The 43,791-nt window shown below is 41.7% G+C and carries 49 protein-coding genes, 1 tRNA gene and 1 other annotated feature; of the genes, 6 read left to right on the forward strand and 44 right to left on the reverse strand.

Annotated features, from left to right (window positions below; translation table 11 throughout):
• Positions 1-158: 158 nt before the first annotated feature.
• The 24 genes from E0485_RS02810 to E0485_RS02915 form a co-directional block, all read right to left on the reverse strand.
• Positions 159-232, reverse strand: a tRNA-Pro gene (locus tag E0485_RS02810).
• 121 nt (positions 233-353) lie between these two features.
• Entirely contained in the window at positions 354-626 is a 273-nt protein-coding gene (locus E0485_RS02815; RefSeq protein WP_132416304.1) for an HU family DNA-binding protein, read from the reverse strand.
• A 383-nt stretch (positions 627-1,009) separates the two neighbouring features.
• Positions 1,010-2,488: a stage IV sporulation protein A gene (gene spoIVA, locus E0485_RS02820; RefSeq protein ID WP_132416306.1), complete on the reverse strand. Its 1,479-nt coding sequence runs from the start codon at positions 2,486-2,488 to the stop codon at positions 1,010-1,012.
• Positions 2,489-2,751: 263 nt separating this feature from the next.
• Positions 2,752-3,492, reverse strand: a complete 741-nt coding sequence (locus E0485_RS02825; protein ID WP_132416308.1) for a hypothetical protein — start codon at positions 3,490-3,492, stop codon at positions 2,752-2,754.
• Between the two features lie 32 nt (positions 3,493-3,524).
• Positions 3,525-3,881: a 2Fe-2S iron-sulfur cluster-binding protein gene (locus tag E0485_RS02830; protein ID WP_132416310.1), complete on the reverse strand. Its 357-nt coding sequence runs from the start codon at positions 3,879-3,881 to the stop codon at positions 3,525-3,527.
• A gap of 57 nt (positions 3,882-3,938) precedes the next feature.
• Positions 3,939-4,118: a DUF2768 family protein gene (locus tag E0485_RS02835; protein ID WP_132416312.1), complete on the reverse strand. Its 180-nt coding sequence runs from the start codon at positions 4,116-4,118 to the stop codon at positions 3,939-3,941.
• 199 nt (positions 4,119-4,317) lie between these two features.
• On the reverse strand, positions 4,318-4,602 hold the full coding sequence (locus E0485_RS02840; RefSeq protein ID WP_132416314.1) for a stage VI sporulation protein F: 285 nt from the start codon (positions 4,600-4,602) through the stop codon (positions 4,318-4,320).
• A gap of 114 nt (positions 4,603-4,716) precedes the next feature.
• Positions 4,717-5,760, reverse strand: a complete 1,044-nt coding sequence (locus E0485_RS02845) for an NAD(P)H-dependent glycerol-3-phosphate dehydrogenase (RefSeq protein ID WP_132416316.1) — start codon at positions 5,758-5,760, stop codon at positions 4,717-4,719.
• A 30-nt stretch (positions 5,761-5,790) separates the two neighbouring features.
• Positions 5,791-6,378: a glycerol-3-phosphate 1-O-acyltransferase PlsY gene (gene plsY / locus E0485_RS02850; RefSeq protein ID WP_132416318.1), complete on the reverse strand. Its 588-nt coding sequence runs from the start codon at positions 6,376-6,378 to the stop codon at positions 5,791-5,793.
• 12 nt (positions 6,379-6,390) lie between these two features.
• Positions 6,391-7,713 (reverse strand): ribosome biogenesis GTPase Der, encoded by a 1,323-nt coding sequence (gene der / locus E0485_RS02855; protein ID WP_132416320.1) that lies wholly within the window; start codon positions 7,711-7,713, stop codon positions 6,391-6,393.
• A gap of 142 nt (positions 7,714-7,855) precedes the next feature.
• Positions 7,856-8,035, reverse strand: a complete 180-nt coding sequence (locus E0485_RS02860) for a capping complex subunit for YIEGIA (protein ID WP_132416322.1) — start codon at positions 8,033-8,035, stop codon at positions 7,856-7,858.
• A 6-nt stretch (positions 8,036-8,041) separates the two neighbouring features.
• Positions 8,042-8,947: a YIEGIA family protein gene (locus E0485_RS02865; RefSeq protein WP_132416324.1), complete on the reverse strand. Its 906-nt coding sequence runs from the start codon at positions 8,945-8,947 to the stop codon at positions 8,042-8,044.
• A complete protein-coding gene (locus tag E0485_RS02870; RefSeq protein ID WP_165921056.1) occupies positions 8,944-9,573 on the reverse strand; it encodes a YphA family membrane protein in 630 nt (209 codons plus the stop codon). The genes E0485_RS02865 and E0485_RS02870 overlap by 4 nt, the downstream gene beginning before the upstream one ends.
• Before the next feature lie 72 nt (positions 9,574-9,645).
• Positions 9,646-10,701 (reverse strand): type 2 isopentenyl-diphosphate Delta-isomerase, encoded by a 1,056-nt coding sequence (gene fni / locus E0485_RS02875; protein ID WP_132416328.1) that lies wholly within the window; start codon positions 10,699-10,701, stop codon positions 9,646-9,648.
• A gap of 22 nt (positions 10,702-10,723) precedes the next feature.
• Complete coding sequence (gene rpsA, locus E0485_RS02880; RefSeq protein ID WP_132416330.1) at positions 10,724-11,962, reverse strand: 30S ribosomal protein S1; 1,239 nt, start codon at positions 11,960-11,962, stop codon at positions 10,724-10,726.
• A gap of 124 nt (positions 11,963-12,086) precedes the next feature.
• Complete coding sequence (locus tag E0485_RS02885; RefSeq protein ID WP_132416332.1) at positions 12,087-12,671, reverse strand: lysophospholipid acyltransferase family protein; 585 nt, start codon at positions 12,669-12,671, stop codon at positions 12,087-12,089.
• Positions 12,672-12,674: 3 nt separating this feature from the next.
• A complete protein-coding gene (gene cmk, locus E0485_RS02890) occupies positions 12,675-13,355 on the reverse strand; it encodes a (d)CMP kinase (protein ID WP_132416334.1) in 681 nt (226 codons plus the stop codon).
• Between the two features lie 134 nt (positions 13,356-13,489).
• Positions 13,490-13,657, reverse strand: a complete 168-nt coding sequence (locus E0485_RS24985) for a hypothetical protein (RefSeq protein WP_165921057.1) — start codon at positions 13,655-13,657, stop codon at positions 13,490-13,492.
• 148 nt (positions 13,658-13,805) lie between these two features.
• Positions 13,806-15,158, reverse strand: a complete 1,353-nt coding sequence (ypeB, locus tag E0485_RS02895; protein ID WP_132416336.1) for a germination protein YpeB — start codon at positions 15,156-15,158, stop codon at positions 13,806-13,808.
• Positions 15,159-15,284: 126 nt separating this feature from the next.
• Positions 15,285-15,440: a hypothetical protein gene (locus E0485_RS24990; RefSeq protein ID WP_165921058.1), complete on the reverse strand. Its 156-nt coding sequence runs from the start codon at positions 15,438-15,440 to the stop codon at positions 15,285-15,287.
• Positions 15,441-15,483: 43 nt separating this feature from the next.
• Positions 15,484-16,179: a glutamic-type intramembrane protease PrsW gene (gene prsW, locus E0485_RS02900; RefSeq protein ID WP_132416338.1), complete on the reverse strand. Its 696-nt coding sequence runs from the start codon at positions 16,177-16,179 to the stop codon at positions 15,484-15,486.
• A gap of 34 nt (positions 16,180-16,213) precedes the next feature.
• Positions 16,214-17,464, reverse strand: coding sequence for a Glu/Leu/Phe/Val family dehydrogenase (locus E0485_RS02905; RefSeq protein ID WP_132416340.1), 1,251 nt, complete (start codon positions 17,462-17,464; stop codon positions 16,214-16,216).
• A 116-nt stretch (positions 17,465-17,580) separates the two neighbouring features.
• Positions 17,581-18,186, reverse strand: coding sequence for a genetic competence negative regulator (locus tag E0485_RS02910; protein ID WP_132416342.1), 606 nt, complete (start codon positions 18,184-18,186; stop codon positions 17,581-17,583).
• Between the two features lie 259 nt (positions 18,187-18,445).
• Positions 18,446-18,727, reverse strand: coding sequence for a YtxH domain-containing protein (locus tag E0485_RS02915; RefSeq protein WP_132416344.1), 282 nt, complete (start codon positions 18,725-18,727; stop codon positions 18,446-18,448).
• A gap of 159 nt (positions 18,728-18,886) precedes the next feature.
• Here E0485_RS02915 and E0485_RS02920 point away from each other — a divergent pair, with 159 nt between their 5' ends.
• Positions 18,887-19,750, forward strand: a complete 864-nt coding sequence (locus E0485_RS02920) for a polysaccharide deacetylase family protein (protein ID WP_132416346.1) — start codon at positions 18,887-18,889, stop codon at positions 19,748-19,750.
• Positions 19,751-19,839: 89 nt separating this feature from the next.
• On the opposite strand, the gene E0485_RS02925 is transcribed toward E0485_RS02920, so the two are convergent.
• Both E0485_RS02925 and E0485_RS02930 read right to left on the reverse strand, forming a co-directional pair.
• The gene (locus tag E0485_RS02925) at positions 19,840-20,019 is read right to left on the reverse strand and encodes a hypothetical protein (RefSeq protein ID WP_132416348.1); all 180 of its coding nucleotides are present in this window, start codon (positions 20,017-20,019) and stop codon (positions 19,840-19,842) included.
• Positions 20,020-20,616, reverse strand: coding sequence for a type II CAAX endopeptidase family protein (locus E0485_RS02930; protein WP_132416350.1), 597 nt, complete (start codon positions 20,614-20,616; stop codon positions 20,020-20,022).
• An 89-nt stretch (positions 20,617-20,705) separates the two neighbouring features.
• Between E0485_RS02930 and E0485_RS02935 the strand changes: the two genes are divergently transcribed.
• Both E0485_RS02935 and serA read left to right on the forward strand, forming a co-directional pair.
• On the forward strand, positions 20,706-21,629 hold the full coding sequence (locus tag E0485_RS02935) for a hypothetical protein (protein WP_132416352.1): 924 nt from the start codon (positions 20,706-20,708) through the stop codon (positions 21,627-21,629).
• A gap of 91 nt (positions 21,630-21,720) precedes the next feature.
• Positions 21,721-21,948 (forward strand) — a binding site (T-box leader).
• 83 nt (positions 21,949-22,031) lie between these two features.
• Entirely contained in the window at positions 22,032-23,615 is a 1,584-nt protein-coding gene (gene serA / locus E0485_RS02940; RefSeq protein ID WP_132416354.1) for a phosphoglycerate dehydrogenase, read from the forward strand.
• 120 nt (positions 23,616-23,735) lie between these two features.
• Here serA and E0485_RS02945 read toward each other — a convergent pair whose 3' ends face one another.
• The 10 genes from E0485_RS02945 to E0485_RS02990 form a co-directional block, all read right to left on the reverse strand.
• Positions 23,736-25,610, reverse strand: a complete 1,875-nt coding sequence (locus E0485_RS02945) for an ATP-binding protein (RefSeq protein ID WP_132416356.1) — start codon at positions 25,608-25,610, stop codon at positions 23,736-23,738.
• Position 25,611: 1 nt separating this feature from the next.
• Complete coding sequence (locus E0485_RS02950) at positions 25,612-26,325, reverse strand: response regulator transcription factor (protein WP_132416358.1); 714 nt, start codon at positions 26,323-26,325, stop codon at positions 25,612-25,614.
• Between the two features lie 41 nt (positions 26,326-26,366).
• Positions 26,367-27,623 (reverse strand): cytochrome c biogenesis protein CcsA, encoded by a 1,257-nt coding sequence (gene ccsA, locus E0485_RS02955; protein ID WP_132416360.1) that lies wholly within the window; start codon positions 27,621-27,623, stop codon positions 26,367-26,369.
• Positions 27,620-29,299, reverse strand: a complete 1,680-nt coding sequence (resB, locus tag E0485_RS02960; RefSeq protein ID WP_132416362.1) for a cytochrome c biogenesis protein ResB — start codon at positions 29,297-29,299, stop codon at positions 27,620-27,622. The genes ccsA and resB overlap by 4 nt, the downstream gene beginning before the upstream one ends.
• The gene (locus E0485_RS02965) at positions 29,296-29,844 is read right to left on the reverse strand and encodes a redoxin domain-containing protein (RefSeq protein ID WP_132416364.1); all 549 of its coding nucleotides are present in this window, start codon (positions 29,842-29,844) and stop codon (positions 29,296-29,298) included. Before E0485_RS02965 ends, resB begins: the two co-directional genes overlap by 4 nt.
• Positions 29,845-29,942: 98 nt before the next feature.
• A complete protein-coding gene (locus tag E0485_RS02970; RefSeq protein ID WP_132416366.1) occupies positions 29,943-30,665 on the reverse strand; it encodes a pseudouridine synthase in 723 nt (240 codons plus the stop codon).
• A gap of 37 nt (positions 30,666-30,702) precedes the next feature.
• Positions 30,703-31,041, reverse strand: coding sequence for a hypothetical protein (locus tag E0485_RS02975; protein WP_132416368.1), 339 nt, complete (start codon positions 31,039-31,041; stop codon positions 30,703-30,705).
• 70 nt (positions 31,042-31,111) lie between these two features.
• Positions 31,112-31,645 (reverse strand): spore maturation protein, encoded by a 534-nt coding sequence (locus E0485_RS02980; RefSeq protein ID WP_132416370.1) that lies wholly within the window; start codon positions 31,643-31,645, stop codon positions 31,112-31,114.
• Between the two features lie 6 nt (positions 31,646-31,651).
• On the reverse strand, positions 31,652-32,257 hold the full coding sequence (locus E0485_RS02985; RefSeq protein WP_132416372.1) for a nucleoside recognition domain-containing protein: 606 nt from the start codon (positions 32,255-32,257) through the stop codon (positions 31,652-31,654).
• A gap of 20 nt (positions 32,258-32,277) precedes the next feature.
• On the reverse strand, positions 32,278-33,423 hold the full coding sequence (locus E0485_RS02990; protein ID WP_132416374.1) for a D-alanyl-D-alanine carboxypeptidase family protein: 1,146 nt from the start codon (positions 33,421-33,423) through the stop codon (positions 32,278-32,280).
• Between the two features lie 246 nt (positions 33,424-33,669).
• Here E0485_RS02990 and E0485_RS02995 point away from each other — a divergent pair, with 246 nt between their 5' ends.
• The 3 genes from E0485_RS02995 to E0485_RS03005 all read left to right on the forward strand — a co-directional run bounded on the left by E0485_RS02995 (position 33,670) and on the right by E0485_RS03005 (position 38,005).
• Positions 33,670-34,980 (forward strand): ArsB/NhaD family transporter, encoded by a 1,311-nt coding sequence (locus E0485_RS02995; RefSeq protein ID WP_132416376.1) that lies wholly within the window; start codon positions 33,670-33,672, stop codon positions 34,978-34,980.
• 134 nt (positions 34,981-35,114) lie between these two features.
• Entirely contained in the window at positions 35,115-36,950 is a 1,836-nt protein-coding gene (locus E0485_RS03000; protein WP_407944821.1) for an HSP90 family protein, read from the forward strand.
• A complete protein-coding gene (locus tag E0485_RS03005; RefSeq protein ID WP_132416380.1) occupies positions 36,947-38,005 on the forward strand; it encodes a hypothetical protein in 1,059 nt (352 codons plus the stop codon). Before E0485_RS03000 ends, E0485_RS03005 begins: the two co-directional genes overlap by 4 nt.
• An 84-nt stretch (positions 38,006-38,089) precedes the next feature.
• Here the strand turns inward: E0485_RS03005 and ytfJ are convergent, their stop codons facing one another.
• The 8 genes from ytfJ to E0485_RS03045 all read right to left on the reverse strand — a co-directional run.
• Complete coding sequence (gene ytfJ / locus E0485_RS03010; protein ID WP_132416382.1) at positions 38,090-38,527, reverse strand: GerW family sporulation protein; 438 nt, start codon at positions 38,525-38,527, stop codon at positions 38,090-38,092.
• Between the two features lie 107 nt (positions 38,528-38,634).
• Positions 38,635-39,330 carry a DUF2953 domain-containing protein gene (locus E0485_RS03015; protein WP_165921059.1) on the reverse strand — a complete coding sequence of 232 codons (696 nt, stop codon included), beginning with the start codon at positions 39,328-39,330 and terminating at the stop codon, positions 38,635-38,637.
• 106 nt (positions 39,331-39,436) lie between these two features.
• Entirely contained in the window at positions 39,437-40,051 is a 615-nt protein-coding gene (gene scpB / locus E0485_RS03020) for an SMC-Scp complex subunit ScpB (RefSeq protein ID WP_132416386.1), read from the reverse strand.
• Positions 40,020-40,796 carry a segregation and condensation protein A gene (locus E0485_RS03025; RefSeq protein ID WP_132416388.1) on the reverse strand — a complete coding sequence of 259 codons (777 nt, stop codon included), beginning with the start codon at positions 40,794-40,796 and terminating at the stop codon, positions 40,020-40,022. The genes scpB and E0485_RS03025 overlap by 32 nt, the downstream gene beginning before the upstream one ends.
• Positions 40,797-40,996: 200 nt before the next feature.
• Positions 40,997-41,461 carry a 6,7-dimethyl-8-ribityllumazine synthase gene (gene ribH, locus E0485_RS03030; protein ID WP_132416390.1) on the reverse strand — a complete coding sequence of 155 codons (465 nt, stop codon included), beginning with the start codon at positions 41,459-41,461 and terminating at the stop codon, positions 40,997-40,999.
• Positions 41,462-41,479: 18 nt separating this feature from the next.
• Positions 41,480-42,688 carry a bifunctional 3,4-dihydroxy-2-butanone-4-phosphate synthase/GTP cyclohydrolase II gene (locus E0485_RS03035; RefSeq protein WP_132416392.1) on the reverse strand — a complete coding sequence of 403 codons (1,209 nt, stop codon included), beginning with the start codon at positions 42,686-42,688 and terminating at the stop codon, positions 41,480-41,482.
• 21 nt (positions 42,689-42,709) lie between these two features.
• Positions 42,710-43,387 (reverse strand): riboflavin synthase, encoded by a 678-nt coding sequence (gene ribE, locus E0485_RS03040; RefSeq protein ID WP_132416394.1) that lies wholly within the window; start codon positions 43,385-43,387, stop codon positions 42,710-42,712.
• Positions 43,388-43,426: 39 nt separating this feature from the next.
• Positions 43,427-43,791 (reverse strand): RibD family protein (locus E0485_RS03045; RefSeq protein WP_207910917.1); only part of this gene is annotated, 365 nt, incomplete at its 5' end.

A 43,791-nucleotide genomic window follows, 5' to 3' on the forward strand; every position in this document is an offset into this window, starting at 1 on the left:
TACGTAACCCATAGCGATCAGATGCTTAGTTCTATTCGACTATAAGGTATACCTGCATATCTCGTTTAACGAACTGTAATAAATTATAGTTGTTAGATACGCTTAATTGCAAGCTCAATCCAAGCAGCTTCGGCGATTATGTATATCTAGGTCATGAATCGGAGTAACACGATTTGAACGTGCGACCTCACCCACCCCAAGGGTGCGCGCTACCAGGCTGCGCCATACCCCGACGTTATAGCTTTCTTAATTGTAAAATGGTAGGTGATGAAAGTAAAGATACTACGCATAAAAAAACCGTGTAGGCTAACCTACACGGTTTCATTAACATGCTAATATGTAGCAACTGTTGATTATTGAATTCCGTCTTTAAGCGCTTTGCCTGGTTTGAATGTTGGCATTTTGCTTGCAGGAATTTCGATTTCTTGTCCAGTTTGAGGATTACGCCCTTTACGAGCGGAACGCTCACGAACCTCGAAGTTACCAAATCCAACTAGTTGTACTTTATCCCCCTGTTGCAATGCGGAAGAAATTGCTTCAAAAACAGCATCTACTGCTTTCGTAGCATCCTTCTTGGAAAGTTCGGAGGTTTCAGCCACTTTCGCGATCAATTCAGATTTGTTCATGCGATTCACCTCCTCCCAAAAGAATTGAGATTGCTTTTATTCCCTGTTTTTACCGTTTTCCTAATAAATATACATACTATCGCTATAAGGAAACGATATTGCAGCTTTCAAGTCAAGCATTCCTTCAGGTAAAAACAATAAATTCATAGTAATATACCCGTTTCGCAATTTCAAGTCTACAAACCCCTTATTATGAAAAAAAGGAAAAAAGCAGGAAGAAAGTCTTACATAATTGTGTATTTCGGATGTTTTTCATAAAATCAATAGTCTGAAATAATCACTAATCTTCTATCGAGAAGAAACGGTTTCACCGTGTTTAAGCACAACAAACAAAAAAAGGCCGCTGGCACACATTGCCAACAACCTTTTTTGTAAGTTACAAGCTATAAAATAATCGCGATTAGACCACCAGAGCCTTCGTTAATAATTCGGCCAAGCGTTTCTTGCAGTTTATACCTCGCATTATCTGGCATCATCGCGAGCTTGCCCTGGATACCTTCCCGAACAATCGAGTGAAGAGATCTACCGAAAATATCAGATTCCCAAATTTTGAGCGGATTATCCTCAAAGTCTTGCATCAGATAGCGAACCAACTCTTCGCTTTGCTTCTCTGTTCCGATGATTGGCGAGAACTCAGACTCCACATCAACTCGTATCATATGAATAGATGGTGCCGTAGCCTTAAGTCTAACACCAAACCTGGAACCCTGCCTAATCAGTTCAGGCTCATCAAGCGCCATTTCAGCGAGTGTAGGTGGCGCGATCCCGTAGCCAGTCGTTTTAACCATTTCAAGTGCTTCTGCAAATTGATCATACTCTCGCTTCGCATGCGTAAATTCCTGCATTAGCTGAAGCAGATGATCCTTGCCTCGAATTTCAACACCAACGACTTCCATCAGGATTTTATCATATAGCTCATCAGGCGCATACAAATCAATTTCTGCTACACCTTGGCCCATGTTCATTCCAGCTAAAGCAGCCCGATCGATGAAGTCATATTCATTAAATTGACTGACTACACGATCAACATCACGCAAACGTCTGATATCCTGTACAGTTTCACGCACTGAATTCTCAAAATTTCCACGAAGCCAGTGTCTTTCATTCAGCACCATCACCCAGCTAGGCAGATTAACATTAACCTCATGCACTGGGAACTCATATAGCACTTCACGAAGTACGGAGATCATTTCTTCCTCACCAGCTGTTGCAACACTCATGGCAACTACAGGAATGTCGTACTTGGATTGTAAATCCGCACGCATTTCTTGCGCGTGGTCGCTATAAGGCTTAAGTGAGTTGATGATCACGATGAAAGGCTTACCTACTTCCTTCAGTTCAGCGATCACTCTTTCTTCTGCAAGAACATATGAAGATCTAGGAATGTCTGAAATTGTGCCATCCGTCGTTACCACCACACCAAGCGTAGAGTGCTCTTGGATGACTTTGCGCGTACCGATTTCTGCAGCTTCTTGGAAAGGAATGGGTTCGTCGAACCAAGGAGTTGAAATCATTCGTGGTCCATTCTCATCTTCGTACCCTTTAGCACCATCTACCGTGTATCCTACACAATCAACAAGCCGAACATTCACATTCAAACCTTCAGCAACTGAGATTTGAACCGCTGTATTAGGTACAAATTTAGGCTCAGTTGTCATAATTGTCCGACCTGCAGCACTTTGTGGAAGTTCATCTACCGCTCTCACGCGATCACTTTCACTTTGAATGTTAGGAAGTACGACCGATTCCATAAACCGTTTAATAAAGGTTGATTTTCCCGTACGGACCGCTCCAACAACTCCTAAGTAAATGTCTCCTCCAGTTCGTTCTGCAATGTCTTTAAAAATATCCACTTTCTCCAAAGAGATCCCCTCCTAGCAGGATTCGCCTACTTTTCGTAGGAAACTGGTTCTTCACCTATTAGAGTTGTGAAGCCATTTCCTCATAACATGCTACTATGATAGAAATATATGTACAGGTACTAGAAATATGATTGCTTCCCTTAAAAAATATATGTGAACGTAAATAACTTATTCTAAACATTTTGATATGTGTCTGGGCAGATTATAGTAAAAAACACCTCTACCTTGCTCTAATTAGCAAAGTAAAGGCGCTTTAATGATCGTTATTTAGTTTGTGGTACAGGGCGTCCATCAATCCAGTGATAGGGAACGGAGTGAATCGGCATGAATGGCGTGTTCGCAATTAACAATTCGCGAAGATCTTCATCTGCTGTCAATGTATTCTGAAGCGACTTGCTATCAATCAATTTCATTAAATCAAAGGAATAATCAATCGTTACGACACCCGTATCTTGAAGCAAATAACTAATTTCATTCATACGATTATAAGTGGATTGCAAGGTCGGCTTAGCTTCCTTAATCACTTCCCAATCTAATTCAGCGATCCCCTTACTAAGTAGTTGTCCTTGCGGAAGCTTTCCATTCGTATCCACAATATACTTGGACACAATTTGCTGGGCTTGATTGACCGATTGATAAGCAGCTACATCAATAAGCTTAATCTTTGGATCCTTTTCAGGGTTTACGATGACATAGATATAGCTTCCACCATTCTCGAACGCATTCGCAGGAACTGTTGTTAATAGGCGATATTCTTGCAGCTTTTTGAAGTCTACTTTATATTTCTCATAGATTGGCGTCTCCATTGTACTGTTAAGTATTGGTAGAAGCCCACCCTTTATTTCGCGATATTTATCTACAGCACCTTGCACAACCGTAATATACTCCTCTGGATTCGTCTGATTCTGCTTCATCTGATCCTTGGGATAGAAGCAACCCGATAGCAAGGTCGATATTAAGCATAGGAGTACAAGTAAACGCCATCTCTTATGTATTGGTTTCAATCGTATTTTCAACACCTTTATCTGTATTCTACTTAATTCATCCAATCATCATCCTGACGCTGCTTCTCAAGCTGTTTACGAATAGCGCTCTTCAGTGGATCTTCTGGAATCGTAACCGTCACATTCCCTTGAATTCTTGCTTGACACGAAAGTCTGACGCCAGATGAGAGTTCACTGCCTAACTTTTGGCGTTCATTAATCGCAGGCTCCGATAGACCCGCTTGATTCTCGGCATCTACCCTCACTTTGCACATCAGGCATCCTGCACGTCCTCCACAGCGTGTTCGTATAACCACATTTGCCCTTCTACTCGCATCAAGCAGAGTCGTTCCTTGTCTTACCTTTGCCTTCTTACCGTCAGGAAGGAAAGTAACTTCCACCATATTCATAACGCATAACCCTCTTCTTGTTCGTCATATTTCATTTGCTTCAGCGTCAGTATACGTTTAAAGAAGTGATATTGCCATCATTGGTATCGCTGCAATAAGCATGGCAAATGCAACGAATGAAAGAACAAACTTCAGAACACCTTTCGTTTTGGTTCTAGCGAACGTAATAAGTAAAGATGCTAGCACTAAAGCCAGAATAGCCCCTAATGAAATATACATTTTCGTCATACCCGACATATGAATAGACCTCCAATTAAACATTACATATGGATCAATTTCTTTGATTCAAATAACTACTATTATAGCATTCATCAAATTATTTGAAAAATGAACAAAAACGCACAAAAGCAATAATTGATGCTTGTCAATGAAACGAAAGTGATAATTTCTAGAAAACACAAAAAGACCCGCTATTCGCGAGCCTTTAGGCGCTCCACTATTTCTTCATCAAGGCACCCATAAGTTGTGAAAGATTCGAGCTGTCTAGGTTGCTTGATTTAACAGCATGGATGATTTCTTTGATCGTCTCTTCTGATACTTCAACATTGACAAGTGCAGCGACTTGATTAATTAATTGACGCAATTGAGTATCACTCTTAACTGTGGATGACTTTACACCGCTGGCAATTTTCTGTATGTCTTTCTCAGTTACAGACTTCCCTGTCTTTTTCTTTACGGTACTCAGCACATTCTTGGATATATCCTTATCCTTATTTGACATGATGGCGCCCTCCCTACATAAAAGGACCTAAGCCTGCTGTGCAATTTCATAATCTTCAGCATCTCAGGTCCTGTCTATGTTATTATATGACTCCATCGTTTAGATGTGTGGGCGTCAGTGGATCCAATCCGTCTTATCCTGCTGAGCAACTTCCTCAAGCTCGTTCGTCCTTACACGTCCCATCAAAGCCTCTACAGCTTGTTTAGGCGGCTTATTATTAAAGAGCACTGCATATAGTTCAGTCGTAATTGGCATGGTGACATTATACTCTGCTGCAAGTGTGGCTGCTGCTTTCGTTGTCTTCACACCTTCTACGACCATCCCCATATCATGCAGCACGGACTCTAATGGAAGCCCTTTGGCAAGCATAGAGCCTGCCCGCCAGTTCCGACTGTGAACACTGGTACATGTCACGATAAGATCCCCTACACCAGATAAGCCTGCGAACGTAAGTGGGCTAGCACCCATCTCAGCCCCTAATCGAGCAATCTCCGCAATACCTCTGGTCATTAGCGCAGCCTTCGCATTATCACCAAACCCTAGTCCATCGGATAACCCTGCTCCAAGCGCGATAATATTCTTCAAGGCACCTGCGACCTCTACACCAATCACATCAGGATTTGTATAAACACGGAAATAGGAGTTAATGAATAAATCCTGCGCATCTTCAGCAGAATTCATATCCTCTGATGCGACTACGACCGTTGTTGGATTATGAAGAATTACTTCCTCAGCATGACTAGGTCCAGATAAGACGACTATCTTCTTCGAATCGATCTGAGGCAATTCTTCGGAAATAACCTGTGTCATTCGTTTAAGAGATTCAGCTTCAAAACCTTTGGTAGCGTGAATGATAAGCATATCTGGCTTGATATATGGTTGTAATTTCCTAGTAACTTCTCTCATACCACTGGAAGGGACTACTAATAACACCGCAACAGCGTCCTTTACAGCATCTTCGAGCGAGGTTGTTGCAACAATTCGTTCTGGCAGCTTAGCCCCAGGTAAAAAATGCTCATTCGTATGATGATCATTAATTTCCTTTACCTGTTCTTCTCTTCTAGACCAAAGAACAACATCTATATCATTGTCAGCCAGAACAGATGCAAGCGCTGTTCCCCATGATCCTGCGACGATAACAGCTACTTTCTTGTTCATACACTTCAGCCTCCACCTGATCTTCATAAATCATTTTGCGCCAAGTTTATTCTCTTTGCCGCGCGCTATTTTAACAATGTTACTACGGTGCCTAATAAAGGCAAACAAGCCGATAATAATACTGCCTATTAATATTTCACTCGGTCTTCCCATAATCGCAATAAAAACAGGTAACAAGGCAGCAAATATTAGTGAACCTAATGAAACGTAACGTGTGAAGACAATTGATATGATCGCAATAATCCCTGCAAATAATGCAGGCAGGAAGCATAATGTTGCCATCGCGCCTATTGTCGTTGCAATCCCTTTGCCACCGCGAAATCCAAAGAATACAGGCCAGTTATGTCCAGCAATTACAGCCAGACCACAGATGACAGCTAGCCAGGTTACATCTGAAGCCCACATCGCAATCCAAATAGCAACCATTCCTTTTAATACATCCAGAGAAAGGACTGCAATCGCAGGACCTTTCCCAAGTACACGCAACGTATTCGTAGCACCAGCATTACCTGAGCCATGCTTTCGAATGTCTATTCCCTTAATATACTTAGCAATAATGAAACTAAAGCTAATAGACCCGAGCAAATAACTGACTACAATGGCTAATACGCTTTGCAAAAGGCTTCTCCCCTATTCATCCCCTGATTTTTTGCGAGTAAAAATACGAATTGGCGTTCCTTCAAATCCGAAGGCAGCACGAATTTTATTCTCCAAGAATCGTTCATACGAGAAATGCATAAGCTCTGGATCGTTAACAAAAAATGCAAATGCAGGCGGTTTAACCGTTACCTGTGTCGCATAATTTATGCGCAGCCTTCTGCCTTTATCTGTTGGCGGAGGATTGAATGTTATCGCGTCTGATACGACATCATTAAGCACGTTCGTCTTAATACGCATTGCATGCTGCTCTGCTACTTGGTCCACAACAGGAAGAATTTTGTTTACACGTTGATGTGTCTTTGCTGATACGAAAACAAGTGGCGCATAGGACATGAATAAGAAATGGTCACGAATCTTTTGGGTAAATTGATGAAGCGTTTTATCATCTTTCTCTACCACATCCCATTTATTCACCACAAAAATCGCAGCTTTACCTGCATCATGCGCATATCCAGCGATATGCTTGTCCTGATCGATAATGCCTTCTTCCCCGTTGATTACCATCAAAACAACATCCGCACGTTCAATTGCCTTAAGCGCACGCATAACCGAGTATTTCTCAATATTCTCGTATACCTTGCCTTTTTTGCGCATCCCTGCAGTATCGATAATGACATACTTTTGTCCGTCTCGTTCGAATGGGGTATCGATTGCATCACGAGTCGTTCCCGCTTCACTGGATACGATAACCCGCTCTTCTCCGAGAATGGCATTCACCAGAGAGGATTTGCCGACGTTAGGACGACCGATTAAGGCAACTTTAATAACCTCTTCGCCGTATTCCTCTTCCTTATCCTCAGGAAAATGTACAGCGCAAGCTTCCAGCAAATCTCCGATTCCAATTCCGTGAGATCCTGAAATTGGAATCGGGTCTCCGAAACCAAGTGAGTAGAACTCATAAATCTCATCTTGACGCTTAAAGTTGTCCACCTTATTTACCGCTAGCACAACAGGTTTATTTGATCTAAATAATAATTGAGCTACTTCTTCATCTGCAGGTGTAATTCCTGCTTTGGCGTCAACCATAAAGACAATAACATCCGCTTCTTCAATGGCAAGCTCTGCTTGCACACGCATTGAACGAAGAATCTCATTATCCCCATCAAGCTCGATACCGCCTGTATCGATTACACTATATTCCTTATCCAGCCATTCTCCGATACCATAAAGACGATCACGTGTTACTCCTGGTCTGTCTTCAACAATGGCTAACCGATCACCGATCATTCGGTTAAAAATCGTAGATTTGCCGACGTTAGGTCTGCCAACAATTGCTATTATAGGTCTGGCCATCCGTCCTCACTCCTTAATTACTCCACAAGCCTTTTACGTGCTCACATAAGTTTATTGAAATCCATCGTTAACATCATAGCAAAAAACAAGCTTTTTGGCGAGTTCTACCATACTCGTAAGCATGTCTGTCCTGCAATTTGGTTCAATGCTTGAATAAAATCATAACATCATTTCTTAAATCATGAGCCGTTGTATCTGTTATACTTTCAAGCAATAACGATACCCGTTGAAGCTCCTTTTCATCTGGAACGATGAAAATAGGTGCTCCTCCGCCTACATATTCACGGTTTGTAGTTACGATTGCCACTATTGCATGACTCACAAGAACCTACTCCTTTCCACCCATCGCAGCCGATTCACGCGGTAATTTAACTGCATTCTCTAGCACAGGTACACGTTTAATAGCTGCTATCGCTCGCTGCTCGTCCATAAGCTGCGGGATTAGAAATACGCCTAACGTCCCTGTATCTTTATCCAGCTTAGCTAATGGGATTATCGATGGCTCACCCGAATCGCGATAAATGCCGAGTATGGTAGAGCAATCATGGAGAATTGCTTGTCTTTGTCCCAAATGAGCGAGAATGGATTTGCTGTTTACATTCTTCGGCCGCAGCAATATACCCATGCCGTGATCACGTATGACCTCTTGCGACTTTTGCAAGCCCACGTTCATAATGTAGATGTTGTCTACATACAAATCAGGGCCCTCCACACGCAGCTCGCCCACCTGAACATCCGCAATATGTTCAATACTTTTGCCCTTTTTATACAAGTTAGCTAGCAGCAAGGAAATCGCACCTGCAATAATACCGCCTATCGTACCAGTAACAATGGCAAACAGCGTCGTGATAAAGCTGCTGAAGATAACCAAGTAGTTGCGTCCCTCAAATACCATCGCAATTCCCTCAATGTAACTAACACCACGAGGGACTAGCTCCATTTTATCGAGCTGAATCAAGCTCTGTCGTTCCATATTCCGTACATCTCGAAATTGTTGAGCAGCAAGGGACAAGAAGGTGATCGCGGTATAATCTTTATCGAGCAAGGAAGGCACAGCTACAGAACCCAATCCTGCCGCAATAATACCAAGCGAAATGTGGATAATCCTACCATGTGGATATGTCGGATACTGCCGGTAATCCGTCTGCAGCATGGACAATCTAGCTAATACGCCAAACAATACACCAATAATGATCCCAGTCGTATAAGGCTCTGCAAATATTGTTCTAATCATTTCCAACCTCTTTTGCGCATAGTCTCAAATTTATGGATAAAGCGTCTATAAGAGATAACCATTTGCTGTAAGATGACAGTCCCCACGCCTACAATGACGATTGCAAGCCACCATTTATCCTGGAAAAGAGAATTACCTAGGACATAGGAAGCAGAGGCTAAGTGATAATAAGCATGCATGGTGTCGCCTAGTATGAAGCCCAATGTTAGGCTGGCGAGCTGCATGCTTCTGTCGCGTGTCATACAGAGGCAAACGAGACTTAACCATACCGCAATATCCAACCCCATACGTGATATGACAAAAATAGGATCGATGGCATAGAACTCCAGCAATACAAGGTTGAGTATAGCTAGCAGAAGACCGATTAGAATGGTCTGCATCCTTTTCTTCCAAGCTGAAATTTTGACGAGAATATACATACACATCATGCTCATAACGATTATGCTGCTATTTAGTTCAATCTGAACAAATGAAATGTTAAATTGCAAAGAGGTAATCCACAGAACAAAAAAAAGAAGTATTTCCTTGTGTGAAGCTCGACTCAGAAACACTTCCTTCCATCCACTTGATAATAAAATAAGTATCATGCAGATCAGAAGCAACGAGAGATAACCAGGATTCATCATGGATCACCTATAAGTTATGATTTACCTTGGCTTACCAAGGCGATATCCTTAGTATGAGAAAAAAAGCAAAAATTACTCAACTTTTCCTCTCGTTGCATATTCATTTATTACAATTCCTCTAGCGTTGCACCAATCCGCTGTATCTCCTGTGATCACGAGTGGTGTCTGCCACAATTGTGAAATCTCTTCTGTGCCCAATGCAGTCATGACCATCGTCAAGCCTTCGTGCAGCTCATCAACGAAGTCAAGCATTGCCTTGGTTCCTTCTGTTTGCAGCACACAAAGGAAAGCACCTGCCATACCAACTGCTGACGCCCCTGCTGCTATTGCTTTGATCATCTCAAGCGGGTTGCGAATGCCTCCAGAGGCAATAATGCTGCCGCGTGGATACACGGTTAAGGCTTCCAGGAGAGCCGTGCTTGTCCTGCATCCCCAATCATTCAGCCATTCTACATTCTTATTGCGTCTAGCATTCTCAATCGCGGCAAAATTCGTCCCACCAGTGCCGCCAACATCAATAATTTGAACACCCAGCTTACGAAGTCTCGCTGCACTTTCCCTCATGATGCCAAAGCCAACTTCTTTGACAATTACTGGAACTGAAACACTGTCAACGATTGCAGCGATTCGCTCTTCCATGCCTACAAAACTGCGATCACCTTCAGGCATAATCAGTTCCTGCATCACGTTCAAATGAATTTGAAGCGCATTCGCCTCAATCATTTCAATCGCTTCCTGTGCTTGCTCCACAGTGGCTTCACTACCAAGATTAGCGAAGATGATACCATCAGGATTCAGTTGACGAACAATCTGGTAGCTGGATCTTACGCTTTTATCTTTAATTGCAGCCATTTGGGAACCTACAGCCATGGCAAGCTTCTTCTCACGCGCAACTATTGCCAATTCTCGATTAATTGTCTCCGTTTCACTTGATCCGCCAGTCATCGCATTAATTAAAATCGGCGAGCTAAGTTGCAGCTCACCGATTGATGTATGCAGCTTAATCCGCTGCGATGATGTTTCAGGAAGACAATTATGAACAAGTTTGAAATCATTCAAACCATGTTGTCCGAGTTGACCAAGTTTCAGCGCATGAAGCACATGCTCCATTTTACGTGATTCGCGCATCAACAAGTCTCCTATTAACTTATTATTTGAATTTAGCCAGCTTATCGCCGAATAGCTCACCAAGTGTTGTGCTTAAGCCTTGGCTGTTTAAGGATACGTTCTCGTTATTAGCGATTTCTTTGGCATGGTTGCCAGATTTATCACCACGAGGTTGTCTTTCTTTCTCAGGCTTAGCTTCTTGTACAGGAGCTTCTTCTGTTTCCTTAATAGACAAGGATACACGTTTCTCAGCACTATTGAAATCAAGAACTTTCACATTCACTTCTTGACCTTCTTTAAGTACTTCATGCGGAGTACCGATGTGGCGGTGTGCGATTTGAGAAATATGCACAAGGCCTTCAACTCCTGGAGCAACTTCAACAAATGCACCAAAAGTAGTTAGACGCTTCACTGTTCCTGAAACGATATCGCCAACTTTGATGGATTCAGCAGTTGTTTCCCATGGACCTGCTTGTGTTGATTTAATGGAAAGAGATACTTTATCTTTCTCCGGTTCAACTTTAAGCACTTGAACTTTAACTTTGTCGCCTTCTTTAACAACTTCTGAAGGGTGTCCTACATGGCTCCAAGCCATTTCAGAAATATGAACAAGTCCATCGATACCACCGATATCAACAAATGCACCGAACTGAGTCAAACGTTGAACTGTTCCTTCAAGAACTTGACCAATTGTTAAGCCAGCCATAATTTCTTTTTTCTTTGCTTCGTATTCTTGATCAAGAACATCTTTTTGTGAAAGAATAACTTTGTTCTTCTCACGATCGATTTCTTTCACTTGAAGACGAAGTGTGCGACCTTTGTAGTCTGCGAAGTCTTCAACAAAATGACGTTCTACCATTGAAGCAGGCACGAAACCGCGAACGCCAATATCAACTACTAAACCGCCTTTAACTACTTCTGCAACTTGCGCTTCAATTATTGCTTTGTTTTCAAGTTGTGCTTGAAGCGCTTCCCATGCTTTCTCGCTATCAATTGCACGCTTGGAAAGAGTTAGTTCTTCCTTAGCATCGTTGATACCGATTACTTTCACTTGCACTTCTTGACCAACTTCAACTGCTTGATTAGCGGAGTCGATACCTACGGATGAAAGTTCTTTTAGCGGAATAAGTCCATCGTATTTATACCCAACATCGACAAGAGCTCCACTATCTTCTACCTTAACGATCTTACCTGTTACGATATCGCCTTTCTTGATTACAGTCACCTGCGACATTGCCGCTTCGGCTTCATTCTGAGCTTGAACATTCATTTCTTCTGACATTGCATAACCCTCCTACAAGTAACTACATATATTTATATCGCAATTTGCGAGTAAAAACACGCCATAATCCGAACTGTTGCACGCTTAGTATCAATATTTCAACTTAAAACCATACACATAGTAGTTATTTTCTTTGATGTTCGGCAATCATAGCGCGAATTACAGCCATAATTTTTTCAGTGGCAAGTTCCAAATCTTCGGAAGATCCACTGTCAAATTCACTTAAATCAACTGGTTTACCATACTTGACTACAACTTGTTGAAAAAGCTTGTATTTGCCAATAATAGCAACTGGAACTACAGCAGCACCTGTCTTAAGCGCAAAAGATGCTACACCCTTTTTCCCCATACCGCCAGTTGTACCTTTTGTTGTTCCTTCAGGAAAAATACCAAGAACATTGCCTTCACGCAGGATGGTAAGCGTATGCTTAATAGATTCTTTACTTACGCCTCCCCTTTTGACTGGAAAGGCACCCAAATTGCGAATAATCACACCTAAGATCGGCTTAGCAAATAACTCTTCCTTAGCCATGAACTTTACAGGCCTTTTGATCCTTATTCCTACAGTCGGCGGGTCTAGGACCGAAATATGATTAGCACATAGGATAACTGGGCCAGTAGCTGGTATATTTTCTGTTCCTTCCGTTTTGAGACGAAAAAGAATCGTATATATAAAATTAACGAGCATTCTTATAAAACGATAGAACATTGACTATATCCCCCAACCCACTTTGTTTCTACAGATTTGCAGAATAGAATCTACAACCTCATTAATTCCCATGCTCGTGCTATCTAGCAAGACTGCATCCTCAGCACGAACAAGCGGTGAAATTTCTCTTTCCTGATCGAGCTTATCACGTCTAGCAATATCCGCTTCAAGCGTTTCGAGCTTTAATTCTGGATGCGACTGCGTAAGTTCACGAAATCTTCGTTCAGCTCTCTCCCTGACACTAGCAGTGAGGAATATTTTAACCTCTGCATCTGGCAATACATGTGTTCCAATATCACGACCGTCCATGACGACGCCTTTGGATGTTGCCATTTGCTGCTGCTTATGTACTAACAGTTCTCTTACTCGGCCTATACTAGCAACATGAGATACTAGATTTGTGACAGCAGGTAGGCGAATCTCATTCGTTACATCCGCTCCGTCAACAAAAACCTGTTGTCCAGCATTCCCACGCTTAAGCTCGATCTGCATCATTTCAGCAGTGTGACCAATTTGCTCCATTTGCTCCGAAGGTAAGTTTAACTGCAAGACCTTCCAGGTTACGGCACGATACATAGCACCTGTATCTACATAAATAAATCCCAGACGCTCAGCGACAAGACGTGCTATCGTGCTTTTACCTGCTCCTGCGGGTCCATCAATTGCAATATTGAATGGTTCCAATCTGGCACTCCTCCCACAACAGCAATACAATTGTAAGTTATTAATTCGGTATCACCCAAAAAAGCAGGCATAGCCTGCTACCGAAAGCCATTATACCATAATCGCGTGTTTCTTGCAAAAGCATGTCAGGTATTTTAACGCAAATATGGATTTCCTTCTAAGGTATCAATAGTTGTAATGACCGCACGTATTGCAGGAAACTGAAGCAAAAATTGCACTACTAGAAGTATAACGAATAGCACAATGCATAATCGCAGGAGAATTCGTTCAACTTGTGTCAAAATCCGCTTGATCTGCTTCATATTTATACTCACCACGACTTTCCAATTCCAGAATTGTGGCTAGTATTTCCAATGTAAGTTCTCATTATGCAGATGCATGCAAAGAATGCAAAAAGCTGTCCCTTTAGTCACAAGATAACTGCTAATGGGACAGCTTATTTGTTCAAATTTATTTTTGTGCTGCCGCTAACTCTTCAGGCTCCAGTCTTTCAATTCCTTCTTCCGCTCCAGTATCTGCATTGATGAAGATACGGTAATTCGCTTTGTCCATTTTTCCAAGAAATTCATAACATTGTACTTCTTCCTTCAATTCATTCAAAATAACCGCTTCACCTTTGGACACAATATTCAATTTGTTACTTAAACTCTTCTGTGCTTGAGCGATATCCATAGTAGGCTTCTTTAAATCGCGTTGTTTGTGATTATAGACATAATCAGATGCCTGTAAGCCGACAATTTCGCCATTATCAAGAGCTACTTTTACCATAATCTTCTCAGGATAAATCGTGACGTCATTCTGCTTGGTTGCGAATGTAATATCGGCCGATTTGCCTGCTTGGTCATAGGAGATTGGCGTCATGTTGGGATAATTATGGCTGTTCAAAAAATGCCCAGCCTTATCGACCGCTTGGTTCAAATCACAAGTTGGCTCACCAACGTTTCTGTTATTCATATAGTGAAATGGATGTCCACCTTTACTTGTAAAATCCATTTGACTTGTGCCTCCAGAACCATTGTTTATGTTGGCAGAGTAAGAATGAAACTTCGTGCCTTTACCATTCTCCGCAATTTGAACAGCACTTGGGTCGATTCCCCAGAAATTAGCAGCTTTGTGCTTCACTTCATCCGCCGACACTTCTTTATCCTTGAGCGAATCACCATCATGTCTGCGGTTCATGTTCGCAATAAGAGGGTCCCATTCTACATCCTTATAACCACTAACTTGCTTATCCATGGCTTGGAAACCATCAACAATCATATTGTCTTGCGGACCTTTATTCGAACTCATAGCTGTTTCTACATCGGCCCATTGCAGCTTTGTTGACAATACTTTAGCCTGCATATTTCTCAGCTCATTACTCAACTCTTCGGAGTGCTTATAAAGGGCATTCAACGTTTGAACTTCCTTATCATCTAACGGCTTTTTCGTGAAATCCCGAACCCCTGTCTTGTAAGAGAAATTCGCCAGATTCGATAGGAACTGCTCTGCTTTGCTAAATTCCATACCGTACAGTGGTAATTGAGAAACTTCGCTTTTTGCTTCACTTGTTAGCTGCCAAATATTCACAAGCCCTTTACGATACGAATCTACTGATGCCTCACTCATGGCAAGCGTATTGCCTAATTGTTCATTCAGGCGATCCATATGATAAGATAGATTATGGAATGATCGTTGATATTGATTTTCCGCTTTGACCATTATTTGATTGCGCTTCTGATTCTCGGTATATCCCCAGTAAGCTGTAAAAATTAGCGCTAATGTCACTACTGGAAATAGGACCATACTGATTCTTCTATACATGATGCAGTAAACTCCCTTCACATGTGCGTTGTTTGAAGTTATTTTCTGCCTAGTGTCACACAATTATGCAAAGAAAAGACATCGTACCAAAAGAAAAAAACTGCCTTATGCCCGGGCAGTTTCCTTTTATTCTTCAGTTTCGATATCCAAATCATTTGCATTCTCACATACACATTGCTTAAAACCTGTTTCAATTTTGTCCCTATCTCTTCTGCCTCTTAGAATAAATCGTTCACCACAGCGTCTGCATCGAATCGTTACCTTCACTCTGCCTCTAATCATCCGAACACGCTCCTAAATCCCTTTACCTTCATTATATACGGATTCAGCTGAGCTTAACCTTCTCCTCTCGATGAAAAACACGAAATGGCGAATGTTCGTGCGCTTGCTCCACCTTCCACATCGTACGAAGCCATAGAATAATCATGAATGGGATCATGATCCACATCCAATAATTTGTCGCGACAAGCATGATGTAGTCAAATAGTCCATGCCAGAAAACAGCAACAAGCAGCGATAAGAATAAAAATATTTTCTTTTTACTTGGCTCGAACTTGGCTTTGCCCATATAATAACCCATTGACACCCCAAAGAGTGCATGTCCAGAAACTGGCAGCAAAGCGCGTACTAATAAATTAGTGAAAGTCATCGAATTAAATAAGGCGTAGAAAATATTCTCCAGCGTCGCAAAGCCTAAGCTAATAGATACCGCATAAACAATTCCATCATACGGCTCATCGAATGCTTTGTGATGAAAAATCATATGATACAGCAGGAAAAATTTAAGAAACTCTTCAATGCCGCTTGTAATCACAAATGAAAATACAAAATCATTTACTTTGCCAATACCCAATAACTCATTCTGTAAAATCATCGATGGAAAAACGAGCAGTGCGCCGAGTAGGAATACTTTCACAACTAGGTGAATAGGCTCTGTCTCATAACGATCCTTCAAATAAAAAAAAGCAAGCAAAGAGAGCCCAGGCGCAATTGCTGCCATAATAATGGACAAAATCTGCATCTAAGCTCCCCCTTTCATTCAAAATTTATTGATTTTACACCCAGCCTCTAAATCTTGAAGCTTCCGCCATTTTACGAACACCCACAATGTAAGCAGCTAGACGCATATCCACATGACGTGTACTATGCACATTATATACATTATCGAATGCTTTGACCATTACCTCTTGCAGCTTGGTATGTACTTCCTCTTCGGTCCAATAATATCCCTGATTATTCTGAACCCATTCAAAATAAGAAACAACGACTCCGCCAGCAGAAGCTAATACGTCAGGGACAAGCAGTATGCCACGGTCGGTTAAAATCTTGGTAGCTTCCAGTGTTGTAGGACCATTAGCTGCCTCAACGACAATGCCTGCTTTGATCAAATGTGCATTCTCAATCGTAATTTGATTCTCAATTGCCGCAGGTACGAGAATATCACATTCCTGCTCCAAAATCTCTTTATTGGTTAATGTATTCTGGAATAAATTAGTCACTGTACCAAAAGAATCTCTACGATCTAATAAATATTCGATATCTAATCCATTCGGATCGTATAGAGCACCTTGCACGTCGGAAATACCAATTACTTTGGCTCCAGCTTCATGCATGAATTTGGATAAATAAGAACCCGCATTTCCGAATCCTTGTACAATTACTCTTGCGTTCTGGAGGGATATACCACGCTTCTTAAGCGCTTCATCGATCATGATGGTAACACCTTTAGCAGTAGCGGTTTCACGACCATGAGAACCTCCAAGCACAAGTGGCTTTCCTGTAATAAATCCAGGTGAATCATACTCACGAATATGGGAATACTCGTCCAGCATCCAAGCCATAATCTGGGAGTTCGTCATCACATCTGGCGCTGGAATATCTTTGGTCGGTCCGACTAATTGGGAAATGGCACGCACATAACCACGGCTTAAACGCTCAAGCTCGCCAAATGACATTTTTCGAGGATCACAAATAATACCGCCTTTACCACCACCATATGGCAGGTCTACAATTCCGCATTTAAGACTCATCCAAATCGAAAGCGCCTTAATCTCATCCTCATAAACGCCGGGGTGAAAGCGGACGCCACCTTTGGTAGGACCTACTGCATCATTATGCTGTGCACGATAACCTGTGAACACTTGAACACGACCATCATCCATACGAACTGGAATGCGAACGGTCAGCATGCGAAGCGGCTCCTTTAATAGTTCGTACATCTCAGGTGCATAGCCTAATCTCTGCAAAGCCTCTTGAATGACAACTTGAGTAGAATGAAGTACATTTAAGCTTTCTGCCTCAGACAACAGGATCACCTCATAAAAATTGTAATTTTTATCAACAGAAATGAAGCATCATCCGAATCAAGTAATTCGTGACGATGCTCTTTTCATGTTTTCATTCAAGAAGAAATTCTATAATACTAGAAATAATTACAAAGTTGTTTAACTGCTTCTGATTGCATTACCGTATGTCCGTACTCCTGCAGAACCGCTTGTGTAATTGAACTAACCTCACCATACTCAGACAACACGGCGATTAAATTCTGGAATTGCGACTCTTCCAGATCCATTTGTTCAAACTGGAGAATCCATTTGTCTTTGTATTTATATAAAGCTCCGCCATCATTTGCGATTGGATGGATAATTTTGGATACTCGAATAACATCCTCAAAATCCTCGAATACAAATGTGATGATATCGCTCTGCTCCAACATGACTTCCATTGCGTATATTTCTTCAGCATCACTATCTTCTAGCGCATCCTCGTGAGATTGATAGAATTCCATCGAGGTAGACGTCACAATGACGACCATCCCCTGTGCAGGCATTGAAAAAACTTCAACTGCAAGTGGTCCAGAAGGGTCGAAGCCAAGCTCGGAATAAGCTTGATCCATCATCTCTATAAATAGCTCGCGGAGCTTATATGTTTCTTTCAACATATCATCTTTCGGAATCCCACGTTCCGACAAGTCGTCGAAAGTAAGGAAAATCCGAATCTTATCCTGACCTAAGCGCTCCATCTTCATGATAGGATCTTCCCCCTTTGTTAGTTATATAGAATTTAGTTCGATGAACTTCATAAATTCTTCGTATAACTTATTATTAAATTATGAATTCATCAAATAAATGGTGTGTACGCAGGACCCAATCCTATCCATATTAATTCATTGAATCATTCACAGACTACAATCTCATGTTATCATGATTCTATACTGATTGCACGTAAAAAAACACAGCTCCAAGTAGCAATTGAGCTGTGTTTGCACCGTTTGTTTCAGTTCTGGTTTAATCTGCGTTGAAGTTTTGAACAGGTGGTTCATCTACTTTAATCAAATCCTTAATTGTCTGCTTTAATTCTGAATCATCGGTAATCATTTGTTTGAATTTTTTAAGTCCATCGGCTACAAGCTGTGCCCCTTCAGATGTGCTGTCAAGCATCTCGTTGCACATGGATTTTGAAGATCTAAGTGCAGCCTTCAAACCAGCTCTGCCCTTAGAGCTACTACACATGCATGCAACGGCCGCGCCTAACAACCCACCTGCGATAAATGAACCCAATTTCATCATTGTCTTCCCTCCGTTCTAGCCTGTTTAATCATCATCATTAGCTTGTTACGACATAGATACATCCATACACCTAAATAGCAGGAAAATTATAGGGTTAATTCTCAAAAACATGCTACAATATGGATATCATTTTTTAATGAATAGGAGCAGTCATAACCCATGAAAATCAGACAGAAGTTCTGGATTGGAATCACCATTCCGCTTGCCTTGCTTGTAACTGGTTGCGGACAAAAACAAGACTTAAATAATTCATTAGCCGCTAGTCCAGCGCCCATTCTATCACCAACCCCATTACCTACTAGTACACCTGTGATAGTGTCGCCCGAACCTACGCCAGTGTCAGTTGCAACACCTACTCCCGAGCAAGCAAGGACTAAGATCGAGAAAACCTATCATATGAACAAAAACTATGATATTGTACCAAATGACCCTGATGGGAATAAGAAAATTGTGCTCTTAACGGTTGATGATGGACCTAAGGATGAGGACATGATCAAGAGCCTGATAGCAACACTTGATAAACATGAGGCTAAAGCTATTTTCTTCATGAATGGTTATCGGATTAAGCAAAAGCCTGAACTGCTTACACTGATCTATGAGAGCGGACAAATTCTTGGTAATCATGCTTGGGATCATAACGATTTAAAGAAAGCATCCAAGGATACAGTAGATCAGCAAATCGGTGATGTGCAGGCAACCGTGAAAGAAATAACTGGGGAAGTTCCTCAGTTCTTCCGCCCTCCTTACGGCTCTGGAAATGACTATGTTAAAGAGGTTGTGAAAAAGCATGATATGCTCTATATGACCTGGTCGAATGGTTCACTAGATTGGGAGATGACCAATAAGAAGAATGATCCAAATAAAGTAATTGAGAATGTGCTGAACCAGCTTCATTCGGGCTCTAATATATTGATGCATGAGCTGCCATGGACTGCAGAAGCAATGGATAAGCTGCTTACCACCCTGGAAGACAAGGGATACAGCTTTGTCGATCCACGTGCAATCGAGCTTACAATGAGATAGACAAGTGATCTATATAACAAACAAGGAGCATACAATAGGCAGCATTTTATGCCTATTGTGTGCTCCATTTATTTGTCATATAGAATTTATTACAACTGACTACTATTATCACCAGTAAAAAATACACCCCAAATACCAAGTCCAATGACCAATAAGACAAGCAAAGTAAGTAGAATTCGATAGAATAGAATCGCCCATTTCCCTTTTTCTGATCGATGTATTTGCTTGCGTGCTGGTAAATAGTGAGAGTCCTTTTCTTCCTCAGACATTCACGAATCCTCCTTGCCGAATTTAATGATGCAACCCATGATCAAATCGATAATAAAGTGAGCCAGTATCGGCACCCACAGCGTGCCGGTCATTTCGTATATTGTACCTAGCCCATAAGAAATACTAAATACAAGCCCTGTCATAAGCCAGTGCTGCAAATATCTGACATGGATAAGTGCGAATAGAATACTCGTCCAATAAGGTCCAATCAAACCGCCTATCGCTCCGCGAAATAATAGTTCTTCACAAATGGATACGATAAAGCAAATGACGATAATATGCCATAATGGCCGCTTCTTGAATAATCGATTATTCATTCCCCCATCATCCGTAAAATCTTCTGGAACGAATCTGGAGATTATTAAATCAACCACTATGACTAGAGCTGCAAAGCCTGCTCCCCACCAAAGAATCTCCCAGCCCAAATGCAGGGAGAACATAGCGGACAAATTTGGTTGTTCGAATAATAGAATGACCACACCAATGACTAGCGTGATCATTTGCGTTAAATAAAGATTAAGAATTAACGTTCGATCATCAATATCATCCAAAGAAATCGATTTTCCTTTGATTTTTTTAAAATCTGGCTTCTTCATAGGGCTTTCCTTCCATTTTGTTCTCTTCCTTTTTTCGACTTATTCACCTATACTAATGGTAAACTTCGACAGATGAAAGGGGTATTACCTTGGAAAAGCGTCTAACTCGTACTGACTACTTATTTGCTATCCTGACGATTTTCATGCTTGTGTGTGTGCTTGGTGCATTCTTTATCGGTTATAATATCGGATCAAGTAGAGCCGATGACCGCTACCAATCTGTTATTGAGTCTTATAACACAAAGATGAGTACACCTGAAACGTATTCTTCTCAAGCCTTGGTATCATTCTATCATAACATGTATTTACCCTATAATAAATTTCAAAAGGCTTGGTTTGAGACAATTAACGACATAAAAGCCGATCCAGAGTCCAAAAAAACCTCAGCCAAAATCAGAAGTCTTGCAAGCTATGCTGAGAAAACGTTGGATAATCTCCAAGCAAAAGTAAATTCGATCAGCCCAAGCAACCCACTGCTGCAATCGGCAAATACGGAGTATATCGCAAGTCTGCAAAGCTTTATTACTGGATTGGAAAACTTAGACAAACATGCAAAATCAGTTACTAGTAATCAACTTATTAGTTTAATAGATACAAGCACTCAAATTCAAGAAGCTAAGCAGCACGCAGTCAAAGCTCAAAGTGATTATTATAACTCCATGGTCAAATGGGGACAATTTACGGATGCAACAGTTAAGTCTATAGGAGCCGACCAACCTTTATCCATTGATGAGTGGACCAAGCTATCACTTTTAAGTAAAAATGAATACATAGCGGCTCGACATTATGCAGATGTCAAATTTACAGCTTATATGCCACAGGATCTGACCTATCGCATAGATGAATTTATTCAGTCTGGCCAGAACGATAAATTGAATTTGAAACAAGTAACGGATATTATAGCATTAATTACTAGTATGGATGCTGTTAAGCCAGCTGATTTTATTGAAAATAAGACCAAATATACGAATCAGCTATTACCTGACATTCCTTTTTTCACGATGAATAATTAATACTTGGTACCATTTGTGTCATTCTTGTGATTATTTCGAATCAATCTTGACACTTTGCTAATTCACAGGTATATTGATAAAAACTATTTTCGTTAAAGCGTTGATGGAGAGATACGTTAGTGTAACATTCAGAGAGTCGGTGGTTGGTGTGAATCGACAGTGAAGCTAATGCACAGCACTCCAGAGTATTGTTTTGAACGTCAATCTGACTAGTAGAGGCAAACGGTAGGAATCCGTTATCGTTCCCATGAGGCTGCAGATAAACATTTATTTGCAGTGAAGTAGGGTGGCACCACGATGAGAAGCTTTCGTCCCTTTTATACGGTATTCGTATGGGGATTGAAAGCTTTTTTTTATTATTCTAAAAAACAAAGAGACTATTATCGATGGAGGAGAAATGAAATGTTTAAGGTACTGGTATCAGATCCAATTAGTGATCAAGGGATTCAATTATTGTATGACGCGCCTGATGTAGAGGTTGTGAAACAAACGGGATTGTCGGAGGATGAGCTTGTTGCCATCATCGGTGATTATGACGCTCTTCTCGTCCGTTCCCAAACACGTGTGACAGAGAAAATTATGAATGCTGCTAGCAAGCTTAAAGCAATCGGTCGCGCGGGTGTAGGTGTTGATAATATCGATCTTGAAGCAGCTACTAAACGCGGTATCGTCGTTATTAATGCGCCAGATGGTAATACCATTGCCACATGTGAGCATACGTTTGCGATGATGATGTCTGTCGCTCGTTTCATTCCACAGGCTTATAAGAAAACAGTTGAAGGCGTTTGGGACCGCAAAACGTTTGTCGGTGTCGAACTACGAAATAAAACATTAGGTATCGTGGGAATGGGACGTATTGGAACAGAGGTAGCAAAGCGTGCGAAAGTATTCGGTATGGAAGTGATCGGTTACGATCCATTCTTAACAGAAGAACGTGCGGAGAAAATCGGCGTCCAGCTTAAAACAGTCAATGAGATTGCCGCGCAAGCTGACTTTATTACCGTTCATACACCGCTTACCAAAGAAACACGTCATATTATTGGACCTGATCAATTCGCTTTGATGAAACCAGGCATTCGCATTATCAACTGTGCCCGTGGCGGAATTATTGATGAGCAAGCACTTGTTGCTGCAATTGATAAAGGGATTGTGGCAGGAGCTGCATTTGACGTATTTACGCAAGAGCCGCCTGAGGCTGATCATCCGTTCCTTCAAAATCCTAAAATCATCGTAACTCCGCATCTTGGTGCATCTACAATTGAAGCGCAAGAAAATGTGGCGATTGATGTGTCGGATGAAGTACTGCATATTCTTCGTGATGAGCCGTTCAAGAATGCCGTCAATATGCCTTCCGTTCCTGCTAATGTACTCAACAAGGTACAGCCTTACTTTGAGCTTGGTGAGAAGATTGGCCGTATTCTAAGCCAAATTACGCAAGGTGCTGTACAGGAAATCGTTATTGGCTATTCGAGCAGCTTAATTGATGTTGATACATCCCCTATTACGCGACATATTGTGAAGGGTGTGCTTACAGACCGTCTTGATGGCGTCAACATTGTAAATGCGATGCACCTAGCAAAAACACGTGATATTCATATTTCCATTCAAAAATCTTCGTCGCAAACGGCGTTTACGAATTTGCTTACCGTAACACTCAAAACGAAGCAAGAGCAAAAGACACTTGCAGGAACACTTGTAGCTGAATATGGCGAACGTATCGTTCGTATCGATGGCTATTCAGTCGATTTTGCACCTCAAGGGAATGTACTCCTTGTTTCACACAATGATAAGCCAGGTATGATCGGACGCGTTGGTACGCTTCTTGGTAATCAAGATATTAACATTGCTACAATGCATGTAGGTCGTCAAGTAATCGGTGGAGCTGCAATCATGGTTCTAACGATCGATAAACCTGCGGAAATTAATGTTGTCACTGAACTCGAAAAATTGCCAGAAATTGTCACAGTGCGTGAACTTTCCTTGTAACTGTTCCACGAACAACAAGATTAATGTATAGTCTTCACCAAATTAAGGCGCAATCCGCTTCATAATAGCAGATTGCGCCTTCATCATTGTGTCGAGCAAACTCACTTGCTCTGCACCTATTTATTCAAAATCTTCTATCTCTCTCTGTAAATTAGGAAGGAATATCTTGAACGTCGTTCCGACCCCAATAGTACTTGTTACATCTACTGTGCCGTTATGCGCATCAATAATATTTTTAACAATTGCAAGACCTAATCCAGTCCCGCCTGAGGAATGACGAGTTCGAGCTTTGTCAGCTTTGTAGAATCGCTCAAATATATAGGGTAGATCCTCTGCAGGTATCCCATCGCCTTCATCCGCAATAATGACAAGCACGCCCTCCGTGTCGTCAACCTTCGTCTTCTCTGCCTTCATATAGATACTGGAACCTGAATGCGTATGTCTTAATGCATTATCGAATAAATTCGTTAATACCTGCTCAAGTCGATCTTCATCAGCATAATCAAGCGTTAAGTCTGTCTGATCAACTTCACATACAAGCGTGATTCCCTGATCCTTGGATAAAACGGAAAATTTCCGATTAATCCGTTTGAGCAGCGAATTCAAATCTGTTTCTCGATAATACATTTGGAGATGCCCTGCTTCCATTTTGGCGAGATCGAGCAAATCACGGACAAGCCTGCTCATCCGCAGGGATTCATCATAAATAACTTGAACAAGCTCCTTGCGTTCCTCAGCCGTGCCTGCAATATCATCCAGCAATGCTTCGCTATACCCTTGCAGCATCGAAAGGGGCGTTCGCAGCTCATGGGAGACGTTAGCGACAAAATCCTTGCGAAGTTTATCCAAACGGAATTCCTCCGTTACATTACGGAGCACAGCTACAGCGCCACGTACACCATCGCGAGCATACAGTGGAGTCATAACAACGGACCACACATCGCTGCGAACATGAACATTGCTTTGAATTTCCTTGGCACTGGTAAGCACTTGAGTGAATAACGGCTGTAGTGGATCTGGAATCTGTTTAAAATCCGGCTGTCTAAGCGAGCTTGTCCCATCATGCAGCTGATTCGACCAATTGCTGATACTGTTCCATTCCCTGAGCAGCTTATTTCCTTGCGGATTCGTCAGAATAATACTGCCATCAGCATCAAATGTAATGACGACATCCGTCATAGATCGGAGCACCGACGCCAGATGTTCTTTTTCCTGACTATGTGCATTGATGGTTTCTTCCAGCTCTCCTGCCATACGATTAAAGGTGGCTGCTAGATCACCAATTTCATCACTCGAATCATTCGGAACTCGAATGCTTAGTTCGCCCATTGAGATTAATCCCGCAGCTTTCTTAAGTCGTTGAAGGGGCTGAGTAATTTTGTAAAAAAGGAAAAAGGCAAAGAACGTCGTCAGCAATAGTCCGCCAATCGCTACGTATACGAATAGCCGTATCACATAAGAGCTAATCACACTGTAAGATTGTTGAGGCTGATACAGAATAGCGATATGATCAATTGGATCCGGATAACTGCTGCTAATGGATTTAACAGGCACAGCTACCGCTACAAACTGATTATGTGGACTCACTGGATTCGGACTCTGAATGTATTTGCTGTTATCGATAACTTGTCCATTAAAAACCTTCTGAATTTCCTCATGAGAGAAAAAGTCAACTGCACGATATAAAATCGGCTTCTCTTCAACTTGCGGATAAATCGTCTCCATCATATCTCTTGAAACAAGAATCAGATGTGCATGATTAAAGCTCGTTAATTCATTCGTAAGTAAATTAAACGCATCATCACTTGTTCTGTTCGTAGATAAATAAGAAATCCGCTCAGCTAATGTCGTGATGGAGATCGTCTGATCTTTAAATTCGGAGAAATACTTCTCTACATAGGGAATCAAAAAAGATCCTAGCAATATCATAACAACCGCAACTAAGCCAATGATTGTCATCCATAGTTTGCCGACAATACTTTTGAAAATAAACACGTTATTTAGGTACCTCTAGCTTATAACCAACGCCCCATACGGTGGTGATCATTGCAGCCGCATCAACAGAGACCTTATTCAGTTTCTCGCGAAGACGCTTTACATGTGTATCTACCGTCCGAAGATCGCCAAAAAATTCATAATTCCAAACATCCTTAAGCAATTCTTCACGTGAAAACACTTTATCAGGGGAAACAGCCAAGAAGTGCAGCAGCTCATATTCCTTCGGCGTTAGAGCGACCTCTTGACCATCAGCTGAAACGCGATGCGCATCATGCTCAATCACAAGATGTGGGAACACGATATTGTTGCTGGAATACGTATCTTTCGACAAGAATGCAGTTGCTGAAGAACGACGTAGAATTGCCTTTACGCGATAAATAACCTCACGAGGTGAGAACGGTTTCACGACATAATCGTCTGCGCCAGCTTCAAACCCTTGCACACGATTCGTTTCTTCCCCTTTGGCAGTAAGCATAATAACAGGTGTTGATTTAACCTGTCTTAGCTTAGCGCATACCTCAACTCCATCAATACCTGGAAGCATTACATCAAGCAAAATGAGATCATAATTCGTCTGGGAAGCTTTCTCTAGTGCTGTTTCACCATCTTCTGCTTCGTCAATCTCATAGCCTTCTTTTTCCAAGTACATTCTGAGAAGGCGACGAATTCTCTCCTCATCGTCCACAACAAGAATGCTAGATTTCATTTCCATAGAGTACACGTTCCTTTCTATATCAGAAAGCCATATATTCCTTATACTCCTGCATAGGAGTGTAAGCCCGCAATTATAAGATTTACACCAATTAATGTAAACATAACGACTAGAAAACCAATTACTGCAAGCCATGCAGACCTTTTGCCTACCCAGCCTCTAGATAAACGGAAATGCAATAATACCGCATAGAATAACCAAGTAATGAGTGCCCATACTTCCTTCGGGTCCCAGCCCCAGAATCTGCCCCATGCTTCCTGTGCCCAGATCATGGCGAAAATTAACCCGCCTAGTGTAAAAATCGGATAACCGATAGCTATTCCTCGATAAGAAATTTCATCTAGATCCTCAGGGTCCACACCTTGAACAAGTGGCGAAAGTGCAGCTCCAAGCGGCTTGCGAGCGATCAGGCGCAGCAGACCATAAGCAAGGAAACCAACAATTGCTGACCAAATGACCGTATTCAGCTTACGTCCAGCAGATGCGCCTTTCATCCAAGCAGGTGCTTCAAACAAAGGCTCTTTCATGCCTAGGAAGGTATCCATCTGAACTAACGTAGAAGTGCTTGGTGACACGATCGGTGGAAGTACATAATTGCTCTCCTCTACAGTTACCTCACCCTTCACTGTAGTCTCAATCTGGAATTTGGCGCTATAGCCGGCTGAATTGAAGGCAAAGATCAGCACGATGAATGAAACTAATGCCACAATTGTAAATAAGGAGAATTCGACTCCACGACGTTCTCTGCGATCCGTTTTGGAAGTGCCTTGAAAGTTCACCATACGAATCAAATACATGAGTCCTGCTGCAAAACCCACTGCAAAGAAAGCTTCGCCTAAGGCAGCTGTTGTTACATGTATGTTCAGCCAATAGCTCTTAAGAGATGGTACAAGTGGTTGAATCTCCGATGGGAACACAGAAGCATAGGCTATGATAATGAAGCCCACTGGCATTGCAAAAATACCAAACACAGGTGTCCTATAGATTAAATATACTACAAGAAAGGCCAATATGACCATCATTCCGAAAAATGTAAGGAATTCAAACAAGTTACTTGTCGGAATATGTCCTGCTTCTATCCAACGGCTTATAAAATATACGACCTGACAAACAAAGCCAATAGCCGCAATCACATAGCCAGCCCAGCCCCATTTCTTCACATGTCTTGCAGCCGTTTCCGCAGAAAGATCACGACTCCACTTCTTGCCCAAAATGGCAAGAACAAAAATAATAAAAGCGACTAAGTATACGAAAAATGCAATTAATAATGCAGATGAACTAAGTGAATCTAAGCTCACGACTTGCCCACTCCCCTATCTAGCAATTTAGCAGTAATGATCGGTTCTAAATGATTCATTGACTGGTTCAAGGAATCTGCAACCTCTTTGCGGAAGCCAAACCAATTCTTGTTCGTGTAAGCTCCAAGTACAATTTGTCTATCATCAACTCGCAGCCATACTCTTCGATGCTGCCAATAGAATCCCATTACAAGTCCGATCATACCAATTGCTGCTCCAGCCCAAATGATTGGCATTGCTTTGTCAACACGGATATTCAATGTAGAAGTATATTCAGCAATTTGCACATCAGCCATAGTGCCAACCTTAAGCTCGATTTTGCTGGACATGGCCCCATTGATATCATCTTGTCTATATTTAACCTTATCGATTTCTTTGGGGAAGTATAAATAGATCTCCCCATCAGGCTTCAAATTGGGTCCCTTGATCAAAAATATGAATGCTGGTGCATTCGGCTTATTCGATAGTGTAATCGGTGTCCCTTGCGGACTCAATCCGAAGTCAGGATAGTAGTCTCGTAAATAGATCGTATAATCGCCAACTTTAATTTCTTCAGGGGGATTCAGCATCGGCAGCTCGAATGACCCAATTATTTCACCTGTAGCCTTATCGATTAACTTAGGCTTCACATTCACAAGTTGCAGCGTTGGTCTATAGCTATATTGATAAGCCATGAGTCCGTGATAATTCAACGCATCATTCACCCGAATATCGTGACTCGCAACTTCTTTTAGCACAGGCATAACCCCTGGCTCATCACATCCAGACGTACATTCATACAGCACAGCCTGCGTCTCGAACTGCTTCGGTGTCATCTTTCCTTCTGCGCGTTGTTTCTCCGTCAATTCTTCATCACTGTATAAGTCGAGCGTAAAATCAACGTTCTTGATGTAATAGTTCGTATTCGGGATACGTACAGTAGCGCCTTCCATTACATCGACGTATTGATCCATATGCCATCCGGGAATCGACCTGGCTAATGCACCCAACAAGAAGAGAATCAAGCCAATATGCAGTACATATGGCCCCCAGCGCGAGAAACGATTTTTCTCAGCTAGAATTGCTGTTCCATCTTGATGAACTCGATAATGCTTCTTCTTAAGTGCTTTACTGATCGCGTCGGTCCATTCTTCATCCGTCATGCTATTTGGAACCATTCCAGAATAGGAAACCTTCTGTCTATGAAGAAAACTGTGATGTTTCCGAATATTTTGTCGGGTAAGCGCCTTATACAAGGGCAGCACACGATCTAGCGAACAAATAACGAGTGACACACCAATCATGAATAATAAGGTCATGAACCACCAAGAATTAAAGGTGTGTGAAAGACCAAGCGTATGATAGATTTCACCAAATGTTCCGTATGTATCTTTATAGTAATCTGCGGGATCGATATTATTTAGTAGACTCTCTTGCGGCAATATCGTTCCTAGACTCGCTCCGAGCAAAGTCACGATAATAATATAAACAGCAATTTTGACAGAGGAAAAAAACCGCCACACCTTATCGATAAGATTCGGATTCTGCTTCTGAGAGCGACGTGCAATCCCGTCATAGCGCATCTCGAGTAGGGTGGTATCATTCTCGTCGCCTTCAAGCGGTTTGCCGCAATACTCACAAAGGACGGTTCCAACAGGGTTCTGATGCCCACACTCGCATTTTGTATTTTCGATCATTTCGAACCTTCCTGCCTCTCACTTACAAGTCGTGAAAGCGTCTTTTCCATATAATCTTCGCTCATCTCGCCGATGTTAATCTCTTTAACAATGCCGTCTGCACCGATGAAGAACGTCGTTGGAAACTCCCTTACCCCATACATTTTGAGAGCAACCTGGTCATTGTCATGTAAGGATGGGAAGTGAATATTGTATTGTTCCAGAAAACGCTGAGCGGTAATCCGACTACTGTCCTGATTGATGCCGTAGATTTCAATATCCTGTGACTTCCATTTATCATACTGGGCTTGCAAAGCAGGCATTTCTGCTTTACATGGCGGGCAGAACGTACCCCAGAAATTAAGTACGATAATTTTACCTTTGGCAACATCGTTAAACTGAACTTTATTACCATCAAGTCCTAGTAACGTAAAGTCAGGCGCAGTTGAGCCAATTTTCGGAATTTCTGTCCCCTTCGAGGACAAATTCGTTATAATCGTAAAAGCACCAATGATTAAAATCACAATAAAAATAATTATTTGTAATAGTCTTTTATGACGTCCCATGATAAAACTCCTTTACCCAAGTAGCTTTATCTCGATTATAACGAAATTTGTTCATTCTACACTTGATAACTTTTGAAATTTATGTGTCCTTAGAATAACTATCGAATAGCCTCATCAGTTATTTCTTTTACTTCCTTCGGCGTCAGAATGCGAAACTTGCCACGCGGCAATCCATTTAATAACAAAGCACCAAATTTGACACGCTTCAGCTTCTGAACAGGATAAGATACAGCCTCAAACATTCGTCTTACTTGACGATTGCGGCCTTCATGAATCGTAATGGAAATAACGGACTGCTTATTCTCCAGATCAACATCTACATATTCGACCTCTGCTGGTGCTGTTATTCCATCTTCCAGCAGCACACCCTCACGCAGCTTGTCCAGAACGGAGCCATGCGGAACCCCCTTGACTGTTGCATGATAGGTCTTAGGCACATGATGCTTCGGATGTGTCAGCAAATGAGCAAACTCCCCATCATTCGTTAGCAGCAACAAGCCTTCCGTATCATAATCAAGTCGACCTACAGGATAGACGCGCTCCGTGATTCCTTTTAGATAGCTCGTAACTACACGACGTCCTTCTGGGTCATTGGCTGAAGTAATAACACCTTTGGGTTTATTGAAAATGATATATATTTTCTTCTCGCTTCCGATCTGGCGGCCGTCTACCGTAATGACATCTGTATTCGGATCAACCTTCATCCCAAGCGTCGTAACTGTCTCTTCATTCACTTGCACTCTGCCAGCTGCAATAATTTCCTCACATTTTCTACGGGAAGCTACACCTGCAGCTGCCATTACCTTCTGTAATCGTTCCATTAAAATAGTCTCCTCGCAATTTGGTACAAGCTCAAATTCAATGATAACCATCTGTCGTCGAAATCACAAGTTCATCCCAAGGAAAATGTTCACCAGGGCACGTATCGGAATGTGCAAACACTTGATTGCTGGATAATTTGAACACACGAAATAATCGCAGAAGCAGCTTTTGAAAAATAAATAACTGCTCGCGATTCTCGTTTAGGTGGGTCTGTATCGTATTGTAATCACCTTCTAAGCATAAATGAAGACAATTGATCTCATAGGTCTCAGGTGAGGAAAGAATAAGACCATCTTTCATCACCATATAATCATATCCTTTGCCATTAATCGACGGGCAAGCGGAATGATGAATAATAATTTTCGAATACTGCATCTACAATCACCTCTTCATGGTTGACTGTAGCAGTATATGAAGATGCAGCTAAAGAAGAATAGGTATCCGCTTAGCCGAATACAAGAAAACAAATCATAATCGATACAACAAAGCCTACAAAATCCGAGATAAGTCCAACTTTAAGCGCATAGTTTGCTCGACGAATGCCTACCGCACCAAAATATACGGTAATCACATACAGCGTCGTATCCGTACTTCCTTGAATTGTAGCGGCAATTCGTCCAATCATCGAATCTGGACCAAACTGTTGAATCAAATCCGTTGTAAAAGCGAGCGAACCCGCTCCACTGATCGGTCTTAGAATACTGAGTGGAAGAATCTCTGTCGGAACGCCAAGGCTATCGAATAATGGCTTGATCCAACCGATGATGAAATCCATAGCACCTGAAGCACGAAACACAGAAATTGCCACCATCATCCCAACGAGATGCGGGATAATTTTGATCGCGGTATCGAAGCCATCCTTAGCACCTTCCACGAAGGATTCATATACAGGCACTTTACGATAGGCTGCAAAAAGCGGAATGGAAACGACCATAATCGGGATTGCCCATGCCGAGATTAAAGCTACGATAGCGTACACCTGAGATCACTCCTTTGGTACATTTAACGGTGGGTGCTTCTGTCTGCCCCGATACCATCTATCTACGATTATGGCAACAGTTGTTGAAATAATCGTCGCGATAAGAGTTGTCCCAACAATCTCAGTAGGATTGACTGACCCATAGGTCATACGTATCGCGATCAAAGTAGTTGGAACAAGCGTAACCGATGAAGTATTAAGCGCAAGGAGCGTACACATTGCTGCCGAAGGAGCATCCTTATTCGGATTCAGCTTTTGCAGCTCCTGCATCGCTCTTATACCCATTGGCGTCGCAGCATTGCCGAGGCCAAGTATATTCGCGCTCATATTCGTCATGATATATCCAATCGCCGGATGATTCTTGGGTACGGAAGGAAATAAGAATCGGATAACAGGTCGAATCAAAGCCCCAAGCTTCCGCAAAATCCCTGCGTCTTCCGCTATTCGCATAATACCAAGCCAGAAAACGAGGATCGAAATTAATCCGAAGCATACGGTCACAGCACTCTCCGCACCCTTGAACATCGCTTGTGTTGCAACATCAATTTTCCCTTGGATACCTGCAAAAATAAACCCGACTGCGATAAAAAACAACCAGATAAAATTCACCATCAGCTGATCCTCCTTTCGATTCAGGATCCTGTTACTTCAAATAAGGAAGATAACGATTTATTTATCGCATTCAGCAACCGATTACTCCAAGACTGCTGTGAACTTGTACTAACATGCTTATTGGTATTTTCCTCGTAAAGTTTTACACTACCAATCGTCTGTCCTTTTAAACTAAAATAAAGTTCACCTTTAACTCCTAAACGATCTTCAAGCGACTGGTCGCTATTAGCGACAACCTGCTCCACAATTTTGCCTTGCTCATTAGCTGATAACGGATATAAGAAGGACTGTCCTGCCACCCAACCTTCCTCTCCTTTCTGTTCACCCTGCTGTGTTACGATTTGGAGAGGATATTGTTCAAAACCGTAATTCAGGAGCTTGGTGTGATCAACCCAGTCATCCGAGTCATTAAGCGTGACTACAGCAAGCTGTTGATTCCCCTTCGTTGCTGAAGAAATTAAACAACGCTTCGCTAATTTCGTATAGCCAGTCTTAACGCCATCAGCCCCTTCATATAAAAAGAGCATCTTATTCTTGTTGGTCCATACGTAATCCCAGGTTTCATTCGGATTGGGAACCCGTTTTACCTTTGTACGTACGATCTCTTGAAAAGTAGTGTTCTTGAGCGCATATGCAGTAAGTTTAGCCATATCATTCGCGGAAGCGAAATTACCCTGTCCCTCGTCAAGGCCAGTTGGGTTTGAGAATGTCGTATGCTCCATTCCAAGAAGCTTCGCCTTCTCATTCATGAGATACACAAATCCTTCCACACTGCCCCCTACATGTTCTGCGATTGCTGTCGCACCATCATTCCCGGAGCGCAGCATAAGACCATAGAGTAAATTGGTCAAGCTCATGGTATCCCCAGCCCTCAGATACAAAGAGGAGCCTTCCTTACCTGCTGCTCTCGTATTCACCTTGACTTCATCACTTAGCTTCCCGTGCTCAATGGCTACAATCGCCGTCATGACCTTTGTGAGCGATGCAATCCGAAGTGGCTTGTCTCCTTGTTTGCTATAGAGAATTCGTCCAGAAGTTACGTCGATCAGCGCAGCGCCTTGTGCACCAACAGAGACTTGTGCTTCCGCCGCCCATAGCTGAGATGGCAACAACAGTGTCAATATACATAGCAAAGTAAACCAGCCACGCCAAATAATGCGATTCATATCTTGCTCCACTCCGTTCGAAGGGTTGTCTATATGTCATGTATATGCTTGTATCATCACATCTACAACAAATTAATTTAGTTTAATTATGTACATGAGCAAAATGTAATTTTCCTACATTTACAAAATTGCAATGTTTCGCTATAATATTAATTCAGATGAATACGGGGAAACATATGGAGGAGCCTGCACACCAAGGCTTCTTTTTGCTTTTTTTGGCTTCCCCACGGAAGGAGATAGCATTTTATGGATCAAACCTGGATTGCATTGATCATTTTTCTGATTACATACGCAATCATCATATCGGAGAAAATTAACCGCGCAGTAATTGCATTATGCGGCGCTGGCTTAATGATTATCCTAGGAATTCTGGATATCCATACCGTATACACCCAGTACATCGAATGGAACACGATCGTTCTATTGATCGGTATGATGATTCTAGTCAGTATTACGAACAAAACAGGTATTTTTCAATACGTGGCTATCAAAGCTGCTAAATTCAGTAAAGGCAACCCGATTAAAATTCTCGTGATGCTGTCCATCATGACGGCAGTTAGCTCTGCTTTTCTGGATAATGTCACAACGGTATTACTAGTTGTACCTGTCACTTTCTCAATCACACGTATACTTGGCGTTAACCCTGTACCTTATTTGATTGCTGAAATAATCGCTTCTAATATTGGGGGTACCGCTACATTAATCGGCGATCCGCCTAATATCATGATTGGCTCAGCTAATCCACACTTAACCTTTAACAGCTTCTTACTTAACTTAGCTCCGATTGTTGTTATCATTATGGCAGTAAGCACCTACATGCTGTATCTGATTTATCGCAAACAGCTTAAGCCTAATGAAGCTAAGCAAGCGGAGCTGATGAAGCTTGATGAAAATGACTACATCAAAAACCGCACCCTAATGATTAAGTCGCTCATTGTATTAGGTTTAACACTGCTCGGATTCATTCTGCATTCGGTTATTCATATTGAAGCCGCTGTTATTGCCCTTTTCGGTGCAACCTTGTTAATGATTATCGGTCTCAAGACAGAGCATGATGTGGAAACGACACTTGCTTCAGTTGAGTGGACAACGATCTTCTTCTTTGGAGGATTATTTGCACTTGTAGGCGGTTTACAAGAGGTTGGTATTATCAAAAGCTTGGCAGGTAAAATGCTAGATATTACGGGCGGAGACATCAGTATGGCAGCAACCTTAATTCTATGGGTGTCTGGCATAGCCTCTGCGACTATCGATAACATTCCATTTGTAGCTACGATGATTCCTATGATCAAGGACATGGCAATCGGAATGAATCTATCGCCAGATTCCATTCAAATCAATGCGCTCTGGTGGTCACTAGCACTTGGTGCTTGTCTTGGAGGTAACGGAACGATCCTTGGCGCTTCAGCGAACGTAATCGTCGTGGGCATGGCTTCCCGCGAAGGCAAAGGCTTCTCCTACTGGGAGTTCCTCAAAATCGGCGCACCTATCACACTTGTCTCTTTGCTATTAGCGTATATCTACGTATACTTCCGCTATTTAATTTTCTTAACTTAATTAATAAATGAAGAACGCAGCGCTTACAAAAAAGCAGCTGCGTTTTTATTATGGTTATGGTAGGAATAAATTAATAAATGTAGAATTATGTCTTGTTAGGATATAGACATTTTAACAGGAATGGAATGATTTCGGTGGAAAACCAACAGCAATTTCGGTTTCAAGTCAATCTTAGTGGGATGATAACGATACTATCCAACCACTTATACAGTAGTCCTAAAGTGTATGTTCGTGAATTACTCCAGAATGCAACAGATGCTATCACTGCCAGAAAGCATCTTGATCCAACTTATAGTGGACAAGTATTCGTTGAGCTATCTGGGAGTAAAGAACAGCCTACAATGATGATCGAAGATAACGGAATTGGTCTAACAGAGGCGGACATTCATCAATTTCTTGCAGTGATAGGTCATTCATCAAAAATTGATTCGGATTTTCTCTCAACGGAAACCTCTTTCATCGGTAGATTTGGAATCGGATTACTGTCATGTTTCATGGTTAGCAATGAAATTGTTGTACTGACACAATCCATTCATGGTGGCCCATCAATGAAATGGTGCGGCAAACCTGATGGTACTTATACGATTCAGCAGCTGGATTCTCAGTTAGCTATAGGAACTAAAATATTTTTAAGATGCAAACCCGACTTTGAAAAATACTTTGCATTTGAAGAGGTAAAATCTCTTCTTCAATATTACGGAATATTACTTCCATATCCTGTAAGCCTTAGATCGCAACAACAGCAAGCGATCATTAATGCTGAACGCCCCTTATGGATCAACCAACCTGAGCTGGCTAATAGCAGAAAGCCTGAAGTACTTGCGTTTGGACAACAAATGATGGCGGAGAATTTCAAAGATTTCATTCCCCTTACTACTCAAAATGGAAGCACTGGCGGTATCGCTTACATTCTCCCCTACAGTGTTAATCTTAATGTTAAGCGATCGCACAAAGTTTTTTTGAAACACATGCTTGTATCCGATAGTGCTGATAATATTTTGCCAGATTGGGCTTTCTTTGTTAAATGCGTGATTTGGACAGATGAATTGCAACCAACAGCCTCTCGTGAAAATTTTTATGAAGATGAAAAGCTTCAACTGGTGCGCGGAGAGTTAGGTGAAGCGATTCGTCATGCGCTTACGCAGATGAGTCTCTATGAGCCTGCTAGATTGCAGCACATTATGGAACTTCATTCTTTGTCAATTAATGCATTAGCCACAGAGGACCCTAAATTTCTTGCTTCTATATACCAATGGTTAACATTCGAATCGACTTATGGAAATCTAGCGCTTCAAGAATTAATTAAAGAAGATCAAACACTTTACTATACGAATACTGCTGATGAATATAAGCAAATTGCAAATGTTGCGCAAGCTCAAAGTCTACTCGTTATTAATGGCGGATATGTTTATCATGCAGAAATATTAGAGAAGCTTAGATTGCAGTTCCCTAAACTGCGAATAGAACGGCTCGAACCAGAGGATATATCCTTAGCTTTCACGAACATAAGCTTGGATGAACGAAATAAATACTATCAAGTTATTCGCCTTGCTGATAATACTTTGCAGCGTTTCCGCTGCCAGATTCAATTACAGCGGTTTCTACCTAGTGAAGTGCCCTCTCTTTTTACTCACACCAAAGATTCTTCTACTTTACGACAATTAGAAAATGCAAAAGAATCAAATTCAGGATTAATGTCCTCTATATTAGGAAATATTGAGAAGAAATTTCAGGATTCCGCTTATTCCACACTTTATTTGAATTTGAATAATCCAATGATTGAACAAGTATTTTCAAAATTAAATATGAATATGCTGCCAACAATATTTGAAGTCCTTTATTGCAATGCATTAATGATGGGACATTATCCAATGAATCGTCAGGAGATTACTGCACTAAATCAAGGAATCATGCAATTCATAAGTTGGGGAATTTCTTTGGAGACTGGGAATGGAGGTAACTCCAATTGAATCTGGAGATTGAACGAATATTACAGAAATCTGATCTGCTACCTCACGGATTAGCCAAATTAGAACTGCTGGAAGAAGCAATAAGGATGCTTGACATGACAGGAGATAATGAGACAGCTTATCAAGTAAGAGACTATCTAATAGAGGTAGCCGTTCATAGCGGTTTTCCCTTAAAAGCTCTTATCGCCTACACCTGGCAGTTAAATCAATATGATAGTCATCCAGAGCTTTATCCTGCAGATCCTTTAATGTGGAGTTATAAGTGGATTATTGTAAAAACATCTCATTTCCCTGAAATTCCACTATCTCAAATCCTTGAATTAACCGATGATTTAGGGAAGCGATATAAACAAAATGGTTATAGTGATCGAACCTATTATTTTCTTAAACATAAAGTCGCAATAGATTTAGGTAATCTGGAGGAAGCTGAACATTATTTTCACTTATTCAACAAAGAAGAGCGAGATCATATGAGTGATTGCAAAGCATGCGAAAAAGACGCTCTCATCAACTATTATGTGAGTCAAGGAGATAATAACTTGGCGTTACAAAATGCCTTAAGTATTCTCTATGGAGTACTTAAGTGTGCAGAGGTCCCGCACATGACATTGGCTAACCTACTCATTCCTATGCTCATAGAAAAATCTGAAACGAAAGCAAATAAAATTCATGAACAAGGTTACCGTATCGTTAAGAATAACCGCAATTTTCTAGTTGAGATTGGTAAACATTTACAATATTGCACGATGACAAATCTCAGCAAAGGAATAGACATTCTTGAGCAGCATCTTACGTTAACATTGAATCATGAAAGCCCATTAATGATAATGAAATTCAATATGTATGCTGCGCAATTTCTCAAAAAATTGATAAGCCAAGGGTTCACGGGTTGCCCACATGTTCCAACTAGTTATTGGCCAAATCAAGATGATTTAACTTTAGAAACACTTTACAAGCATATCTTCAATCAAGTCGAAGCTGCTGCACAGCAATTTGACCAACGTAATGGGAATTGTTTTTACACCAACTTTTTTAACTCATTATTAGAAGCTTAAACAAGGAGAAACCGTATTTACTTTCTTTTAGTTAGAATTTTAGATATTCAAAAAACCTTTCGTTTCGAAAGGTTTTTTGTGTGCTTACATTTTGGGCGTATCATCATTTGAGAAGCTAGATTGGTTATGGTTATTATCTTTCTTGGATGGCTGCAGGTTATCGACAACGGTTGGAATTAATTCGATCAGCTTCTCAATCACATGAGCGCTGCGATCCATTGATAATAGGTTAACTCCCTGAGCTCCAACTACCAGGAATGCGATCGGTGTTATACTGAGTCCTCCGCCGCTTCCCCCACCAAATGGATAAGGGCTGCTTTGAGCATCTTTAGCGCCATTATGAACTAATGAATTGAACTCACTTCCACCAGCTGCAAAACCTACGCCAATTTTTGAAATTGGCATGATCACGGAACCGTCTGGCGTCTCTACAGGATCGCCTACAATCGTATTCACATCAATCATACCTTTAATATTCTCCATTGCCGTTTTCATCAATCCTTGAATTGGATGATCCGTCATTGTCATTCCTCCTCGAGTTGCCTTATATACATAGGTGCTTTCACTTGTTCTATTGTGTGCATATCAAGGCTTGAATATGTACATGAGTCAGACTTCCCCATTCATAATTAAGTCATCTTGCGTTTTCGTGCCAGAACTTTGAACCATACTTTTAATCCCTTAGGCATCTTTAAAATCCGTATAAGGAGATTACATGCAGAAACAATAAGATAGATAATTCTGATGCGAATCGTAATTTTTATTTCGGTGGAATAATCCCACATATTGTATTGCGGCATTACCTCTAATTGAGGAGGAGTTTGTTTCATTTGGACATAACGAATTAGATATCCGATCAACATGGACTTAATTCCCCATACAATACCGACTACTTGAGCGGTAAAGGCTGCATCATCAAGTCCAATTCTAGAGTTCCAGCTTAATGTTGTACATTCGACTCGGGATAAAAGCTGTTTGAACCAATCAATTAAGCCTTTCGTACTCTTGAGTAATTGCCTCGATATATCAATATAATGCATAATCACCCGTTTATTCAGAGCTTCTGTCGATGCACTCATTTCTTTATCTGTATTGTCATTAATTTGCTCTTTTTTAAATAAAATGCCTTTGCCTAAATCCAGCAATTGAATCGCGGGAACTTCATAACGGAATTTAACAAGTCCCCATAATGCCTTAATATCTACTATAATTTGATCGTCTTTATGATCTCTTTTTGCAATGACTTTTACCTCGATAAAGGTTATTGAGATAATAATCATTCCAACCCCAATGACTAGTAATATCCACAGCAGCAGCAATCCCATCGTGAATGATATGCCTCCATTTAGAACCAAGATAAAAAAAACCTCAAATGGAAGGTTTTTCTTCCGCTTGAGGTTAGTATAACTAGCTTTATGAAGGTTCATACACTTAATGAGATTGCGATTTATCCATATCCTCGAATGTCATTTGCTGATTGTCGAGTTTCTCAAATAACATGCGAGTTTCCGCCTCAAGATCGATCTGCCCTTCAATGACCGATGAGTCTGGCAATTCGTCAATTGATTTAAGTCCAAAATACTCTAAAAACTGTTTAGATGTCCCATATAGAATCGGTCGACCTACCGCTTCTGCACGTCCAACTTCTTTAATTAAATCTTTGCCCATGAGCGTCTGCAGAGCTCGATCCGATTTAACTCCGCGTATTTCTTCAATATCAATCCGAGTAAGAGGCTGCTTATAAGCAATAATCGATAAGGTTTCAAGCGCCGCTTGCGATAATGTCGATCGACCTGGAGAATGGGCAAGCTTTTCGAAAATTGATGCATGCTCAGGTAAAGTCGTTAGCTGATAAGAGCCTGCTACTTCAACGATTTGCACACCACGACGACTTTGAACGAGATCCTTCTTCAATTCGAGAATCAAATCGCTTGCCAAGTGAACATCAATTTCAAGCACCTCTGCAATGGATTTCACATCGATCCCTTCGTCTCCACTTACAAACAACATGCCCTCAATAGCTGATTTCATCTCCCGCAACTTCAAACGAATATTCCTCCTCTCGCGTCATAATGACAATTTCATCAAAAGTTTGGAACTGATAGCAGATGACGACATTACGTTTCATGAGTTCAAGCACAGCGAGGAAGGTGACGACAATCTCTTCTTTCGTAATCTCATAATCAAATAACTTAGAGAAGAGCAGTTTATTCTCTAGCTTAAGCTTATCTATAATTTCATTAATACGATCCTTGACGGATACTTCATCTCGACGGATTCGGGCTACACTTGTTCGTCTCGTCATTTTACGCAGCGATCGTTGAAAAGCGATAAGAAGATCGTGAACCGTTAAGCCTTGCACGGGATTCTCCTCTTTTTCAGGTAAAAAAACAGCTAAATCCTCTGGTTCTCTCGTATATACAAGACTGCGCTCTACTTCCTTTTCTCGCAGCACATCTGCTATCGTTTTATATTTACGATATTCTAATAGCTTCTGAACGAGCTCCATCCGTGGATCAAGCTCTTCTTCATATAAGCCGTCTTCAAGTTCAATGACAGGCGGCTTAGGCAGCAGCATTTTGCTCTTGATCGACAGCAAGGTTGCAGCCATCACTAGGAATTCACTAGCTACATCAAGCTCCAGCTCTTGCATCGCTTGTACGTATTCCAAGTATTGATCTGTGATTTCTTTGATCGGAATATTATAAATATCGATTTCGGATTTATCAATAAGATGAAGTAATAGATCCAGCGGGCCTTCAAATACATCTAATTTATATAAAACTTTCATAGAAGGCTCCTCCCTACCTCTCTTAATACTGATTATCCACACCGTTCTACAATAACATAAAGTTGCTTACTGGGCTAGCATCCGTATTAGGTAGCATAAAGAAAAATGAACAAAAAACAGGGCAAAACATAGGCAATAGTGATTGATGCCCAAGTTTAGCCCCATTCATAGCTAACGATTGTTGTAACAAGTTTCAGCAATTAGAATTGTTTGCTTAGATTCGCCATTTCGATTGCTGTTGTTGCAGCTTCCCAGCCTTTGTTGCCAGCTTTCGTTCCTGCACGCTCAATTGCTTGTTCAATTGAATCCACGGTAAGTACTCCGAAGATAGTCGGTACGCCTGATTGCAAAGAAATTGCAGCCACACCTTTTGTTACTTCATTCGATACATATTCAAAATGCGGCGTAGCTCCTCTGATAACAGCACCTAGTGTGATAACGGCATCGTACTTCTTACTGTTTGCCATTTTACTTGCTGCAAATGGAATTTCAAATGCACCTGGCACCCATGCAACTTCAATCTCATCGTCTTGTACACCATGACGCTTAAGTGCATCCAGTGCGCCGCTAAGCAGCTTGGAAGTAATAAATTCATTAAAGCGACCTGCTACGATCCCATATTTTAATCCACTTGATACTAAATGACCTTCATAAACTTTATACATAACCAACACACTCCTTCTTTAGTCTTCAAATTTCAACATATGACCAAGCTTACTCTTCTTCGTGCGAAGATAGCGGTCGTTATCCTCATTCTCAGGCAATTGAATTGGAACACGTTCGACAACCTCAAGACCATAGCCCTCTAGTCCCTTGATCTTGCGCGGATTGTTCGTCATGAGACGCATTTTGCGAACGCCAAGGTCTTTCAATATTTGAGCACCAATTCCGTAATTTCGAAGATCGGGCGCAAAGCCTAATTTTAAATTAGCCTCCACTGTATCGAATCCTTGCTCCTGCAGCTCATAAGCCTTTAGCTTATTTAGCAGTCCAATTCCGCGGCCTTCCTGACGCATATAAAGCAAAATTCCGTTGCCTGCTTCTTCAATTTGCTTTAAAGCTGCTTCTAATTGGGGACCGCAATCACATCTGTGGGAATGGAACACATCCCCTGTTAAGCATTCGGAATGCACGCGTACGAGTGTTGGCAAATCATGATCAATCGTACCTTTGACAATAGCCATATGTTCTTTATTATCCGCTTGGTTCGAATAAACGATCGCTTTAAATACGCCAAAATCCGTCGGCAGCTTAATCTCAGCCTCGCGCTTAACCAATTTCTCTTTCAGATTGCGATACTCGATTAAATCTTGAATCGTAATAATTTTCAGATCATGCTGTTCTGCAATTTCCATTAAATCAGGCACACGTGCCATAGAGCCATCTTCTTTGATGACTTCGCAAATAACGCCCGCCGGATAGGCATCACACATTCTAGCCAAATCAACCGCTGCTTCCGTATGTCCTGCACGACGCAAGACGCCGCCTTTCTTAGCAATTAATGGAAAAATATGACCAGGCCTGCGAAAATCCGTATGTTTCGTATCCGATGATGTAATTGCCTGAACAGTAAGTGAACGCTCATGTGCAGAAATGCCTGTTGTCGTATCTACATGATCAATGGAAACTGTGAAGGCTGTTCCATGATTATCCGTATTATGAGCAACCATAGGCGATAACTCCAATTCTTCGGCGCGTTCCTCCGTAATTGGCATGCAAACAAGTCCTCGACCTTCCTTGATCATAAAATTAATGACTTCAGGTGTCGCCTTCTCCGCTAATGCAACAAAATCACCTTCATTTTCACGATCCTCATCATCTACAACAATAATGACTTTTCCCTGCATCAAATCGTCTAAAGCCGCCTCAATTGAATCAAATTGCTGTTTCATGTTGGTTCCCCCTAACAGAATTTACATAAAGCCATTCTCCGTCAAGAAATTCTCAGTTACCGAGCCTCTATCTGACTTTCCGTTCCTACCGCTATTCCCTGTGCCTTGGCTGCCTTGTAATAGACGCTCGACATACTTGCCGAGAATATCGCATTCGACATTAATGGTGTCGCCTGGCTTCTTATGCTGCAGTACGGTTTCGGCAAGGGTATGCGGAATGATGGAAACGATGAATTCGGCATTTGTCACATCAACTAGCGTTAAAGATATGCCATCTACTGTAATCGATCCACCGCGAATCATATATCTTAAATCGTCCTGATCATCAGGCTTAAAACGGAACACAACCGCATTATCTTCGGCGGTGCGAGAAACTAATATCGCCGTGCCATCCACATGTCCCTGCACGATATGTCCGCCAAATCGACCGCCTGCCAGCATAGCTCTTTCCAGATTCACGGGCATTCCTGTGCGCAGATCTTTCAAATTCGTTTTGCGATACGTTTCGGGCATCACATCAACGGTGAAAGAATGGCTATCATAAGAAACAACCGTTAGGCAAACACCATTTACGGCAATCGAATCGCCCAAATGAACATCCTGCAAAATGGTATGTGCAGAAATCGTGAGCAGCATCGCTTGACCGCTGCGACTGATCCGATTCATCTTGCCTACTTCTTCAATAATGCCTGTAAACATCCAGCACCTCCTTGCTGATGCAGATCTTCAATTAAATCGCTAATATACAGGATACCCGATTAAGCAGATATCATTGCCAAATCGCTCGACCTGTAAGCGGTCCAGGGTTATGGCATCTGCCATTGCCTCAAAGCCAGCAAAGTTGAAGTTCGATGGGGCGCTGCTGCCGCCCCCAATAATCTTCGGCGCATAGAATAGCGCCATCTTGTCAATCAGGCGCTGCTCCAGCATCGCGCCTGCCAGCCCCCCGCCTCCTTCTAGCAGGATGGAGGCGATGTCCCGCTTGCCCAGCTCGCGCAGGGCAAGCGGCAGATCCACGTGCGAGCCGTCGCCGCACGTGAGCACTTCTACGCCGAGCGCTTCAAGCTCGGCGTGCCGCGTCGCTGACGACCCGGAGGTCGTCA

This window comes from Paenibacillus albiflavus, from assembly GCF_004344915.1.
GTDB classification, from domain to species: domain Bacteria; phylum Bacillota; class Bacilli; order Paenibacillales; family NBRC-103111; genus Paenibacillus_AM; species Paenibacillus_AM albiflavus.

Bases quoted from the DNA above. Each gene is read 5' to 3' on its own strand.
- resB (WP_132416362.1), bottom strand. From the start codon at position 29,299: ATGATCGAAAATACAAAATGCGAGTGTGGGCATCAGAACCCTGTTGGA.
- ribH (WP_132416390.1), bottom strand. From the start codon at position 41,461: ATGTATAAAGTTTATGAAGGTCATTTAGTATCAAGTGGATTAAAATAT.
- E0485_RS02925 (WP_132416348.1), bottom strand. From the start codon at position 20,019: ATGTCTGAGGAAGAAAAGGACTCTCACTATTTACCAGCACGCAAGCAA.
- prsW (WP_132416338.1), bottom strand. From the start codon at position 16,179: ATGCAGATTTTGTCCATTATTATGGCAGCAATTGCGCCTGGGCTCTCT.
- E0485_RS02950 (WP_132416358.1), bottom strand. From the start codon at position 26,325: ATGGAAATGAAATCTAGCATTCTTGTTGTGGACGATGAGGAGAGAATT.
- E0485_RS03025 (WP_132416388.1), bottom strand. From the start codon at position 40,796: ATGAAAGTTTTATATAAATTAGATGTATTTGAAGGCCCGCTGGATCTA.
- E0485_RS02970 (WP_132416366.1), bottom strand. From the start codon at position 30,665: ATGGAACGATTACAGAAGGTAATGGCAGCTGCAGGTGTAGCTTCCCGT.
- E0485_RS02995 (WP_132416376.1), top strand. From the start codon at position 33,670: ATGGATCAAACCTGGATTGCATTGATCATTTTTCTGATTACATACGCA.
- E0485_RS02930 (WP_132416350.1), bottom strand. From the start codon at position 20,616: ATGAAGAAGCCAGATTTTAAAAAAATCAAAGGAAAATCGATTTCTTTG.
- E0485_RS02990 (WP_132416374.1), bottom strand. From the start codon at position 33,423: ATGAATCGCATTATTTGGCGTGGCTGGTTTACTTTGCTATGTATATTG.
- ytfJ (WP_132416382.1), bottom strand. From the start codon at position 38,527: ATGACGGATCATCCAATTCAAGGATTGATGAAAACGGCAATGGAGAAT.
- der (WP_132416320.1), bottom strand. From the start codon at position 7,713: ATGGCCAGACCTATAATAGCAATTGTTGGCAGACCTAACGTCGGCAAA.
- E0485_RS02865 (WP_132416324.1), bottom strand. From the start codon at position 8,947: ATGATTAGAACAATATTTGCAGAGCCTTATACGACTGGGATCATTATT.
- E0485_RS24985 (WP_165921057.1), bottom strand. From the start codon at position 13,657: ATGAAGCAGATCAAGCGGATTTTGACACAAGTTGAACGAATTCTCCTG.
- E0485_RS03035 (WP_132416392.1), bottom strand. From the start codon at position 42,688: ATGAAACAGCAATTTGATTCAATTGAGGCGGCTTTAGACGATTTGATG.
- E0485_RS02835 (WP_132416312.1), bottom strand. From the start codon at position 4,118: ATGTCGGGTATGACGAAAATGTATATTTCATTAGGGGCTATTCTGGCT.
- E0485_RS03015 (WP_165921059.1), bottom strand. From the start codon at position 39,330: ATGGGATTGCTGCTGCTGTGGATATTACTAGTCATTGGGGTTGGAATG.
- rpsA (WP_132416330.1), bottom strand. From the start codon at position 11,962: ATGTCAGAAGAAATGAATGTTCAAGCTCAGAATGAAGCCGAAGCGGCA.
- E0485_RS02915 (WP_132416344.1), bottom strand. From the start codon at position 18,727: ATGATGAAATTGGGTTCATTTATCGCAGGTGGGTTGTTAGGCGCGGCC.
- E0485_RS02965 (WP_132416364.1), bottom strand. From the start codon at position 29,844: ATGGGACGTCATAAAAGACTATTACAAATAATTATTTTTATTGTGATT.
- ypeB (WP_132416336.1), bottom strand. From the start codon at position 15,158: ATGTATAGAAGAATCAGTATGGTCCTATTTCCAGTAGTGACATTAGCG.
- E0485_RS02840 (WP_132416314.1), bottom strand. From the start codon at position 4,602: ATGTCAAATAAGGATAAGGATATATCCAAGAATGTGCTGAGTACCGTA.
- E0485_RS02870 (WP_165921056.1), bottom strand. From the start codon at position 9,573: ATGATGAATCCTGGTTATCTCTCGTTGCTTCTGATCTGCATGATACTT.
- E0485_RS02885 (WP_132416332.1), bottom strand. From the start codon at position 12,671: ATGTTCTATCGTTTTATAAGAATGCTCGTTAATTTTATATATACGATT.
- E0485_RS02920 (WP_132416346.1), top strand. From the start codon at position 18,887: ATGAAAATCAGACAGAAGTTCTGGATTGGAATCACCATTCCGCTTGCC.
- E0485_RS24990 (WP_165921058.1), bottom strand. From the start codon at position 15,440: ATGATTAGAGGCAGAGTGAAGGTAACGATTCGATGCAGACGCTGTGGT.
- serA (WP_132416354.1), top strand. From the start codon at position 22,032: ATGTTTAAGGTACTGGTATCAGATCCAATTAGTGATCAAGGGATTCAA.
- E0485_RS02845 (WP_132416316.1), bottom strand. From the start codon at position 5,760: ATGAACAAGAAAGTAGCTGTTATCGTCGCAGGATCATGGGGAACAGCG.
- E0485_RS02975 (WP_132416368.1), bottom strand. From the start codon at position 31,041: ATGCAGTATTCGAAAATTATTATTCATCATTCCGCTTGCCCGTCGATT.
- E0485_RS02985 (WP_132416372.1), bottom strand. From the start codon at position 32,257: ATGGTGAATTTTATCTGGTTGTTTTTTATCGCAGTCGGGTTTATTTTT.
- E0485_RS02815 (WP_132416304.1), bottom strand. From the start codon at position 626: ATGAACAAATCTGAATTGATCGCGAAAGTGGCTGAAACCTCCGAACTT.
- E0485_RS02910 (WP_132416342.1), bottom strand. From the start codon at position 18,186: ATGAAGATGGAGCGCTTAGGTCAGGATAAGATTCGGATTTTCCTTACT.
- E0485_RS02830 (WP_132416310.1), bottom strand. From the start codon at position 3,881: ATGAATATGGTGGAAGTTACTTTCCTTCCTGACGGTAAGAAGGCAAAG.
- fni (WP_132416328.1), bottom strand. From the start codon at position 10,701: ATGCGCGAATCACGTAAAATGGAGCATGTGCTTCATGCGCTGAAACTT.
- ribE (WP_132416394.1), bottom strand. From the start codon at position 43,387: ATGTTTACAGGCATTATTGAAGAAGTAGGCAAGATGAATCGGATCAGT.